37 protein-coding genes and 2 pseudogenes are annotated in these 42,428 nt (G+C 70.8%); 24 read left to right on the plus strand and 15 right to left on the minus strand.

The window, feature by feature from the left end:
* On the minus strand, nt 1-364 hold a 364-nt coding region (locus tag ACWGIG_RS10050), incomplete at its 3' end, for a hypothetical protein (RefSeq protein WP_453321060.1).
* Between the two features lie 175 nt (nt 365-539).
* Here ACWGIG_RS10050 and ACWGIG_RS10055 point away from each other — a divergent pair.
* From ACWGIG_RS10055 to ACWGIG_RS10065, 3 genes are all read left to right on the plus strand, one after another.
* Complete coding sequence (locus ACWGIG_RS10055; RefSeq protein ID WP_453321061.1) at nt 540-1,781, plus strand: sensor histidine kinase; 1,242 nt, start codon at nt 540-542, stop codon at nt 1,779-1,781.
* Entirely contained in the window at nt 1,778-2,431 is a 654-nt protein-coding gene (locus ACWGIG_RS10060) for a response regulator (protein WP_453321094.1), read from the plus strand. Before ACWGIG_RS10055 ends, ACWGIG_RS10060 begins: the two co-directional genes overlap by 4 nt.
* Nucleotides 2,432-2,626: 195 nt before the next feature.
* A complete protein-coding gene (locus tag ACWGIG_RS10065) occupies nt 2,627-2,842 on the plus strand; it encodes a DUF6243 family protein (RefSeq protein ID WP_453321062.1) in 216 nt (71 codons plus the stop codon).
* A gap of 158 nt (nt 2,843-3,000) precedes the next feature.
* Here ACWGIG_RS10065 and ACWGIG_RS10070 read toward each other — a convergent pair whose 3' ends face one another.
* Complete coding sequence (locus ACWGIG_RS10070) at nt 3,001-4,443, minus strand: MFS transporter (protein ID WP_453321063.1); 1,443 nt, start codon at nt 4,441-4,443, stop codon at nt 3,001-3,003.
* A gap of 113 nt (nt 4,444-4,556) precedes the next feature.
* On the opposite strand from ACWGIG_RS10070, the gene ACWGIG_RS10075 reads away from it, so the two are divergent.
* A complete protein-coding gene (locus ACWGIG_RS10075; RefSeq protein ID WP_453321064.1) occupies nt 4,557-5,627 on the plus strand; it encodes a helix-turn-helix transcriptional regulator in 1,071 nt (356 codons plus the stop codon).
* On the opposite strand, the gene ACWGIG_RS10080 is transcribed toward ACWGIG_RS10075, so the two are convergent.
* A complete protein-coding gene (locus ACWGIG_RS10080; protein WP_453321065.1) occupies nt 5,600-7,063 on the minus strand; it encodes an MFS transporter in 1,464 nt (487 codons plus the stop codon). The genes ACWGIG_RS10075 and ACWGIG_RS10080 overlap by 28 nt on opposite strands.
* Nucleotides 7,064-7,130: 67 nt before the next feature.
* On the opposite strand from ACWGIG_RS10080, the gene dusB reads away from it, so the two are divergent.
* Nucleotides 7,131-8,258, plus strand: coding sequence for a tRNA dihydrouridine synthase DusB (gene dusB, locus ACWGIG_RS10085; protein ID WP_453321066.1), 1,128 nt, complete (start codon nt 7,131-7,133; stop codon nt 8,256-8,258).
* 376 nt (nt 8,259-8,634) lie between these two features.
* Entirely contained in the window at nt 8,635-11,385 is a 2,751-nt protein-coding gene (gene ppdK, locus ACWGIG_RS10090) for a pyruvate, phosphate dikinase (RefSeq protein ID WP_453321067.1), read from the plus strand.
* Nucleotides 11,386-11,533: 148 nt separating this feature from the next.
* Here ppdK and ACWGIG_RS10095 read toward each other — a convergent pair whose 3' ends face one another.
* Nucleotides 11,534-12,073, minus strand: a complete 540-nt coding sequence (locus ACWGIG_RS10095) for a helix-turn-helix domain-containing protein (protein ID WP_453321068.1) — start codon at nt 12,071-12,073, stop codon at nt 11,534-11,536.
* A gap of 187 nt (nt 12,074-12,260) precedes the next feature.
* Between ACWGIG_RS10095 and ACWGIG_RS10100 the strand changes: the two genes are divergently transcribed.
* The 5 genes and pseudogenes from ACWGIG_RS10100 (at nt 12,261) to ACWGIG_RS10120 (ending at nt 18,231) form a co-directional block, all read left to right on the plus strand.
* Nucleotides 12,261-14,492, plus strand: coding sequence for a hypothetical protein (locus ACWGIG_RS10100; RefSeq protein WP_453321069.1), 2,232 nt, complete (start codon nt 12,261-12,263; stop codon nt 14,490-14,492).
* A gap of 520 nt (nt 14,493-15,012) precedes the next feature.
* Nucleotides 15,013-15,057 (plus strand): annotated as a pseudogene (locus ACWGIG_RS10105) (hypothetical protein); the annotation flags it as partial.
* Between the two features lie 199 nt (nt 15,058-15,256).
* Nucleotides 15,257-15,421: pseudogene (locus ACWGIG_RS10110) on the plus strand (hypothetical protein); the annotation flags it as partial.
* Nucleotides 15,422-15,771: 350 nt separating this feature from the next.
* On the plus strand, nt 15,772-16,848 hold the full coding sequence (locus tag ACWGIG_RS10115) for a discoidin domain-containing protein (RefSeq protein ID WP_453321070.1): 1,077 nt from the start codon (nt 15,772-15,774) through the stop codon (nt 16,846-16,848).
* Between the two features lie 429 nt (nt 16,849-17,277).
* The gene (locus ACWGIG_RS10120) at nt 17,278-18,231 is read left to right on the plus strand and encodes an ArsR/SmtB family transcription factor (RefSeq protein WP_453321095.1); all 954 of its coding nucleotides are present in this window, start codon (nt 17,278-17,280) and stop codon (nt 18,229-18,231) included.
* A gap of 149 nt (nt 18,232-18,380) precedes the next feature.
* Here ACWGIG_RS10120 and ACWGIG_RS10125 read toward each other — a convergent pair whose 3' ends face one another.
* The 4 genes from ACWGIG_RS10125 to ACWGIG_RS10140 all read right to left on the minus strand — a co-directional run bounded on the left by ACWGIG_RS10125 (nt 18,381) and on the right by ACWGIG_RS10140 (nt 22,701).
* Nucleotides 18,381-19,541 carry an alkaline phosphatase PhoX gene (locus tag ACWGIG_RS10125; RefSeq protein ID WP_453321071.1) on the minus strand — a complete coding sequence of 387 codons (1,161 nt, stop codon included), beginning with the start codon at nt 19,539-19,541 and terminating at the stop codon, nt 18,381-18,383.
* 95 nt (nt 19,542-19,636) lie between these two features.
* Nucleotides 19,637-20,473, minus strand: coding sequence for a carbohydrate ABC transporter permease (locus tag ACWGIG_RS10130; protein WP_453321072.1), 837 nt, complete (start codon nt 20,471-20,473; stop codon nt 19,637-19,639).
* A gap of 6 nt (nt 20,474-20,479) precedes the next feature.
* Nucleotides 20,480-21,394 (minus strand): carbohydrate ABC transporter permease, encoded by a 915-nt coding sequence (locus tag ACWGIG_RS10135; protein ID WP_453321073.1) that lies wholly within the window; start codon nt 21,392-21,394, stop codon nt 20,480-20,482.
* A gap of 32 nt (nt 21,395-21,426) precedes the next feature.
* Entirely contained in the window at nt 21,427-22,701 is a 1,275-nt protein-coding gene (locus ACWGIG_RS10140) for an ABC transporter substrate-binding protein (RefSeq protein ID WP_453321074.1), read from the minus strand.
* A gap of 257 nt (nt 22,702-22,958) precedes the next feature.
* Between ACWGIG_RS10140 and ACWGIG_RS10145 the strand changes: the two genes are divergently transcribed.
* The 7 genes from ACWGIG_RS10145 to ACWGIG_RS10175 all read left to right on the plus strand — a co-directional run bounded on the left by ACWGIG_RS10145 (nt 22,959) and on the right by ACWGIG_RS10175 (nt 29,299).
* Nucleotides 22,959-23,363, plus strand: coding sequence for a hypothetical protein (locus ACWGIG_RS10145; protein WP_453321075.1), 405 nt, complete (start codon nt 22,959-22,961; stop codon nt 23,361-23,363).
* Nucleotides 23,360-24,709, plus strand: a complete 1,350-nt coding sequence (locus ACWGIG_RS10150) for a WXG100-like domain-containing protein (protein ID WP_453321076.1) — start codon at nt 23,360-23,362, stop codon at nt 24,707-24,709. Before ACWGIG_RS10145 ends, ACWGIG_RS10150 begins: the two co-directional genes overlap by 4 nt.
* Before the next feature lie 107 nt (nt 24,710-24,816).
* Nucleotides 24,817-25,827, plus strand: a complete 1,011-nt coding sequence (locus ACWGIG_RS10155; RefSeq protein WP_453321077.1) for a hypothetical protein — start codon at nt 24,817-24,819, stop codon at nt 25,825-25,827.
* Between the two features lie 185 nt (nt 25,828-26,012).
* Nucleotides 26,013-26,426, plus strand: coding sequence for a VOC family protein (locus ACWGIG_RS10160; protein ID WP_453321078.1), 414 nt, complete (start codon nt 26,013-26,015; stop codon nt 26,424-26,426).
* A gap of 148 nt (nt 26,427-26,574) precedes the next feature.
* A complete protein-coding gene (locus ACWGIG_RS10165; protein WP_453321079.1) occupies nt 26,575-27,255 on the plus strand; it encodes a hypothetical protein in 681 nt (226 codons plus the stop codon).
* 8 nt (nt 27,256-27,263) lie between these two features.
* Nucleotides 27,264-28,535, plus strand: coding sequence for a sensor domain-containing protein (locus tag ACWGIG_RS10170; protein WP_453321080.1), 1,272 nt, complete (start codon nt 27,264-27,266; stop codon nt 28,533-28,535).
* 89 nt (nt 28,536-28,624) lie between these two features.
* Nucleotides 28,625-29,299 (plus strand): response regulator transcription factor, encoded by a 675-nt coding sequence (locus tag ACWGIG_RS10175; RefSeq protein ID WP_453321081.1) that lies wholly within the window; start codon nt 28,625-28,627, stop codon nt 29,297-29,299.
* 35 nt (nt 29,300-29,334) lie between these two features.
* On the opposite strand, the gene ACWGIG_RS10180 is transcribed toward ACWGIG_RS10175, so the two are convergent.
* Nucleotides 29,335-29,658, minus strand: a complete 324-nt coding sequence (locus ACWGIG_RS10180) for a putative quinol monooxygenase (RefSeq protein WP_453321082.1) — start codon at nt 29,656-29,658, stop codon at nt 29,335-29,337.
* A 662-nt stretch (nt 29,659-30,320) separates the two neighbouring features.
* On the opposite strand from ACWGIG_RS10180, the gene ACWGIG_RS10185 reads away from it, so the two are divergent.
* Nucleotides 30,321-31,103: a sulfite exporter TauE/SafE family protein gene (locus ACWGIG_RS10185; RefSeq protein ID WP_453321083.1), complete on the plus strand. Its 783-nt coding sequence runs from the start codon at nt 30,321-30,323 to the stop codon at nt 31,101-31,103.
* Nucleotides 31,104-31,235: 132 nt separating this feature from the next.
* On the opposite strand, the gene ACWGIG_RS10190 is transcribed toward ACWGIG_RS10185, so the two are convergent.
* Both ACWGIG_RS10190 and ACWGIG_RS10195 read right to left on the minus strand, forming a co-directional pair.
* A complete protein-coding gene (locus ACWGIG_RS10190) occupies nt 31,236-31,940 on the minus strand; it encodes a class F sortase (RefSeq protein WP_453321084.1) in 705 nt (234 codons plus the stop codon).
* Between the two features lie 151 nt (nt 31,941-32,091).
* The gene (locus tag ACWGIG_RS10195; RefSeq protein WP_453321085.1) at nt 32,092-32,880 is read right to left on the minus strand and encodes a hypothetical protein; all 789 of its coding nucleotides are present in this window, start codon (nt 32,878-32,880) and stop codon (nt 32,092-32,094) included.
* A gap of 289 nt (nt 32,881-33,169) precedes the next feature.
* On the opposite strand from ACWGIG_RS10195, the gene ACWGIG_RS10200 reads away from it, so the two are divergent.
* Genes ACWGIG_RS10200 through ACWGIG_RS10210 form a run of 3 tightly spaced genes read left to right on the plus strand, consistent with a single transcriptional unit; the run spans nt 33,170 to nt 37,442 of the window.
* Nucleotides 33,170-33,802: an NADPH-dependent FMN reductase gene (locus tag ACWGIG_RS10200; protein WP_453321086.1), complete on the plus strand. Its 633-nt coding sequence runs from the start codon at nt 33,170-33,172 to the stop codon at nt 33,800-33,802.
* 23 nt (nt 33,803-33,825) lie between these two features.
* Nucleotides 33,826-35,565, plus strand: a complete 1,740-nt coding sequence (locus ACWGIG_RS10205; RefSeq protein ID WP_453321087.1) for an ABC transporter ATP-binding protein — start codon at nt 33,826-33,828, stop codon at nt 35,563-35,565.
* Nucleotides 35,562-37,442: an ABC transporter ATP-binding protein gene (locus tag ACWGIG_RS10210; protein WP_453321088.1), complete on the plus strand. Its 1,881-nt coding sequence runs from the start codon at nt 35,562-35,564 to the stop codon at nt 37,440-37,442. The genes ACWGIG_RS10205 and ACWGIG_RS10210 overlap by 4 nt, the downstream gene beginning before the upstream one ends.
* Before the next feature lie 47 nt (nt 37,443-37,489).
* On the opposite strand, the gene ACWGIG_RS10215 is transcribed toward ACWGIG_RS10210, so the two are convergent.
* Both ACWGIG_RS10215 and ACWGIG_RS10220 read right to left on the minus strand, forming a co-directional pair.
* Nucleotides 37,490-38,782: an ATP-binding protein gene (locus ACWGIG_RS10215; protein WP_453321089.1), complete on the minus strand. Its 1,293-nt coding sequence runs from the start codon at nt 38,780-38,782 to the stop codon at nt 37,490-37,492.
* Complete coding sequence (locus tag ACWGIG_RS10220) at nt 38,779-39,657, minus strand: hypothetical protein (RefSeq protein ID WP_453321090.1); 879 nt, start codon at nt 39,655-39,657, stop codon at nt 38,779-38,781. The genes ACWGIG_RS10215 and ACWGIG_RS10220 overlap by 4 nt, the downstream gene beginning before the upstream one ends.
* A gap of 235 nt (nt 39,658-39,892) precedes the next feature.
* Between ACWGIG_RS10220 and ACWGIG_RS10225 the strand changes: the two genes are divergently transcribed.
* Nucleotides 39,893-40,222, plus strand: a complete 330-nt coding sequence (locus tag ACWGIG_RS10225) for an I78 family peptidase inhibitor (RefSeq protein WP_453321091.1) — start codon at nt 39,893-39,895, stop codon at nt 40,220-40,222.
* Between the two features lie 113 nt (nt 40,223-40,335).
* On the opposite strand, the gene ACWGIG_RS10230 is transcribed toward ACWGIG_RS10225, so the two are convergent.
* Both ACWGIG_RS10230 and ACWGIG_RS10235 read right to left on the minus strand, forming a co-directional pair.
* The gene (locus tag ACWGIG_RS10230) at nt 40,336-41,148 is read right to left on the minus strand and encodes a glucose 1-dehydrogenase (RefSeq protein ID WP_453321092.1); all 813 of its coding nucleotides are present in this window, start codon (nt 41,146-41,148) and stop codon (nt 40,336-40,338) included.
* A gap of 66 nt (nt 41,149-41,214) precedes the next feature.
* Complete coding sequence (locus ACWGIG_RS10235; protein ID WP_453321093.1) at nt 41,215-41,928, minus strand: SanA/YdcF family protein; 714 nt, start codon at nt 41,926-41,928, stop codon at nt 41,215-41,217.
* Between the two features lie 182 nt (nt 41,929-42,110).
* Here ACWGIG_RS10235 and ACWGIG_RS10240 point away from each other — a divergent pair, with 182 nt between their 5' ends.
* Nucleotides 42,111-42,281 (plus strand): hydrophobic protein, encoded by a 171-nt coding sequence (locus ACWGIG_RS10240; protein ID WP_399437965.1) that lies wholly within the window; start codon nt 42,111-42,113, stop codon nt 42,279-42,281.
* Nucleotides 42,282-42,428 lie beyond the last annotated feature (147 nt).

Below are 42,428 nucleotides of genomic sequence, written 5' to 3' on the forward strand. Positions count from 1 at the left end.
GTGCCAGGACCGCACAGAGGGCGGCGAGCGGGAGTTCGGCGCACACGGCCATGGCGGCAGCCGCCGCGAGCTCGGCGCCCGGGGCCGAGGTGAGCAGGTCGGCGCAGGCGTCGGCGGCGAGCAGGAGCGCGGCGCCGGCGGCCGGGAGACGGGGGCTGCCTTCGCCGCGTACGAGGCGAAGGCCGGCGGTGAGGAGGCAGGCCGCCTCCAGGGTGTCCAGCACGATCCACCCGGCGGCCTCGGCGGGAGGCAGCGTCGCGGCCAGGTATCCCATCCAGGGGAGCAGCGCGAGCCCTGCGAGCGTGAGCAGCCTGCCCTGCCACATCGCCGTGGGGAGAGGGGTGTTGAGGGCGAGGAGTGCCATGGCTGCGGGTCCTTCCGGGGTGGTCGGCCCGGTTGTCGGGCTCGTGATCCACACTCCGGATTTCGGCGGCCCGGGTCAGGAATGGTGGGTGCCGACTTGGGGTGGCACTGGTTGCACCCCCGGGCGGTAGCAGGGTTCATGGCGAATTGTCAGACCCACCGATTACCGTCGGATCATGAACCTCTTGCCCTGGCCGCCACCGACCCGGATGCGGCGCACCCTCGCCCGGCTCCGGCGTGACCTGGCCTTTCTCGCTGCCGGGGCGCCCCTGCACCTGCTCGCGGCGCTGCTGTTCCTGTGGGCGACGGTGCTGGCCGCCGGGATCCTGACCGGCGGGCCGGACTCCGACACGGACCCGCTGCTGCTGCCGGTGCCTGTGGTGCTGGTCCTCGTCGCAGGGCTCGGGCTGACCGAGGCGCAGCGGTGGCGGTTCCGGGAGCTGTGCGGGGTGGAGATACCCCGGCTGCGGTTCGCGGTGGCGCGGCGGCAGTTCGCGTACCACTGGCTGGTCGGGCCGTGCCTGGCGCTGCTCGAACTCGCCGTGCTGGCACTGGCGTTGCTGGCCGTCGCCGGGACGGCCGTGTTCGCGTGGGAGTGGCTGCTGCCGGGGAGCTGGCGGGCCGGCCATCCCGACTGGACCACCTGGGCGGCCTTCGTGATGGTGGCCGGTGCGGCGGCCCTCTTCGCCGTACCGCCGTCCGCCGCCGCGCTCGTACGGCTGGAACAGCGCATCACGCCCGCGCTGTTGCGGGACGCGCACGACGAGGCGCTCAAGCAGCGGGTGTCGGACCTCACCGAGAGCCGGGCCGGGGCGGTCGACGCGGCGGACGCCGAGCGGCGGCGCATCGAGCGGGACCTGCACGACGGCGCACAGCAGCACCTCGTCTCCATGGCCCTCAACCTCGGCATCGCCAAGGCCACGCTCAAGGACCTGCCGCCGGAGGTGCAGCAGGTCATCGACGAGGCGCACCGCGCCGCCAAGGAGTCCATCGAGGAGCTCAACAACCTGGTGCGGGGCCTGCACCCGTCCGTGCTCGACGAACTCGGCCTGGATCCCGCCCTGTCGGGGCTCGCCGCCCGCGCGCCCTTCCCCGTGCGGCTGCGGGTGGACGTGCCCGAGCGGGCGGCGCCCGCCGTCGAGGCCGTCGCGTACTTCGTCGTGTCCGAGGCGCTCACCAACGTCGCCAAGCACGCCCGTGCGACCCGGGCGGAGGTGGCCGTCACCCGGCTCGGGGGGATACTTCGGGTGATCGTCACCGACGACGGCGCCGGCGGGGCCGACCCCTCCGGCGGCACCGGACTGCGCGGACTCGCGCAGCGGGTGTCCTCCGTCGACGGTGCCTTCCGCCTCAGCAGCCCCACCGGGGGGCCGACCGTCATGACCGTGGAGTTGCCGTGCACCGCCGCCGTGCAGTGATCGCCGAGGACTCCGTCCTCCTGAGGATCGGGGTCGTCAGGATCCTGGAGATGGCCGGGTTCGACGTCGTCGCCGAGGCGGGCGACGCGGCGGGGCTCGTCGCCGCGGTCGAGGAACACCGCCCGGACCTCGCCGTCGTCGACGTCCGCATGCCGCCCGGCTTCACCGACGAGGGGATCCGCGCCGCCCTCCACGTACGACAGCGGTGGCCGGACACCGCCGTGCTGATGCTGTCGCAGTACGTCGAGGAGCGGTACGCGGCGGAGCTGCTGTCCACCCACACCAGCGGCATCGGCTACCTGCTCAAGCAGCGGGTCGCCGACGTCGAGGAGTTCATCGAGGCACTGCGCCGGGTCGCGGACGGGGGCACCGCACTGGACCCGCAGGTCGTCGCCCAATTGCTGGTACGCAGGGGCAGCGACCCGCTCGACCGGCTCACCGACCGCGAGCGCGAGGTCCTCGGCGCCATGGCGGAGGGCCGCTCCAACGCCGGGATCGCCGCCGTCCTCTCCCTCAGCGAGAGCGCGGTCGCCAAGCACATCAACTCCATCCTCGCCAAGCTGGACCTGCCCCGCGCGGGCGGCGACCACCGCCGGGTGCTGGCGGTCCTGCACTTCCTGGAGGGCAAGGGCCCGGAAGGCGGCGCGTGAGTGGTGAGGGCGCCGGCCCGGGCGACGTACGGCCGGGGGGTGAGGAAATCTGGTGCGGGCGGGAAGCGGGAGAGGGTACCGTTCTCAGCATGTTCTTCCAGACGCAGATTTACGAGTGAGAGTGCGACGGGCTCCTGTCGGCCCGTCCCCCACCGATGAATCCGTAGATCACTTCACTTCACGCCGGGAGAACCCATGAGCACGAGCAAGAACATCAACAACCCCGTGGGCCAGGGCGGCGGCCAGCGCAAGAGGCAGTCCCGCGACGAGCGGGCGAACAACGGCCCGCACCGCAACGCCGACCGTCAGAGCGCCGCCGACAAGAAGGCGGAACTGGTGGCCAAGATGCGCGAGAAGGCTGCCGCCGCCGACGGGAACGCCACCGCTGAGGGCTCCGACGCACAGGCCTGAAGCAGATGCGTCTGAAGCACGTGGCTTCGGAGGCGCTCAGCTTCTGAGGCACGTGGCTTCTGAAGCGCGCAGCTTCTGAAACACGTCACGCAGGACAGCAGGGCCCGGACCGCGCCACGCGGTCCGGGCCCTGCTGCCGTACTGCCGTGGGGCACGCCTCAGTTGACGGTGCGCGGCAGCCTCAGGTTCAGCAGTCCCGTCAGCGCCACCACCGCCAGTTGCACCAGCAGGGTCACCATGAGCGCGCTGCCCATGCCCAGCGCCGGGGTCAGCGCCAGGAACAGCGTGCCGAGCGTGGCCACGCCCAGGGCGAGCGCGGACTGCTGGGCGGTCACCATCACACCGCTGCCCACTCCGGCACGGTCGGCCGGGACGTCGGAGAGCACGATGCGGAGCAGCACCGGCAGCTGGAGGCCCTGGCCCAGTCCGGCGAGCAGCATGCCGGGGAGCAGCCCCGCGAAGCCGAGCTCCGGCCAGTCCCGCCGTACGGCCAGGATCAGGAGCACCAGGCCGGCCGCCTGGATCAGCGCACCGGCGACCGCGATCCGGCCGCCGTGGCGGCCGATCAGCTTCGGCCCGGCGAGGGACGCCGCGAAGTAGGCGACCGCCATCGGGACCAGGGCGAGCCCCGCGGCCACCGCTCCCATGCCCAGGCCCTGCTGCAGCGCCACCGCGATCACGAACATGAACCCGCCGAAGCTGATCGAGAACGGCACGATCGGCGGCAGCGCGCGCCGCAGCGACCGCACGGCGAACAGGCTCGGCGGGACGAGCGGGGTCCGCCCCGCCCGGTCCGCACGCCGCTCCACCAGGAAGAACGCGAGCGCCACGAACGGGAACGCGGCCAGCGACAGCCACGTCCACAGCGGCCAGAGCGCCGCCCGCCCCTCGGTGAGCGGGGCAAGGAGCGTGATCAGCGAGAGGGCCAGCAGCAGCGTTCCGGGTACGTCGACGGGCGCGGGCTTCTCGGAGCGCGTCTCCGGCACCGAACGTGCCGCGAGCAGCAGGGCGACGATCACGACGGGCACGTTGACGAGGAAGATCGACCGCCAGCCCGTCCCGGCGAGGTCGGCCGCGACGAGGATGCCGCCGAGTATCTGCCCGGCGACCATGGCGAGCCCGGCCGTCGCCCCGTACAGGCCCATCGCCTTCGCCCGGCGCTGTCCGGCGGTCGACGCCTGGATGGTGGCCAGCACCTGCGGCAGCATCAGCGCGGAGGCGGCGCCCTGCGCGACGCGGGCCGCGACGAGCGTCCAGGCGTCCGGGGCGAGACCGCAGACGAGGGAGGTGAGGCCGAAGGCGGCCATGCCCCACAGGAAGAGCCGGCGGCGGCCGAACATGTCGCCGAGCCGTCCGCCGAGCACCAGCAGGACCGCGTACGCCAGCCCGTACCCGGCGACGACCAGCTCCAGCACGGCGGGCCCCGCGGCCAGTTCGCGGTCGATGGTCGGCAGGGCCACGTTGACGATGAAGAAGTCGATGAGCGGGAGCGCCGCCCCGAGCAGCACGGTGAACAGCCCGAGCGGGCTGAGGGAGGATGAGGTAGGGGTGGGGGAGCCGGGGCGGGCGGGGGCCGGGGGGAGCGTGGTCGTCTGGGTCACGGCAGCCACTGTGCGGCAGCCCGAAGCCTGGTACCAGAGTCTCCTTATCCTGGTACAAGCACTACCCGGCAACGGGCTGGCCGGTGCGCGGGAGTGTCGGGGAGGCTGGGTCCATGACGACGACGGTGCAGGAGACGACGCACGGGACTGCTGGGGCGCAGGAGACGGCCTCCACCGCCGGGGTGCAGGAGACGACGTACGGGACTGCTGCTGTACGGGAGGCCGGGGAATCCAGGGCGGCCGGAGAGTCCAGGGCGGCCGGTGAGTCCAGGGCGGCCGGTGAGTCCAGGGCGGCCGGTGAGGCCGGGGAGCCCGGGGAGCCCGGTGGGGCCGGGGAGCCCGACGTCCGCCGGGCCGAGCTCGCCGCCTTCCTGCGCAGCCGCCGCGAGCGCATCACCCCCGAGCAGGTCGGGCTGGCCAGGGGCCGCCGGCGCCGCACCCCCGGTCTGCGGCGCGAGGAGGTCGCGCAGCTCGCCGCCGTCGGCGTCACCTGGTACACGTGGCTGGAGCAGGCCCGCGACATCCAGGTGTCGCCGCAGGTCCTCGACGCCGTCGCCCGCGCCCTGCGGATGGACCGCGTCGAGCGCACCCACCTGTTCGCGCTCGCCGGAGCGCCCGACCCCGCCCCCAACGGGCCGTGCCCGACGGTCACCCCCGCCTACCAGGCGCTGCTGCGCCAGCTGGGACCGATCCCGGCCTGCATCCAGAACAGCCGGTACGACATCCTCGCCTACAACCGTGCCTACGCCCGGCTGCTCTGCGACCTCGACGCGCTGCCCCGCGCGGACCGCAACTGCATGCTGCTCGCCTTCACCAACGACGAGTGGCGCTCCTCGCTCGTCGACCTGCCGGGGACCAGCCGGGCGATGGCCGCCAAGTTCCGCGCCTCGATGGCGGGGCACCTCGCCGAGCCCGCCTGGAAGGCCCTGCTGAAGCGGCTGGAGAGCGAGTCGGCGGAGTTCTGCGAGCTGTGGGAGCGGCACGAGGTCGTCGAGCACGCCAGCCACACCAAGTACATCCGCAATGCCGAGGTCGGGCTGCTGCACGTCGAGCACGTCAACCTCTGGCTCAGCCCCGGCAGCGGCGCCTCCACCGGCCCCCGGCTGGTCAGCTACCCGCCGGTCGACGAGGAGACCCGGGTGCGGCTGGAGCGGCTTCACGCCCTGGCCGCCGAGGCCTCCTGAGCCGGGGGCTCCAGCCGCTCCGCCGTCCTCGCCGCCGTCTTCCGCGCCCACTTCCCGCTGGTCAGCGCTCCCATCAGGAGGACGCAGAGCCCGCATCCTGCGATGATCCACCAGGCCGGGACGCTCGCCGCCACGAACCCTTCGGCGTACGAGGCCGGGCCGAGGCCCGCTGCGAGGACCGCGCCGATCACGGCGACGCCGAGGGTGTTGCCGATCTGGCGGCTGGTGGAGGCGACGGCGGCTGCGACTCCCGCCTGGGCACGGGGCATTCCGGACACCGCCGTGTTGGTGATCGGCGCGTTCACCATGCCGAAGCCGAGCCCGAAGAGCACGTAACCGGTGAACATCAGCGGATCGCTGGTCTCCGCCCGGAAGCCCGCGAACAGCACCGCGCTCGCCGTCATCGCCGTCCCCGCGACCAGCAGCGAGGGCCTCGGCCCGAACGCCCCGACCATCCGCCCCGACAGCGGCGCGCACACGAACGTCATCGCGGCCATCGGCAGCATGTGGAGCCCGGCGTGCAGGGCGGACAGCCCGCGTACGTTCTGGAGGTAGAGGGTGTTCAGGAAGAGGAATCCGGTGAGCGAGGCGAACGCACAGATCGCGATCGTGGTGGCGCCGCTGAACGGAACGCTCCGGAAGAACCGGAGGTCGATGAGGGGCTCCGTGCGGCGGGGTTCGTACAGGACAAGACCCACCAGCGCGAGCACCGCGACGCCCGTCAGCGACAGGGTGAGCGGCGAGGTCCAGCCCGACTCCGGGGCCTCGATGATCGCGTACGTGAGCGGGGCGAGCAGCGCGACGACGAGGACCTGGCCCACCGGGTCGGGCCTGCGCGGCTTCGGGGCGCGGGACTCGGGGACGTACCGGAAGGTCAGGAACAGGGCGGCCAGCCCCACCGGCAGGTTGACCCAGAAGATCGCGCGCCAGCCCACCGAGTCGACGAGCAGCCCGCCGAGCAGCGGGCCGGCGGCCATGGATATGCCCACGACGCCGCCCCAGACACCGATCGCCCGCGCACGTTCGCGCGGCTCGGTGAAGGTGTTGGTGATGATCGACATCGCGACGGGGGTGAGCATCGAACCGCCGATCGCCTGCACGGCCCGGAAGGCGACCAGCGAGGCGAGGTTCGGCGCGAGCGAGCAGAGCAGCGAGCCGAGCGTGAACATCACGAGCCCGGCCATGAAGACCTTGCGGCGCCCGATCCGGTCGGCGGTCGAGCCGGACAGCATGAGGAGGGAGGCGAGGACCAGGGTGTAGGCGTCGATCGTCCACTGCATCCCGGCCACCGAGGCGTCCAGTTCGCGCTGCACGGCGGGGAGGGCGACGTTGAGCACCGTGCTGTCCAGGCTGACGATCAGCAGACTCGTGCAGCAGATGCCGAGGACGAGCACGCGGCGGCGGTGAGCGGGCCGAGCGGTAGGTGTATCAGGCATGTATGGATAGTACGGTTAACTAACGATCGAGCCCGGAGAGGTCCGGGGAGTGCGCGACAATGAGGTAATGACCTCGCTCAACATCGGCCCCCATGTCGCGCAGCCGCCCGTGGTGCTCGCCCCCATGGCAGGCATCACGAACGCGCCGTTCCGCACCCTCTGCCGTGAGTTCTCCGGCGGGAAGGGCCTGTTCGTGAGCGAGATGATCACGACGCGGGCGCTGGTCGAGCGCAACGAGAAGACCATGCAGCTGATCCGCTTCGACGCGACCGAGCAGCCCCGCTCGATCCAGCTGTACGGGGTGGACCCGGCCACCGTCGGCAAGGCGGTCCGCATGATCGTGGACGAGGACCTGGCCGACCACATCGACCTCAACTTCGGCTGCCCGGTGCCCAAGGTGACGCGCAAGGGCGGCGGTTCGGCCCTCCCGTACAAGCGGCCCCTGCTGCGCGCGATCCTGCACGAGGCGGTCACGGGCGCGGGTGATCTGCCGGTCACGATGAAGATGCGCAAGGGCATCGACGACGACCACATCACCTTCCTGGACGCCGGCCGCATCGCCGTCGACGAGGGCGTGACGGCCATCGCGCTGCACGGGCGGACCGCGGCCCAGCACTACGGCGGCACCGCCGACTGGGAGGCGATCGCCCGGCTCAAGGAGCACGTCCCGGAGATTCCGGTGCTCGGCAACGGCGACATCTGGTCGGCGGACGACGCACTGCGCATGGTGCGCGAGACGGGCTGCGACGGCGTCGTCGTGGGGCGCGGCTGCCTGGGGCGGCCGTGGCTGTTCGGCGACCTGGTGGCGGCCTTCGAGGGCCGCGAGGAGCGGGCCACGCCGACACTGCGCGAGGTCGCCGTCGTGATGCGGCGGCACGCGGAGCTGCTCGGCGAGTGGATCGGCGACGAGGCACGGGGTGTCATCGACTTCCGGAAGCATGTGGCCTGGTACCTCAAGGGGTTCTCGACGGGTGGCGAAATGCGCAAAAGGCTCGCCACCACGTCTTCCCTGGCCGAGATGGACGCTCATCTGAGCGAGCTCGACCTGGACCAGCCGTGGCCGGAGGGTGCGGATGGACCTCGGGGGCGTACGTCCGGAAATGGTCGGGTTGTCCTGCCGGACGGCTGGCTGAAGGACCCGTACGACTGCTCGGGGGTCAGTGACGAAGCGGAGCTGGACACGTCCGGAGGGTGAGATTCGGGTGACCGCACGGGGTGTGCGGCAGCGTGATTCTCGCCACGCCTGATGATGTAGTCGCTCAGATGAGCATTTTGCAGTGAGTTGCATTTTTCAAAGGGTGGCACCCAGTGCCACCCTTTCTCTTTTCACTGGTCGGGGTCATGCGTCACGGAGAGTCGATCGTCGGCAGGGCTGCGCTCTCTGTGCGTGGCGATGCGTTCGACACTTGAACGAATGTGGTGAGGGCCGGGGGAGGCCGGATCACTTTCGATCTGCTGGCGGACGGGTGGTTAAAGCCGTATGACGGTTAAGTGGACGTACCCAGACACCTTCGATCTGGGTATGTTCCTCGCCGTCAGGGCAGCCAACGCGTCTTCGAGGAGCCGAGACCGTGTCGGAAAACAAAGAACCCCACGTAGCCGAGCGACACAGCGCGACGAAGTCAGCTGGGCAGAAGTTCGTCTACGACTTCACCGAGGGCAACAGGGAGCTCAAGGACCTTCTCGGTGGCAAGGGCGCCAACCTCGCCGAGATGACCAATCTCGGCCTGCCGGTGCCTCCGGGGTTCACCATCACCACCGAGGCCTGCAAGGTCTACCTCGACAGCGGTGACGCTCCCAAGGAGCTGCGCGACGAGGTCAGCGCCCACCTGGACGCCCTTGAGGCGAAGATGGGCAAGAAGCTCGGCCAGGCGAACGACCCGCTGCTGGTCTCGGTCCGCTCGGGCGCGAAGTTCTCGATGCCCGGCATGATGGACACGGTCCTCAACATCGGCCTCTCCGACAAGTCCGTCGTCGGGCTCGCGAAGCAGTCCGGCGGGGAGCGCTTCGCCTGGGACTCCTACCGGCGCCTGATCCAGATGTTCGGCAAGACCGTCCTCGGCGTGGACGGCGAGCTCTTCGAGGAGGCCCTCGAAGCGGCCAAGGCGGCCAAGAAGGTCAAGGTCGACACCGACCTGGAGGCCGCCGACCTCAAGAAGCTCGTCAAGGGCTTCAAGAAGATCGTCTCGGACGCGTGCGGCCGGGACTTCCCGCAGGACCCGCGCGAGCAGATGGACCTCGCGATCAACGCGGTCTTCGACTCGTGGAACACCGACCGCGCGAAGCTCTACCGCCGTCAGGAGCGCATCCCGGGCGACCTGGGCACCGCGGTCAACGTCTGCTCGATGGTCTTCGGCAACCTCGGCCCGGACTCCGGCACGGGCGTCGCGTTCACCCGCGACCCGGCCTCCGGCCACGCGGGCGTGTACGGCGACTACCTCCAGAACGCGCAGGGCGAGGACGTCGTCGCGGGCATCCGCAACACGGTCCCGCTCGCCGACCTGGAGTCGATCGACAAGACGTCGTACGACCAGCTCATGCAGATCATGGAGACCCTCGAAACGCACTACAAGGACCTGTGCGACATCGAGTTCACCATCGAGCGCGGCCAGCTGTGGATGCTCCAGACCCGCGTCGGCAAGCGCACCGCGGGTGCCGCCTTCCGCATCGCCACGCAGCTCGTCGACCAGGGCCTCATCGACGAGGCCGAGGCCCTCCAGCGGGTCAACGGCGCACAGCTCGCGCAGCTGATGTTCCCGCGCTTCGACGAGGATGCGAAGACCCAGCTCCTGGGCCGCGGCATCGCCGCATCGCCCGGCGCGGCGGTCGGCAAGGCCGTCTTCGACTCGTACACGGCCGTCAAGTGGTCGCGCTCCGGCGAGAAGGTCATCCTCATCCGCCGCGAGACCAACCCCGACGACCTCGACGGCATGATCGCCGCCGAAGGCATCCTGACCTCGCGCGGCGGCAAGACGTCCCACGCGGCCGTCGTCGCACGCGGCATGGGCAAGACCTGTGTCTGCGGCGCCGAGGAGATCGAGGTCGACACCAAGCGCCGCCGCCTGACCGTCGGCAGCACGGTCGTGGAGGAGGGCGACGTCGTCTCCATCGACGGCTCCTCCGGCAAGGTCTACCTGGGCGAGGTCCCCGTCGTCCCGTCCCCGGTCGTCGAGTACTTCGAGGGCCGGATGCATGCCGGCGCCGACGACGCCGACGAGCTCGTCGAGGCCGTGCACCGGATCATGGCGTACGCCGACCGCCGCCGCCGGCTGCGGGTGCGTGCCAACGCCGACAACGCCGAGGACGCGCTGCGCGCCCGCCGCTTCGGAGCCCAGGGCATCGGCCTGTGCCGCACGGAGCACATGTTCCTCGGCGAGCGCCGCGAGATGGTCGAGAAGCTGATCCTCGCCGACACGGACGCCGAGCGCGAGGACGCCCTGAAGGGCCTTCTGCCGCTCCAGAAGAAGGACTTCATAGAGCTCTTCGAGGCGATGGACGGCCTGCCGGTCACCGTCCGTCTGCTGGACCCGCCGCTCCACGAGTTCCTCCCCGACATCACCGAGCTGTCGGTCCGCGTCGCCCTCGCCGAGTCCCGCAACGACGCCAACGAGAACGACCTGCGACTTCTCCAGGCCGTCCACCGCCTGCACGAGCAGAACCCGATGCTCGGCCTGCGCGGCGTACGCCTCGGCCTGGTCATCCCCGGCCTGTTCACCATGCAGGTCCGCGCCATCGCCGAGGCCGCCGCCGCCCGCAAGAACGCCAAGGGCGACCCGCGCGCGGAGATCATGATTCCGCTCGTCGGCACGGTCCAGGAGCTGGAGATCGTCCGCGAGGAGGCCGAAACGGTCATCGCCGAGGTCGAGGCCGCCCACGGCATAGACCTCAAGCTGGCGCTCGGCACGATGATCGAGCTGCCGCGCGCCGCCATCACGGCCGGTCAGATCGCCGAGGCCGCGGAGTTCTTCTCCTTCGGTACGAACGACCTGACGCAGACCGTCTGGGGCTTCTCCCGCGACGACGTGGAGGCTTCGTTCTTCACCGCCTACCTGGAGAAGGGCATCTTCGGCGTCTCCCCGTTCGAGACGATCGACCGCGACGGCGTCGGCGCCCTGGTGCGCTCGGCCGTCGAGGCGGGCCGCAAGACCCGCCCCGACCTCAAGCTGGGCGTCTGCGGCGAGCACGGCGGCGACCCGGAGTCCGTCCACTTCTTCCACGAGGTCGGCCTGGACTACGTCTCCTGCTCCCCGTTCCGCATCCCGGTCGCCCGCCTGGAAGCGGGCCGCGCGGCAGCCCAGTCCTCGGGCAGCGACAGCCGCTGACCCCGGGGCCCCGAGCCACCGGACCCCTCGCCGGGACCGAACACCCACCCTCACCCCCGGCGAAGGATCCGGCACCACACGAAGCGGCGGCACCCTGTGCGGGGGAGCCGCCGCTTCGGCGTGCGCGGGGACGAAATAGCCGGTGGCTTCAGCCGTGCTGCCTGCCGCGTCGGCCGTGCGGGGCGGAACAGGAGCCGCACCGCGTGAGCGGAGAGCGGGCAGCGGGGCGGGAGAGGGCGCACCTGCCGCTCTGCTGGAGCTCGCCGTAGGCGCAGACCTTCCTCGTGCGTGGGTAGACCCACCGCCCACGAACGTACTCAAGGTGGCCAAGTTCCCTGAGGTGGCGCTGCGCTCGGCGGACCGTCGAAATGGAAACTCCGCATTCCTGTGCGATCTCCTGCTGCGACGGGACAAAATATCCGTCACGCATGCGCATGATATTGACAGAAACGATCCCAATTAGGCATCTCATGATCGGATTCTTTCTTTCTGAGGAGGATCCCTTTAGTGGGATTTGCCGAATGTAGGGCACGGTGAACTTGCTGGTCCAGTCCGGGGCTAAAGGTACAGATGTTCCCGTGGGTTGTGTGCATGCCCGTTCCATTTCGCGTTCCGCCGAAGATTTAAGAAACCGGCGAATAGTGGCCGCCTCCTCGCCGGATAGGGAGCCTGAAGGGTCGTATGGCATCTGTCATGTCGATCGAGCTTAAAGTTTCTAACAGGCGCACTGCTTGACCGCTTCGTGTATCAATCTGATCGATTCTGCAAGACAGTGACCGCTCCAAGTATTTCCACTCGCATGGTCATAGAGGACTGCCATGCTGTGGCACTTGGCGTATGCATAGACTGTCAGGCAATCAGAATGAGGTTACGTTGTGCATGACCAGGCTAAGCCCTTCCCTCTGCCCGCAGCACCGGAAGTGCAGAACGCATGGGTTGATGCTGTCCTGGCCACCGCAGGGGTGAGTACTCCCCGGGCTGCTCTGGAAAGTATTGCGCCCTTCATCGTGGAACCGGAAGAAATGCTCACGGAGGCGAACGCGGATGGCGTTCGACAATTGCGGGAGAAATTCCTGCGCACGGTGCGGACCGACTCCGGAGAGATGCTTGTCGGTGTGGTGAAGATGCACGGGGTGGGCGGGATCGTCTGGGAACACAACGAGCGCATCAGTTCCCAGTGGAGCTCGGCGGCAAACCCCACGCGTGTGAACCGCGGCGGCGAAGATCTGCCGCTGTTGCAGCCTGTCCGCCCGTATTCCTGCACGGATGGATCAGGTAATGAGAAACCCTGTGCGGCCCTGGAGAGCAGGGTAAAGGACCGTGAAACGCTAATTGCCAATGCGCGCTGGGCGTCGAAGGTTCTGGAGCAGAAAGTAGGGATGCGTCCGTACGACCTGACGGAAGACCTGGTTCTGAATGGCCAGCAGGAGCCGGGTATGTATGTACCGCAGTTGATTTCGCTCGAAACGACGTCAGCCGTAACGGTCGAGGGCGATGGCCCCGTCTTTCCCGAGAGCTATTGGGGATGGATGGCCGTTCGCGGAAACAACCGGGCCAAGAGCCGACACGACATCTTCGGAATTACCTCGGCCGAAGTGCTGGCCGGCGTCCCTGGGACCAGATTTGGTGAGGATTCGGCGGAAGTCGAATGCGACCCCCGTGTATGGCTCTCCAAGCTTTCCCTCTTCCTGAATCGTGACCATGCCGAGAAAGGTGAATCCGATACGGAGTCCGTAGCATTCCGTGCGTCCCGTATCGCATCGGTGGAAGCGCATGTCGTGCTGGGGGCTTCGGATCCGCGCCGCCTCTATCGAATCGCTCAGTCGAGCAATCGTCGCGACCATGTCCACCCTCCTTTGGACTTCACGCCGAATGACCGTGCGAGGGCTTTGGGTCGAAGTATTCTGGGGATGTACGTCGCCTACGGTCTGATGGAGGAGGAGATTGCAGAGGTCCTCACCGGCTCTGCTCCGATTGGCAGGCTGCCAGGAATGACGGAAAAGTCATCTCCTGTTGAGCTCCGTGACCGCCGGTCCATGCTTTTGCTTCGTGAGTTCTTTCCCGTGGATGCGAAGAAGCGCCAGGTGATCCGTCGTGCGCTGAGCGAGTCTCCGCCGTCCCAGCTTTCCTCTGTGGAAGTGAACCGGCGGGCCCGAGCTTGGTCGGCCATGACTTCCGAGAGTTTCCCGCGCGCATGGAATCCGCGAATCGCGGAGATCTTCCAGGCTGCGGAAGTCCGTAATGGAATTGCACTATCCGAATGCTCCGTCGCGGAACTCCTTGAGGCCGCCGACCGTGATGACGAGGCTTTTGAGGAGCTGATTTCATATCGTGCTGCTCACTGGCTGGCGTCGTATGCCATCATCGATGCGGACCGAGGGTCACTGGCCGGGCAGAAGACGATTGCCGACGACGGCAGTGAAGACGTGCGCGTGCGACGTACGGTGAAGAACAACCTCCAAGCCATGCGCAACAACAAAGTGATGGCGATCGGTGTTCTCCGGGAGCTGGCGTCGGCAATGAACGACGGGGACCTGGTGCCCCGGAAGGTGGACGCAAATGGGGAGTCCTTGTCGGACCCTCTGACGCGGGCATGGTTCAACCGGGCTTTCCCGAAAGAATCGGGAACTCGTCCCAAGAAGCGATCCGTCGTCCCGAAGGTTCCTGCCGCCGTCGAGGAAGCGCCGCCCGCAGTTCCACCGGGGCCGCCCGTGCAGGAGGCCGAACCGCCCTTCCGGTACGGCGCTCTCGCCCCCCTGGAAACCGAGAGGGAAGGGCAGGTCCCCGGCGAGGGAGGCTTCCTCCCTCAGGGAACACCGGTGGTGGGGACAGCGAGCTTCCCGGGCCAGCGAACCGACCACGCTGCCCAGCCCCCCACCGGTGATCAGCTGGTCATGCGCATCCAGTCCCTGATCGATGAGTGCGGTGAGATCACTGACCTCGTCAAGCGGCTGGACTCAGACGCAGACTCTGGTGCCGACGCTCCGGGGGGCACTTCCGTGTTCAGCCGGCAACGGGCAGATGACGCCGTGATCGCAATTACGCAGTCCATCAGGAGGCTGCGTGCATTGCGTGATGCCGTGGAGGACCTGGCGGGCTCCGCCTGACAGTCCGTGGGGCGCCGGTCTCCATCTCCTCGCGTGGTGTCGAGTGGTGTGCGTTCCTGTGCGGACCCTTGTGGTCACGGTTCGGGTGCCGGAATGGACCACTGTGGATCGCATGCGTCACTCGTCGCCCGTACGTCATGGACGTCCTCAGGAGGACCCCGCGGGAGCAATGCCCGGCCCGTCGTCGTTCCGGCGATGCAGGAGTGGGCCGGGGGCAGCGGGACGTACCGGATCGACGCGGACGTCCGGGTGGTGGTGGGGCGGGCCGATCGGCAACTGGCCGGGTTGGCGCGGACTTTGACCGCCGCGCACGCGAGGGGTGGGGAGCGGTACGCGCAGGAGCGCAGGAGGGGTACGAACTCGCCGTTGAGACCGGGGGGTGAGGATCGGCGCGCCCGGCTTCAAGGGGGTCTTCTACGGGACGCGCTCGCTGCTTCAGATTCTGTTGCAGGACGTCCGGCGGACCCGGGTGCCCGTCGGGACCGCGCAGGACCGGCCCCACTACCGGCTGCGCGGGTTCATGCGGGACGCGGGGAGGCGGTTCTTCACGTCCGGGTTCGTCAGGGACTACTTGCGGATCATGGGGTGGTTCAAGCTCAACGACCTTCAGCTGCATCTGAACGGCAACGAGATCCAGGCGCCCGGCGGGGACTGGTCCAAGGCGTACGACGCGTTCCGGCTGCGGAGCGAGAAAGAGCGAGTGGGACGGGCCGGCGGCCCGGGACGGGTCGTACGGGAGAGCGGACCGGGACTCGTTCGAGGAGGTGGCGGCGGCCCACGGGGTGCAGTTGACGCCCGAGATCGATGCTCCGGCGCACTCGCGGTCGTTCGTCAGGTTCCGCCCGGACATCGGGCTCGGCGGGGCCAACAGCGACCATTTGGATCTGGGGAATCCGGCGACGCTGACCTTCATGAAGGAGGTCTTCGACGAGTTTGCGCCATGGTTCCGCAGCCCTGAGGTGCATTACGGGGCCGAGGAGTACACCGGTCCCGAGGCGCACCACCGGGCGTACTTCAACGGGATGGCCGAGCACCTGCGGACGAAGCTGCAGAAGCACCCGCGGGCCTGGGGCAGCCTCAGCAGGCTCACCACGGAGCCCGGGGCCTACGACAAGCAGGTCACCGTGCACAGTTGGAACAACGGCTGGTACGGGCCGAAGGCCGCCAAGAAGGACGGCTGCACGGACCTCGTCAATACGAACGACGGGTTGTTGTACGGGGTGCCGTTCGCCACCTGCTACCACCCTCTGGGGCTGGACGGGCGTTACCTGTACGACAGTTGGGAGCCGTCTTTCCCGGCACGGAGAGCCTCGCGCCCCTCGATCCCGTGCTGCGCGGCGGCATGTCCGCCGTCTGGAACGACCTCGTGCACGCCACGTACGCCGAGAAGGACGTGCACGGGCTCGTCGAGCAGACCTTCGGGGTGCTGGCCCAGAAGATGTGGAGCGGGGCGGGTGCCGGGGTGCCGTACGCCGCCTTCACCGCTTCCATGCGGCGCGGCGCGCTCGGTCCCGGGCTCAAGGTGGTCGGGCCGACGCTCGCGGAGCCGGACCGGATCTCCTTCGGAGCTACCGCCTCCGCTTCCTCCTGCGCATCCGGTACGCAGCCCGGCGCAGCCGCCGACGGCAGCCCCGTCACCCGCTGGAGCAGTCGGCCCGAGCACGAGCCGTGGCTTGCCGTGGACCTCGGGAGGGTCCGGGGGGTCGGCAGGGTGCGGCTCGACCGGGGGCAGGAGTACGGGCGTGCGTACGACATCGAGGTGTCGCGGGACGGGAAGGCGTGGGTCAAGGTCGCCGAGCGGCGGGGGAGGGGCGCCGCCGGGCGCGACGAGCTGCCCTTCGGGGCGGTGGACGCCCGGTACGTGCGGGTGCACGGGCGGGAGCGGCGGCCCGCGCGGTACACGCTGTGGTCCGTGCAGGTCTTCGACGTGCCCGACCTGGCCAGGGGGAAGGCCACGACCGCTTCGTCCGTCGAGGCGGAGCACCTGGGGGCCGCTCTCGCGACGGACGGTGATCCGGGGACCCGGCGGGCCTCCGCGTACACCGACGGGGAGTGGATCTCGGTGGACCTGGGGCCGTGCGGGGCGTCCGGCGGATTCTCCTCGACCGGGAGGCGGCGGCCGGCCAGGACCACGACCTTCAGGTGTCGGGCGACGGGGCGGCGTGGACGACCGTCGAGCGGCGTGGTCGGACCACTGCGGGGGAGGATTCCGTCGAGTTTCCCGAGCCCGTGCAGGCCCGGTACGTACGGATGCAGGGACGCGGGCGGCAGTCGGCCCACGGGTACTCGCTGTGGCGGTTCGAAGTCAGAGGGTGAAGGTCAACCCTGCTGCGCGAAGTGGCAGTTGAAAAGTTGACCTTCGCACCGGTGGGTCGTCCGCGGTTCCCCGGTGCTTCTCCCGTGCTTCCGTGGTGTTTCCCCGGTGTTCCCCGGTACGCCCTCGACGCGGGGCCCGGGTGGGGGACGATGTGCGGTGGTGCGGGGCGTGGACGGCGGATCCCCACCCGCCACCCACGCCCTCACACCTCGGCCGGGAACCGAAAGCGCAACCCCGCACGCCGCCGTCAAGTGCAACGAAGCCCCCCACGGCCTTCGTCGCACCCCTCGGACGTGCGGGGCTGTCGGTGTCCGACGCCTGTCAGCTTCGCGCCTTCCGGGCCACCCCCGCGAGACGTTTCACGCATGGCCGAAAGGCCATGGTGACCGGGTGTAAGGGCGTGCATACTCAACCGGGGGAACGATTGCGGGTGCAATCGGTGGGCGATGGTGGGGAGTTGGACCAGTGGTGCTGCGTATCCACTTCACGGGGGAGGATCTCGCGCGGGTGCGGCTCGCCGCGCGGCCGGACGCCCTCTGGGAGACGACTCTCAGCTTCCACCGGCTGCGGGACCGGCGGGGCGGTCGGGTGTACGGCGACTGGCGCGCCCAGGCCCGCGCCCGGCTCGGCAGGGGAGGGTCCCGGCAGCTGCTCGCGTCGGTCGTGCCCGCGCGCGGCTACTTCCCCGACTTCCTCACCCCGGCGGAGGGCGTCCAGGGCTGGGAGGACGGGCTGGCGGCGCTGCGGGCCACCCCGGACAACCGGGTGGCGGGCGAACTGGCCCTGCTGAACCGCAGGTTCGAGGAGTCGCCGCGGCTCGGCGCCCTCGTCGACGCCCTGGGCGACTATCACCGTGCCGCCGTCGCCCCGTACTGGCCCCATGTGCAGGCCCGCGTCGAGGCCGACCGGGCGGCCAGGGGCCGCGCCTTCCTCGACGGCGGCGCCGACGCGCTCCTCGCCTCGCTGCCGCCGGTGATGCGCTGGCGCTCGCCGGTGCTGGAGGCGGTCTATCCCGTGGACCGCGAAGTGCACCTGGCGGGGCGGGGGCTGCGGCTCCAGCCGTCGTTCTTCTGCCAGGGGGCACCGGTGATGCTGTACGACCCGGGGCTGCCCCCGGTGCTCGTCTACCCGGTGGAGCACGCCACGCCCCGCACGCCGACGGGCGGCGGCCCCTACCTCGGCCGGCTCGTCGGGCACACCCGGTCCGCCGTGCTGCGCGCCATCGACCACGGCTGCACGACGAGCGAGCTGGCGCGGCGGGCGGGGGTGTCCCTCGCGTCCGCCAGCCAGCACGCGTGCGTGCTGAGGGAGGCGGGGCTCGTGGTGACGCTGCGGCACGGCAGCGCGGTGCTGCACTCGCTGACGCCGTTGGGCGCCGCCCTGTTGAGGGGTGGGGCGGCGCCGGTTGCGCAGTCGCGCTGAGGGGCGGGGCGAGGGCGGGGGCAGGGAGGGGGGCGTGCGGGTTCGTTGTGGCTGGGCGCGCCCACGCGGCGGAGCCGCACATGGACACGGCCCCGCGCCCCTGGAGGGGCGCCCCCCACAGGCGCGCCCCCCACGGGCGTTTCCCCGGGTCAGGTGCGGAAGGGGCCTGTTACCTCGTAGGTGATGCCGCCCGACGAGCTGCCGCTCGTGCCGCGCTGGCTGGAGAAGTAGAGGCGGCTGCCGTCGGGGGAGAAGGCCGGGCCCGTGATCTCCGAGCCCGACTGGCCGCCGATGCGCAGGAAGGGGGTGACGACGTCGGCGGGGGTGATCATGCAGATCTCCATGTTGCCGCCGTCCTCGGCCACGTACAGGTCGCCGGACGAGGTGCCGGTGACGTTGTCGACGCCGGTGAGCGGGGCCGAGCCGCCGGTGACCAGGGAGTCGTCGTAGACCAGGTCGAGGGTCTGCGCGGCGGCGTCGTAGCGCCAGACCCGGTTGTCGCCCTTGGTGGTGAAGAAGCAGACGTTGTCCGCGTAGAAGCAGCCCTCGCCGCCGGTGAAGCGCTTGGCGCCGGACACCTGGTCGCGGGTGGCCTTGGACGCGCCGGACGGGTCGGGGACCTTCGCCCAGGTGACGGGGCCGCTGGTGCCGGAGCCCATCTTCAGGACCTCCAGGTTGCCCGCGGCGAGATTGCCCCAGACGGACGGGGTGAAGCGGTAGAAGCAGCCGTCGGAGACGTCCTCGGTGAGGTAGATGACCTTGCGGTCGGGGTCGGCGGCTGCCGCCTCGTGCTTGAAGCGGCCCATGGCGTCGCGGCGGACGGCGGCCTTCACGCCCCACGGGTCGGTCTCGTAGACGTAGCCGCGGTCGACCTCCTCGCAGCTCAGCCAGGTGTTCCAGGGAGTCTTGCCGCCCGCGCAGTTCTGCCGGGTGGAGGACAGGATGCGGTAGGCGGCGGTGATCGCCCCGGTGGCGGAGAAGCGGACCGCGCCCGCGCCGCCCGAGGGGTTGATCTCGGAGTTGGAGACGTAGATCCAGCCGGTGCCGTCGGCGTAACAGGCGCCGCCGTCCGGGGCGTTGTGCCAGGTGTACGTGGTGCCGGTGACCTTCTGGCCCGAGCGGGCGATCACGCGGCTGCGGAATCCGGCGGGGAGCTGGATGCCGTTCGCGTCCGCCGCGCCGAGAGCGCCGTACGGGCCGGGTCCCGGCTGCGCCGGGTCGGCGAGGGCGGCACCCCGCCACAGGGTGCCGCCGAACGCGGCGGCGGAGGAGCCGATGACGGCGGTGCGCAGGAAGGTACGGCGTTCCATGGGGGCTCCAGGGTCCGAGGAGTGGGGTTCTCTGCCCGTGGAACGTAGAGCCCCTGACTTGACGTGTCATCAACTCGCCGTGAACTCAAGGGGAATCAGTCGTCGATCCCGGACCTTTCGACCCCCGCCACGATCCACCGCTGGAAGAAGAGGAACACGAGGACGAGCGGGAGGATCGAAACGGCCGCCGCCACGAACAGCTCGTGCAGATTGACCGTCTGCGCGGTGTTGAGGGTGGAGAGCGCCACCTGGACCGTCCACGACCGCTGGTCCTGGCCGATGACCAGCGGCCACAGGAACGCGTTCCACGCCCCGATGAAGACGATCGCGGCGACCGCGGCGAACACCGGCGTCGAATTCGGCACGACGATGCGCCAGTACGTACGCCAGTGTCCGAGCCCGTCGACATGCGCCGCGTCCTCCAACTCCCTCGGGAATCCCAGGAAGTACTGCCGGAAGACGAAGCACGCGAAGGCGGAGAAGAGCGTCGGAATGATCAGGCCGCGCAAGGTGGAGATCCAGCCCAGCGAGGACACGAGGACGAAGCTCGGGACGAAGGTGACCGCCGCCGGGACCATCAGCGTGCCCAGGATCGCGTAGAAGACCTTGTTGGAGTGCCTGTACGGGATGCGGGCCAGGCCGTACCCGGCGAGGGAGGCCGTGAACAGAGTGCCGAGGGTGGTGGCGACGGCGATCAGCGCCGAGTTGAGGAGGGAGTGGGCGAAGGGGACCGCGGTGTCGCCGAAGAGTTCGGTGACGTTGCCCCAGCGGAGGGTGGACGGGAAGAACGTCCACTCGGGGGAGGTGATCTCGGCGTCGGTGGCCAGCCCGTTGCGTACGAGCAGGTAGAAGGGGACGAGGAAGAGCAGTGCGAGCGCGACGAGCAGGGCGATGCGCAGCGCGCGGCCCACCCGTACCAGGGCGTCGTCCATGGAGCCTCAGTCCTCCTTCCGGCCGAGGCCGAAGAAGCGTGCCTGGAAGATCGTCACGACGGCGATGATCAGTGCCAGGATGATGGCGCCCGCGCTGCCGAGCCCGAGGTTCTGCCCCTGCCCGAGAGCCGTGTAGTAGAGGTACACGAGCGGGGGGCGGGCGTAGGGCGGGTAGCCGCGCGAGTCGGAGAGCAGGTTGTAGAACTCGTCGAAGGCCTGGAAGGCGTTGATGACGAGGAGCAGGACGACCGCGACCGAAGTGGCGCGCAGCAGGGGGAAGGTGATGTTGCGGAACACCTGCCAGCCGGGGCGTGCACCGTCGACCGCCGCCGCCTCGTAGAGGGCGGGCGAGATGCGCTGCAGCCCGGCCAGGAACAGGATCATGTAGAAGCCGGCCTGCAGCCACAGCCGTACGGTCACGATGACCAGCCAGTACCAGGGCGGCGAGGTCGTCGACAGCCAGGCCGTCTGGTCCGCGCCGAACCAGCCGAGGACGGTGTTGGCGAGGCCGAACCGCACCCCGTTGAAGAGCGACATCTTCCAGATCAGGGCCGCGACGACGTAGGAGCAGGCCGCCGGGAGGAAGAAGACCGACCGGAAGAAGGCCTGCGCGAAACGGATCCGGTTCACCATCAGCGCGAGTGCGAGGGAGAGCGCGTACGTCGCCGGAACGATGAACGCGGTGAAGAGCACGAACGTGCCGAGGCTGCTGGTGAACGCGTCGTCGCGCAGCATCGCCGCGTAGTTGTCGAACCCGACGAAGTCCGTGGGGGAGACGGTGTTGTGCGCGTCGAAGAAGCTGAGGTAGAGGCTCCACAGCAGCGGTACGTAGGTGAAGAGGCCGAGCCCGACGGCGAAGGGCCCGACGAAGACCCAGAACCAGAGGGTGCGGTTCTGGGTCCCCAGCACCGCTGATGTCACGCCTGGCTTCACGCCTGGCTTCGCGCCTGAGTTCACGACGACTTCTTCTTCACGCGCTGAAGCTCCTCGTTCGCCTTGCGTACGACCGCCTTCAGCTCGGTGTCCGGGTTCGCGCCGTCCTTGATGATGCGGCTGAGGGCGTCCTGGTAGGCGGTCTGGGAGGCGGGGGTCCACAGGAGCGGCTGGGAGTAGGCGTTCTCGCCCGCGTACCTCACCGCGTCCGCCGCCGCGCCCTCCTTCAGCTTGTCCGCCTTCTTGGCGAGGGAGGTGCGGGCCGGGATGTGGAAGCCGTACGAGAGGGCGAAGTCGGTCTGGAATTCCGCCTGTTCGATCCACAGCCACTTGATGAAGTCCTTGGCGGCTGCCCGCTGCTTGCTGCGCGCGCTGACGGCGGCGCCGTACGCACCGACCGGCACCGACGGCCTGCCGCTCGCGCCGTCCTTCGGGAACGGCAGCACCCCGAAGTCGTCGCCGAGCGCCTTCTTGACGGCGGGCAGCGCCCACAGCCCCGACCACTGCATGGCGGTGAGCCCCTGGACGAAGGCGGAGGGGTCGGACCAGTCCGTGGGGGCGCCCAGCAGCAACGACTTGTCGGCGTACAGTTGGCGCAGCTTGCCGAGCGCGCGGGCGGCGGCCGGATCGTCGAAGCCGACCTTGCCGTCCTCGGTGACGAGGGAGAGTCCGGCGGCGTGGAGCGGGGTGCCGCCGAGGGAGCCCGCGCCGCCGTCGTTGCCGAGGAACAGCCCCTTCACCTTTTTGTCCGTCAGTTTCTTGGCCGCGTCGAGGAGTTCGTCGAGCGTGGCGGGCGGCTGGACGTTGGCGGCCTTCAGCATGCTCTTGCGGTAGAAGAGCAGTTGCATGTCGACGACCTGCGGGACCGACCAGATCTTCCCCTCGTACGTCTTGGGGGCGAGGACGGCCGGGTTGAAGTCGTCCCTCACCCCGTCGAAGAGGTCGGTGAGGTCGACGACCTGGCCGCCCCGGATCTGGTCCAGGGTGGGCCCGTTGACCTCGAAGACGTCGGGGCCGCCCGAGGTGAGGAGGGCGGCGGCCGTCTGCTGGTCGTAGTTGCCCGGCCGCCACTGCACGGTGACCCTGGCCTTCTTGTACGCGGCGGCGTACCGGCGGACCGCCTGCTCGGTGCCGGGTTCGCCGTACTGGTGGTACCACTGCGCGAGCTCGGGTCCCGTACCGCCGCCGCTCGAACTTCCCTCTCCCCGGCCGGTGTTGGATCCGCAGGCGGCGAGTGCGCCCGCGAGCGAGAGACCCGCTCCCGTGCCGAGAAGGGTCCTGCGGCTGATCGCCATGTCGTGTTCCCCCTGAGCTTGCACGCCAGTTGCACGTCGGACCGGGCCATCGTGCTGCGGGATGCCCCGACGATCAACCATGCGACCCGGTCGCGTACGGCGTGTTGCTGCCGTGTGTCAGCATCCGGGACGGGCCGTGACGTGCGAGGACGGGCCGAGGCGCCCCGTGCGGCCGGTGCCGGAACCCGGGCCGGAGCGGACCCCGATGCTCCGGTACCGTCGGGGGCTGCCGCAGCACAGTCACAGGGGGAGCGCGCATGGGCGACTCGGGCAAGATACTGGACATTTCCACGGAAGACCTGAAGAAGGCGGCCCCCGCCTTCGCCCTTCAGGGGCAGGCGCTCGCCGAAGCGGCGGCGACGCTGAAACGGACCCTGGACGGCCTCGGTTCGCCGTGGGGCGACGACGAGCAGGGCAACAAGTTCGGTGAGGCCTACAAGCCCAAGCGTACGGAGATCGAGCGCGGGGTGGGCATCCTCGCCCTCGGGCTGAAGAGCATCAACGCCGCGATGGTCGACATGGCGGACGGGCACATCGACAACGAGAAGCTCGTCGAGGGCATGTTCACCAAGGTCAAGACGCCGGGCGCGGGGGACGGCGGGGACGGATCCGGCGACGGCGGCAAGGGCGGTGCCCAGGGCGAGGGCAAGGGCGCCCGGTGAGCGTCGAGGACATCGCCAAGGACCTTCTGATGAAGGCCGGCATGTGGTGGCCGGACGCCAACTCCGGCACCCTGCGCAAGGCCGCGACCGCCTGGCGGACCTTCGCGGACGCGGTGGACGACGTCATTCCGCCGGTCAACACGAGCGCGAACACGGTCATCCTGCACAACACCGGCGAATCGATCGACGCCTTCCGGACGTTCTGGGGCAGGTACCACAAGAGCGAGGGCGTGGGCTGGCTCGACGACAGCGCCAAGGCCGCCCGTGCCATGGCCAAGGCCCTCGACGAGTTCGCGGACGCCGTCGACGACGCCATCGAGAAGCTGTGGATCGAGATAGGCATCGGGGCCGCGGTGATCGCGGCCGGGGTGGGCCTCGCGGTGTTCACCTTCGGTGCCTCCACGGCGGCCTCGGCCGCCGCTGCCGCCACCATCATCGAGGTCGCCGCCGGTCTGGGCATCACCGTCTCGACCACGGTGGCCACCATCGCCGCGACGACGCTCACCGGCATCGCGTTCGGTGCGATCGAGGGCATCACGGTCGACCTCGCGGTGGCCCAGCCGCTGCGGATGGCGACCGGCCTCCAGGACGGCCTGAGCCTGGACTCCGTCGAGAAGTCCGCGCTCTACGGCGGTGCGTTCGGCGGCGCCTTCGGCGCGGCGGGCGGCGTGACCCGGGCCGCGGGAGACGTCGGCGGCTACCGGAACCTGTTCTCGGGCCAGGACGTCCCGTTCGGCGTGATGAACCCGAACCTCGCCGGGGTCGGCGGCGGACCGGGCGGGGTTCCGCTGTCCCTCGACGAGATGGGCCGGCGGCGCACCTGGAACCTGCTCCGCAGCGAGGACTCGAAGATCCCGGCACCGCCGCGGGTGCCCGGCGACCACGCGCTGATCTCCGGCGACCCGGTCTACTTCGGCAAGCGGACCACGACGATCGGCTACGACCCCAAGACGCTCGCCAATACGGAGCGGGTCGCCCGGGTGCCGGGGAAGCACGACGTCATCGTGCACGGCACGCCCGAAGGCGTCTTCCTGCCCGGCCGGGTGAACAGCAACGGCAAGACGCTGATGGACTTCGAGGTCAACCCCTCGCACATCTCCGACGCCATCCGCAGCAACCCGCAGTACGACGGCGGCCCCGTGCGCCTCATCTCCTGCCACTCGGGGACCGTCGCCCCGAACCTGGTCGAGCTTCCGCTGGCCCAGCGCGTCGCCAACGACCTGGGAGTTCCCGTGCAGGCCCCGACCAATAAGGTGGGCACGTCGCCGGAACTGGGGCTGAACCAGACGCCGCAGATCGGCAACAACGGATACTGGCGCACCTTCCTCCCGATGGCCGACCAGTGACGGCCCGACCGGTGACCCCCACCGCGCCGACAAGCCCCACCGCGCCGGCAAGTCCCACCGCACCGGCAAGTCCCACCGCACCGACAAGTGACGAACGGTTCGCAGCGATGACCCAACGCGTCGGATTCTTCCGCGAGTTCACCCCCGACGACCCCAGTGCGGCCCCCTCGATCCACGAAGCCGTGGGCACGCACGCGCTGTACGACGAGGCGGGCATCGTGGCCTACCTGGAGTCCGCCACCGAGATCTTCACCGCGATGGGCGCGGACCGCGACGTCGTGTCCGGCGACGAGTGGGTGCCCTCCGGTTCGCTGAGCACGGACGGGAAGTGGCTCTGGCCCGGTGAGCTCGCCCATTACGTACGGCGGTACCACCTGGCACTCCCCGCGGACTTCCTCGCGGACGTACGGGCAGCGCAGTACGCCCCGCCTGTCCTGCCCCCCGGGCGCGGCGCGGAGATCTACCGGGAGGTCTTCGGCGGCCCCGTGCAGGAGCGGCCGGAGCAGCGGGAGCGGCCGGAGGGCGGCTTCTTCGCCTGGTACCTCACCGCGCTCGCCCCGGAGGGCGCCGCCCGCCTGCTCTCCCGGCTCGCGGCGGCCGGTCTGCAGCACCGCCACCGTCTGACGGACACGGTGTACCTCATGCGTACGGAGAAGGGGGCCGCGGCCGAGGTGCCGGTCGCCGACGGCCGGGACCCGGCCGCCGCGCTGGCGGATCCGGGCGACGGCGAGGTCACCCTCTACCTGCGGTTCGAGGGGGACACCACGGTCGCGCTGCGGGTGCGCCGGCTCGATGCGGCGACGGTCGCGGCCGTCTTCGACCTCGGGGACCTCGCGGACCTCGTCGAACCGGAGCGGGAGCAGGTGGTCGCCGCACTGGTCCAGGTGCTGGACGCGTTCCGCGACGCCTGCCGGGGCTTCGTCCTCGACCGTACGGGCCGCAGCGCGCGCGGCGACTGGGACGGGCTCTACCGGGACGGAACCTGGCCGGCGGCGCCGTTCCCGGACAGCGTCGCGGTCGGCGCGGAGACCGGCGGCCGTCCGGCGGGGTCCGACCCGGCGGCCCCGGCCTCGTACGGCCACCTGACGGTCTTCAACCGGAGCGCACAGAGCTCCTGACACCGACCGCACGGTCCACACGGTGCGGGCGGTGCGCACCGTGCGGACGGCCCAGTGGCGGCGTTCGAATCCTGTGCCATTTTTCTTCCGCGCGGGCGATGATTTTCCGGGACGCCCCCGGTCTACATCTGTGAAAGGCGGCGGCAGACGGGCCGCGCCGGACGAGAGAGACAGGGACACCGACCATGGCGACGTACCAGCAGATGATCTTCCTGAACCTTCCGGTCAAGGACCTGGAGGCCTCGAAGAACTTCTTCGCCAAGCTGGGCTACTCCTTCAACGCCCGGTTCAGTGACGACAGGACGGCCTCGATGCCGATCAGCGAGTCCATCGTCGTGATGCTGCTGACGGAGCCGCGCTTCAAGGAGTTCACGAAGAAGGAGATCGCGGACTCCGCCACCACCACCGAAGCACTCATCGGCCTCAGCGCCGAGAGCCGCGCCAAGGTCGACGAGCTGTGCGACGCGGCCCTGGCGGCGGGCGCCTCCCCGTCCGGCGAGACGCAGGACCACGGCTTCATGTACGGCCGCTCCTTCCAGGACCTGGACGGGCACAACTGGGAGATCATCTGGATGGACCCGGCGGCCGTCGAGGGCTGAGCGGGGCGGGGGCCGGGTGGACCGGGGGCCGAGCGGCAGGGGGTGCTCCGCAGGCGCCGGATCCGGTGACCGTGGTTCGGTTTGCCCCACCCCCGAGTGCCGTGCAGGCACGATCGATCGGAGGGCCTCCGTTCGCGAGTCTTGAGGCATGGACATCGCAGCGCGGCGGCAGCCGCAGCAACAGCAGGCATTCGGTCAGTCGTCTCCCGCGGCCGGGCAGAGCGGTGCCGTCCCCGCCGGGCAGGGCCGCTCCCGCCGCTTCCCGTCCTGGCGGGTGATCCTGCGGGAGCCCTTCCGGGGGGAGACCTGGCGGCGGGTCGCGTATCTGCTGCTCGCGCTGCCGGTCGGACTGGTCTGCATTCCGGTGGCGCTCGTCGGGGGACCGGCCGCGAAGATCCAGCTCGGGCTGGCGCGGCGGCTGCTGGGCGTGGAGATCGAGGGGCGGGAGCGGTCCGGGGTGCTGGGGGCCGTGCACGCGGTGGTCAGCGCGCCGCTCAATCTGGTCGCCCTGGTCGTCGTCCTCTACTTCTGGTTCATCGTGGCGATCAACCTGGGATATCCGCTGCGGCCCGGCAACGACCCGACGCTCTCGTGGGGCGGGCCCACCATGGCCGGGGCGTGGGCGTTCCACGGAGGGGTCGCCGCGGTGACGTTCCTGCCCCTCGCGCCGTGGATCGCCAAGGGGTTCGGCGCGCTGCAGGTGCGGCTGGCAAAGGGGTTCCTGGGGCGGGACCGGAGCGGGCTGGCGTCGGCGGCCGGGCTCGCGGTGGCGGTCATGGCGGTCTGCGGGCTGCTGTCCGTGCCGATCATCCGCCAGATGGGGCTTTAGTAGATCCCATGCGTCGTCGCCTCAGAGGCCGTCATGCCGCGGCCCTTCTCCGAGCCCTCCTCCATGCGCTTCTCGCCTTCCCGCTCGCCCTGGTGGTGGCGCTGCTCGTGCTCGTCGGGCTGTTCGTCGGAGGGCTGCTGTCGGTCACCGCGTTCGGGCCGTGGCTGATCGCGGCGACCCTACGGGGCGCGGTCCGGACCGGGACGGTGCAGACCTCCCTCGCCCGGCGGCTGCTGGGGGTGGAGGTCGAACCTCCGCTGCGGCCCGCGGCGGCCGGGCTCCTGGGCTGGCGGCGGGCAGTGCTCACCGACCGGGCCGCGTGGCGGGCGGTGGCATGGGCCGTCGCCGCCCCCGTGCTCGCGGCGCCGGGGCTGGTGGCCGTGTTCGTCGGGTACGTGTACGGGCTGCTCTTCCTGCTGCATCCGCTGCTCCGGCACATCAACTACCGGACGGAGCGCGGACCCGACGGGGCCGAGTACCGCGTCTCCCTGGAATTCCTCGACGTCCAGATGGACACCTGGCCGAGGTGGCTCGCCGTCGTGGCGGTCGGCGCGCTGCTGCTCGCCGTCGCACCCCGGCTCGTACGGCTGGCCCTCCTCCCGTACGAGAAGACCCTGCGCGCGCTCCTCGGGCCGGGGGCGGCCGATCTGCGGATCCGCACGCTGGAGGAGACCCGTGCGCAGGCCGTCGAGGACGCGGCGGCGACCCTGCGGCGCATCGAACGCGACCTCCACGACGGCACGCAGGCCCGGCTCGTCGGGCTCGGCATGCACCTCACCATGATCCGCGAGCTGGTGGCGGGAGGGGCGGAGCGCGAGCAGGTCCTGACCGTCGTCGAGACCGCGCAGGGCAATGCCCAACAGGCCGTCGCCGACCTGCGGAGCCTGGTCAAGGGCATCCATCCGCCCGTACTGGACCAGGGGCTGGACGTCGCGCTGGCGACCCTGGCGGCGGACAGTCCGATGCGGGTCGCGGTACGGGTGGGGGTCGGCGAGCGGCCGTCCCCGGCGATCGAGGCCATCGCCTACTTCTGCACGGCCGAGCTGCTCGCCAACGCGGCCAAGCACAGCGGGGCGAGCGCGGTGGAGGTCGAAGTGGTGGGCGGGGGAGGGGTGTTGAGCCTGGTCGTACGGGACGACGGGGGCGGGGGAGCGGTCGTCGGGGCCGGGAGCGGGCTGACCGGGCTGCTCGGACGGATCAGGGCGGTGGACGGGACACTGGAGTGCGACAGCCCGGCCGGTGGGCCTACGGTGGTCCGCGTCGTACTGCCGTTCCGCTAGAGCGCCGTACTGCCGTACTGCACTGCCGGTCTGCTCTGCCGTACTGCCGTGTCGCCGCTCCGCCTGCCGCCAGAGGAAGTTCCCAGGACATGCCGTCGCCATCGACCCTGCGGGTCGTCATCGCCGAGGACTCCGTACTGCTGCGGGACGGGCTCGCGCAGCTCCTGGGAATGCGGGGGGTGGAGGTGGTCGCGGCCGTCGGGGACGGCGAGGCGCTGCTCGCCGCGGTGGCCGAGCACCGGCCGGACGCCGCCGTGGTCGACGTGCGGATGCCGCCGACGCAGACGGACGAGGGGCTGCGGGCGGCCGTCGAGATCCGCCGGGCACACCCCGGGACCGGGGTGCTGATCTTCTCGCAGTACGTGGAGACCAAGTACGCGGCGCAGCTGCTGGGCGGCGGGGGCGGCGCGGGCGTCGGCTACCTGCTGAAGGAACGCGTCGTCGACATCGGGGAGTTCGTCGACGCGCTGGGGCGGGTCGCGGCCGGCGGGACGGCGCTCGACCCGGAGGTGGTGTCCCAGCTGTTCGGGGCGAGCCGGCGCGGGTCGGTGCTGGACGGGCTGACGCCGCGCGAGCGGGAAGTGCTCGGGCTGATGGCGCAGGGGCTGACGAACCAGGGGATCGCGGGCCGGTTCGTGGTGTCGGAGCGTGCCGTCGAGAAGCACGTGGCGAACATCTTCGCCAAGCTGGGTCTTTCGATGGAGGAGGGCGGGCACCGGCGGGTGCTGGCCGTGCTCAGGTATCTGGAGGAGGGGCAGGAGTAGGGCCGCTCGTGCGGCCCCACCCCGGCGGGACGGAGTCAGCCGATCTTCAGCTCGCCCATCTCGCTCCAGCCCGTCGCACCCTCGATCGTCGTGCTGACGATCTCCGGGGTGTGGCGCAGCAGCGGGCGCATGGTCTCCAGGGCGGCGCGGAAGTGGTCCGAGGTGACGTGCGCCTCGGCCGCGTCGTCCTGGAAGGCCTCCACCAGCACGTACTCGTTGGCGTCGGCGACACTGCGCGACCAGTCGAACCACAGGTTGCCCGGCTCTGCGCGCGTGGCGGTGGTGAACGCCTCCACGTGCTGCATCCAGGAATCGGCGTACTCGGGCTTAACGGGGAACTTCACGACAATAAAGATCATTGCCCCATTCTAGGGTCGCCTCCGGGGTCGCTCCGAGGGCGCCCTCAATCCTCCTTCAGGGCTCCCTCAAGCCCGCATCAGGGATCGTCTCCACCCGCTCCGACCAGGGCTTTCGAGGGCGCGCTGCGCCTAGCTCGGCAGACGTGACGATCGAGGCCACCGCACCCCCGCACCGTCCGCACCGGCATCGTCGCCGGAGTCGGGGCCGTCTGCCTGATGTGGGGCGTGCAGGCCGTGCCGTCCCTCCGGCTCGACGCATCCGCGCGGAGAACTTCCGCCGGTGAGCGATCCGCCGGTGGGGAGCATGGTGTGTTCGGCTGCGGGTCTGTTGTGGCCGAGCGCGCCCGCGTGGCGGAGCCGCAAAATGACATGGCCCCGCGCCCCTTGCGGTCCCTTCCGTACCAGTTCAGGGAAGCCTCCTCGTGGCACGCCGTCGCAGACCCGTTCCTGTCCGTACCGCCCCCGTCATCGACCGGGCCCGCAGGCAGGTCGCACTGGCCTGTTCGGCGTGAGCGCGCTCGTCGCGAACTTTCTGGCCGCCGCTCTGGAGCCTGCCGCTCCGCCCGCCCCGGACCGGCCGACCGGCACGGTTACCTCAGATCTGGCTCAACTTTCCCCGAAGTAAGTGGCTCAGGGGGCTTTCGCTCCGTACTGTCGCGTGCATGCCCGACATATCGATCACCACGGTCCTGATCCTCTGCCTCGCCGCAGCCGTGGCCGGGTGGGTCGACGCCGTGGTGGGAGGTGGCGGACTGCTGCTCCTGCCCGCCCTGGTGGTGGGGCTCCCGGGCACCATGGCGAGCACCTTCGCGCTCGGCACCAACAAGGCGGTCGCGATCGTCGGCACCGCCGGCGCCGCGGTGACGTACGTGCGCAAGGCCCCGATCGACGTGAAGATCGCCGTACGGATCGGCCTCGCGGCCCTGGCCGGGTCCACGGCGGGCGCCTTCTTCGCCGCCGGGATCAGCAACGAGGTCATGCGGCCCATGATCATGGTGGTGCTCGTCGGCGTCGGCACCTTCGTCATCTTCCGCCCCGACTTCGGCACGGCCCCGGGCATGGGCCCCGCCACGCGGCGGCGGATCATCGCCGCCACAGCCCTCGCGGGCGTCGGCATCGGCTTCTACGACGGCCTGTTCGGGCCCGGCACCGGCACCTTCCTCGTGCTCGCGCTCTCCGCGATCCTGCACTTCGACATGGTGACCGCCTCCGCCACCTCGAAGATCGTCAACGTGTGCACGAACGCGGGCGCGCTCGCGATGTTCGCCTACCAGGGGTACGTGCTCTGGCAGCTCGCCGCGCTGATGGCGGTGTTCAACCTGGCGGGCGGCATGATCGGGGCCCGTACCGCGCTCAAGAAGGGCAGCGGGTTCGTGCGGGTGGTGCTGCTGGTGGTGGTGTTCGCGATGGTGGCGAAGCTGGCGTACGACCAGTGGGTGAAGTAGCCCGGGTGAAGCATCCCGGGTGGAGCATCCCGGGTGGAGCGGCTCTTGCGGCGGGTGTCCGGCTGCCTCAACCGGCCGTCTCAACCGGCCGTCTCGTCCGGCCGTCTCGTCCGGCCGCCGCACCCGGCCGCCTCACTTCACGTGGGCCAGGTGCGCGTACGCGACCACGTTCCCCCGGTAGCCCTTGCCCTCGACGAAGCCGCCGCCGCAGGTGATCACCCGGAGCTCGGGTCGCGCCGCCCGGCCGTAGACCTTCTGCTCGGGGAAGTCCTCCTTGTCGTACACCTCGATCGCGTCGATCGAGAAGACGGCGGTACGGCCGTCCTTGCGCAGCACCTCGATCGTGTGGCCCTTGCGCAGGGCGCCCAGGCGGTAGAAGACCGCAGGGCCGTCCGCGGTATCGACGTGACCTGCGACGACGGCGGTTCCGGGAGCGCCGGGCCGGGTGCCGTCCCGGTACCAGCCGGCGATGTTGGGATTGCCCTGTGGCGGTACTTCCAGACCGCCCGCGGCGTCCAGGCCGAGCTGCATCATCGGCGTGTCCACCCGGATCTGCGGGATGCGCAGCCGCACGGGCTCGGACGGGGGGAGGGGCGCGGGAGCGGCCTGCCCGCCGGTCCGCTCGCCCGTCCGGTCCGCGCGACCGGGGGCGAACGCCTCGGCGGACGTGGGCTGCGGCGGCTCCCCGACGTCCGCCGAGCCGCCCTGGACCAGCCACAGCCCGACGAGGGCGCCGAGCACGACCAGCGCGCAATGGGTGCGGAACCGGGCGGAGTCGGCGGCCACGGCGAAGGACGGCACGGAGGGCACGGAGGGCACGGAGGGCGTCCGGGACATGCGCGGCGTCCGTGGCGTCCGTGGCGCTCGTGAGGTCCGGGGAATCCTGGGCACAGCGCTACTCCGAACTCCGGCTCGTGGGAACGGCCCGCGTCCCCGCCCGGGACTCATGGTGAAGGGCGGGGACACGGGACGGTGGCCGCATGAACTGCTAGCGCTCGCCGCTCGCCCGGCGGCGCAGCAGCCAGGTGCCGCCCACGGCGGACGCGGCCAGCACGGCCACTCCCGCCGCGATCTGGGGGGTGCCGGGGGCGGAGGTGCCGCCGCCGACTCCCGTACGTACGTGCCCGGTGGGACTGGTCGGGCCGACGGGGCTCGGGCTGGCGTGGGATCCCGCGGTCACCCACAGGTCGCCCGCCGCCGACTTCTGACCGTCCGCGCAGGACACGCTGACCGCGTACTCGCCCTTGGCGGTGTGCGCCGGAACCGTGAACTGTCCGACCAGCACCTCCTTGTGGGTGCTCGTCTCCATGGTGAAGTCGGCGACGCCGAGGGAGGTTGCGTGGCCGGTGCCCTGCCCGCCGGGCCCGCACGCGGTGGTGTTCACGGTGACGACGGTGCCGGGCGGCACGGTCGCCGGGTTGAATTCGAGCTTCCCGGCGTGCGACGGGTCTTCCCCGGCGAGCGAGGAGTCCCCCGCGAGCGAGGCGTCCCCGGCAAGAGACGACTCCCCGGCGAGCGAAGACTCTTCGGCGGCGAACGACGGGTTCTCCCCGGCGAGCGAAGAGTCCTCGGCGGCGAACGGCAGGTCCTCGGCGGCGGGCGACGACTCCTCGGCCGTGAGCGACGCGGCCTCCCCGGCGGCGGGCGGGTCCTCCGGGACGACCGGCGGGTCCTGTGCGGCGGACGCGGTCCCGCCCAGGCTCAGCGTGAGCGCGGCGGCGGCGAACGCGACACCGGTCAGCCTGCTCCGACGGGGCCGGGCGGTACTGCTGCGCATGGGGGCCTCCGGGCGTCGTCTCTTCCGTACTCGTAAGGGCTCTGCTTCCGAGATAAGCGGCGCGGCGCGCCACCCGCCTCCCGAGAGGCGGCCCGACGGGCCGGCGAGGGCCGCCCCTTCACCCGTACGCCAGCACGTTCGGGCAGGTCAACGGGGGTGGCGGGGTCTCATTTCAGCCGCCGGACCGAACGGGTGACGCACCGCCCGTCCGCCCGGTCCGAAAAGATCTTCGAAGAGCTTCCCGGCCACGCTTGACCTCAAGTGGACTTGACATATGAACCTTCTCGGCATGGACATCAACAGCACCGCATTCGACGCCTCCGCCCCCGCCAACTCCCCTACGGACAAGCCGATTCGAGTGGCCGTCATCATCGGCAGCAACCGCGAGGGCCGCTACGCCCCCGTCATCTCCGACTGGTTCCTGTCCCGTGCCGAGGACTTCGGCGCCCTGGACGTCGACGTCGTCGACGTGGCCGCCGTGGACCTGCCGACCGCGCTCTCCTTCCAGCCGTCCGACGCCGTGCAGGCCGAGCGCGCCAGGGTGGCGGAGCGGCTGGAGGCCGCCGACGCGTTCGTCGTCATCACCCCCGAGTACAACCACTCCTACCCCGCCGGTCTCAAGAGCCTCATCGACTGGCACAACGCCGAATGGCACGCCAAGCCGGTCGGCTTCGTCTCGTACGGCGGCCTCTCCGGCGGCCTGCGCGCCGTCGAGCACCTGCGGCAGGTCTTCGCCGAGCTGCACGCCGTCACCATCCGCGACACCGTCTCCTTCCACGGGCCGTGGGGCCAGTTCGACGAGGACGGGCAGCACACCAGCCCCGCGGAGCCCGACGCCGCCGCCAAGTCCCTGCTCGACAGCCTCACTTGGTGGGCGCACGCGCTGCGTGACGCCAAGTCGGCCCGCCCCTTCCCCGCATAGCAGCATGAGGACCGGTACCCACCATGAAAGAGATCCTCGGACTGCTCCGCAGCCGGATGCGTCCTTACCGCCGCACCCTCGCCCTCGTCGTGGCCCTCCAGCTCGCCCAGATCGCCGCGACCCTCTACCTGCCCACCCTCAACGCCGACATCATCAACCGGGGCGTACTCACCGGTGACACCGGCTACGTCCTGTCCTCGGGCGGCGTCATGCTCGCCGTCACCCTCCTCCAGGTCCTCGCCTCCGGCGCCGCCGTCTGGTTCGGGGCCAGGATCGCGATGGGGATCGGGCGGGACCTGCGGGGAGCCGTCTTCTCCCGGGTGCAGGACTTCTCCGTGCGGGAAGTGGGCCAGTTCGGGGCGTCGTCCCTGATCACCCGCACCACCAACGACGTCCAGCAGGTGCAGACGCTGACCGTGACGGCGCTGACCATGCTGGTCGCCGCGCCGCTGATGTGCGTCGGCGGCATCGTGATGGCGCTCAGCCAGGACGTGCCGCTCGCGCTGCTCATGCTGGTCTTCGTCCCGCTGCTCGGCGGGTCCTTCGGCCTCATCGTGCGGCGGATGCCGCCCCTCTTCCGCTCCATGCAGGAGCGCATCGACCGCGTCAACCGGATGATGCGCGAACAGATCACCGGCATCCGCGTCGTCCGCGCCTTCGTCCGCGACAAGCACGAGCAGGAGCGGTACGCGGCGGCCAACGCCGAGCTGATGAAGGTCTCGCTGCACACCGGCCGGCTGATGGCGCTGATGATGCCGACCATCCTGCTGGTGTGGGAGCTCGCCACCATCGCGATCATCTGGGTGGGCGGTCACCGCATCGACTCGGGGGCGCTGCAGGTCGGCTCGCTGATCGCGTTCCTCGGCTATCTGATGCAGATCCTGATGGCCGTGATGATGACCGCGTTCCTGATGATGCAGCTGCCGCGCGCCGAGGTCAGCGCCGAGCGCATCCGCGAGGTCCTGGACACCGAACCGAGCGTCGCGGCGCCCACCGCCCCCGTCGTCGAACTCTTCGGACGCGGTCAACTCGCCGTCAGGGAGGCCGACTTCAGCTACCCGGGCGCCGAGGAGCCGGTGCTGCGCGGCGTGTCGCTGACCGCCCGCCCCGGCCGTACGACCGCCGTCATCGGCTCCACCGGCAGCGGCAAGACCACCCTCCTGAACCTGATCCCGCGCCTCTTCGACGCCACCGGGGGACAGGTCCTGATCGGAGGCACCGACGTGCGCGACATCGAGGAGTCGCTGCTGTCCCGCACGGTCGGGCTCGTACCGCAGAAGCCTTACCTCTTCTCCGGGACGGTCGCCTCCAACCTGCGGTACGGAAACCCGGACGCCACCGACGCCGACCTGTGGCACGCACTGGAGGTCGCCCAGGCCCGCGACTTCGTCGACGCACTCGACGAAGGACTCGCCGCACCCGTGGCCCAGGGCGGTACGAACCTCTCCGGCGGGCAGCGCCAACGCCTCGCCATCGCGAGGGCGCTGGTGACCCGCCCCGGCATCTACCTCTTCGACGACTCCTTCTCCGCCCTCGACTACGCCACCGACGCGGCCCTGCGCGCGGCCCTCGCCGAGGAGACCGCCGACGCCACCGTCGTCATCGTCGCCCAGCGCGTCTCCACCATCCGCGGCGCGGACACCATCGTCGTCCTCGACGAGGGCCGGGTCGTCGGCACCGGCACCCACGAATCACTCATGCGGGACAACCAGACCTACCGGGAGATCGTCCTCTCCCAGCTGACCGAGGAGGAAGCCGCATGAGCACCGCGACAGTGTCCAAGGAGGGGGAAGACCCGCAGGCCAAGACCGTGCCGGAGCGCAAGGGCCCGCCCCCGCAGCGCGGCCCCGGCGCCGCCGGCACCCCGCCCCTGGAGCGCTCCCTCGACTTCCGCCGCTCCGGCCTGCGCCTGCTGCGGATGCTCGCCCCCGAGCAGCACCTCATGGCCGCCGTCCTCACCGCCGGAGTGCTCGCCGTCGCGCTCGCCGTCCTCAGCCCGATGATCCTCGGCGCGGCCACCGACCTGGTGGTGACGGGTGCGAAGTCCCCGACGGGCATCGACTTCGAGGCCGTCGCCCGCGTCCTGCTCCTCGCCCTCGTCCTGACCGCGGGCGGCGCCGCGTTCACCTGGGTGCAGGTGCGGATCGCCATGGTCGTCGTGCAGCGCCTCGGCTTCCGGCTCCGCGAGCGCGCCGAGACCAAGCTCGCCCGCCTCCCCCTCTCCTACTTCGACCGCCAGCCGCGCGGCGAGGTCCTCTCCCGCACCACCAACGACATCGACAACATCGTCCAGACCCTCCAGCAGGCCTCCAGCCAGATGGTGCGCTCCCTGCTCACCCTGGTCGGCGTCCTCGTGATGATGTTCTGGATCTCGCCGCTGATGGCCCTGGTCACCCTCGCCACCGTGCCGCTCTCGGTCTACGGGGCGTACCTCATCGGCAGGCGCGCCCAGCCGCAGTTCGTGAAGCAGTGGGCGGTCACCGGGCGCCTCAACGGGCACATCGAGGAGATGTACACCGGGCACGCCCTGGTGAAGGTCTTCGGCCGGGGCCGCGAGGCGGTCGCCACCTTCGAGAAGCACAACGACGAGCTGTACGCGGCGAGTTTCCGGGCCCAGTTCATCTCCGGCTTCATCCAGCCCGCGATGGCCTTCGTCGGCAACCTCAACTACGTCCTCATCGCCGTCGTCGGCGGTCTGCGCGTCGCCTCGGGCACCCTCTCCATCGGCGACATCCAGGCGTTCGTCCAGTACTCGTACGAGTTCCAGGGCCCCCTCACCCAGATCGCCGCCATGGCCAACCTCCTCCAGTCGGGCGTCGCGTCCGCCGAGCGCGTCTTCGACCTCCTCGACGCCGAGGAGGAGTCGCCCGAGCCCGCCCACAGCGGCCGGAGCACCCGCGTCACCGGCCGTGTCACCTTCGAGAACGTCGCCTTCCGCTACACCCCCGACAAGCCCCTCATCGAGGACCTCACCCTCGCCGTCGACCCCGGCCAGACCGTCGCCATCGTCGGCCCGACCGGCGCGGGCAAGACCACCCTGGTCAATCTCCTCATGCGGTTCTACGAGGTCACCGGCGGTCGCATCACCCTCGACGGCACCGACATCGCGTCCCTGCCCCGCGAGGAACTGCGCGCCTCGACCGGCATGGTCCTCCAGGACACCTGGCTCTTCGGCGGCACCATCGCCGACAACATCGCGTACGGGGTGGAGGGCGAGGTCTCCAGGGAACGCGTCGTCGAAGCCGCCATGGCCACCTACGCGGACCGCTTCATCCGCACCCTCCCCGACGGCTACGACACGGTCGTCGACGAGGAGGCGGGCAACCTCAGCGCGGGTGAGAAGCAGCTCATCACCATTGCCCGCGCCTTCCTCACCGAACCCTCGATCCTGGTGCTCGACGAGGCCACCAGCTCCGTCGACACCCGCACCGAGGTCCTCATCCAGCGGGCCATGAACTCCCTTCGCCACGGCCGGACCTCGTTCGTCATCGCACACCGGCTGTCCACGATCCGCGACGCGGACGTGATCCTGGTGATGGAGGCGGGCCGCATCGTCGAGCAGGGCTCGCACGACGAACTCCTCGCCGCGGGAGGGGCGTACGCCCGGCTGTACGCGTCGCAGTTCGCGGCGGCGGCCTGAGGGTTCTTCCGTACGGTACGAGAAGGGGTGGGCAGGCGGCAGCCGGTCTACCCCTCCGCCGTGCGCTCCGCCTCCGGCAGTGTCACGACCACCACCGCGCCCCCGTCGTCCGGGTCGTTGGACAGCTCCACCTCCGCGCCGATCGCCCGCGCCTGGCCGCAGGCGATCGTCAGACCGAGCCCGGCGCCCTGCCCGCGCTCGGCGGTCCCCGTGCGGAACCGCTGCACCCCGTCCACCAGCAGCGCCCGCGGGAAACCGGGACCGTGGTCGCGGACCACGACGCGCGGGCCCTCGACCCGTACCTCCACCGGATCGGCGCCGTGCCGACGGGCGTTGACGACCAGGTTGGTGACGATGCGCTCCAGCCGGCCCACATCGGTCCGCACCCACGTGTCCCCGTCCGGAGCGGGCCCGGTGAACGTGCAGTCCAGCCGCCCCATGAGGCCCGCCACCAGCTTCCCCAGCGGATGGGCGGCGAGATCGGGCTCCTCCGTACGGGAGTCCAGCCGGGCCACCTCCAGGAGGTCCTCGGTGAGGGTGCGCAGCACGGCCACCCGGTCCCTCACGAGCTCGGTCGGCCGGGACGGCGGCAGCAGTTCGGCGGCGGTCTGCAGCCCGGTCAGCGGGGTGCGCAGCTCGTGCGCCACATCGGCGGTGAACCGCTGCTCGGCCTCGATGCGGCGCTGGAGGGAGGCGGCCATCGAGTTCACGGCGGCGGCCAGCTGGGCCACCTCGTCCCTGGTGGCCCCGGGGTCGCGGTCGCCGCCCGCGATACGGGCGTCCAGGTCGCCGTCGCTGATCCGGCGGGCCGTCGAAGCGGCGCTGCGCAGCGAACGGCTCAGCCGGGAAGCCAGCCCCGCCCCGCCGAGCGCGGTCAGCGCGACGACGACCGCGCCCCACACCACCAGGCTCCGGTCCAGTTCGCGGATCTCGGCGCGCTGGGCGCCCAGCGGCAGCCTGACCGACAGCACCTGGTCGCCGATCGGGCGGGCCGCCCACACGGCAGGGGCGGGCCCGGACAGATCGAGGTAGGTGTTGCGGCTCCCGGCGCGGGCGTCGGCGGCCAGGGCGGCCGGCAGCTCGGGGGAGTCCAGGGCGGAGCCGGTGTCGGCGGCATCGACGTGCCCGGTCAGCTCGTACAGCTGCCGTACGCGGTACAGCTCGGCGATCGCGGACCCGCGGGCGGTCTCGGCGACCTGCGCGCTGCGCGCGTGGTGGATCACCATCCCGATGGCCAGCGCCACGAGGGCGGCGCCGACGGCGGGCAGCGCGGCGATCTTCCAGCGCAGGCTGAGCCCGGCGACGAACCCGCGCACCCGGCGGACGGCACGGCGGATCACGGGGCTCCTGCCGGTGCGGAAGGCGGCGCGGACGCCGGTGCGGACGGGGGAGCGGACGGGGAAACGGACTGCGGGACGCCCCTCCCGGGGGCGCCGGAGTCCTCGTCCTGGTCCGGATCCTGGCCTGCCGGATCCTGGACCCCGCCCGTGCCCTGCTCCTGCACCGTGTCCTCCGTGGTCTCCGTGTTCTCCGCCTTCTCCGTACGGAAGCTGCGCACCTCGCTGACGGTGATCATCCGGTTGCCGTCCCAGCGGTAGCGGATCGCCTGCTCGCCGCCGTCGGTCGCGGAGCCGCGTACGACGAGATCGACGCCGATCGCCTCGACGACCGGGCGCACCCCACTGGTGTAGAGAATCGGCACGACCTTCCCCCCGCGCACCGTGTACACCGCCAGCACCACCCGCCCGCTCTCCAGATCCACCGCGGAGATCAGCTCGGGCTTCCGGTCGCCGGTCAGGTCGTGCAGCACGGCGGGCCGGATCCCGGGGGTGCCGGGCTTGTCGACGGTCCCGCGCCGGGTCAGCCGCCCCATGCGGGGATCGGCGCGCAGGACGTCCAGCTGGTCCATGGCGGCGAGCCCGCCCGCGGGGACGGCGAGCGGGCCGGGCAGCGGGTCGGGGGCCGGCTGGAGCTCGGGGTCGGTGACCGCGTCCGACAGCGAGGGCGAGGCGGGGGTCCAGGCGGGCCACAGGGTTTCGGGCTGCGGCTGGGAACTGGCGGACGGGGCGGGCTCCCCCTTGCCGAGACCGGCGGGTGCACCGCACCCGGTCAGCAGAACGCCGCAGGCGAGCGCGGTGAGGGCCACCGCGGTGACCCGGGCCGGGGGCCGGGCGGGGGCCGGGGCGGCGGGGAGCGGTCCGCTCGTTCTGCGCATGCTGCTCGTTCTGCTGGTACGGACACAGGGGGCTCCCCGAGCCTATGTACCGAGCATCACGGCAACCCGGACATTTTGTAACAACCATGCGTAGGGTCCGGCGCGACGCGTGGTTTTCGCTGCGGGGCCGTGAGCCCGTGGAGGCGGATCCGCCAGGGCGGGGCGGACACGCGATACACCCGAACGGGTGGTGCGGGTTTGGAAGTTGGGCGTGGCCAGTAGCAATGTGCGGTCCATGCACAGCTCCCACCTCAAGACCCTGTTCACGGCGGCGGCCCTGGCGGCGACGTTCTTCGCTCCCACCGGTGAGTCCCACGCGGCCGAGTCCCAGCCGGCGGTGGCCGTCGCACCCGACTACGACCAGTGGGTCGGCAGAACCCTCGTACGGAACGGCTCGCCCGACCCCTCCGACGTGCCCGCCGACCGGCTCGTCCACGAGCGGGACATTCCGAAGCCGTACCGGATCATCCCGCCGGGCGCCATGATCACCCAGGACTACGCCCCGGACCGCCTGAACCTCCATGTGGACGACCGGAACACGATCACCCGTATCAACTTCGGCTGACCGGCCGACCGGCTGACCGGCCGACCGCCTGACCGGGCCGACTGCCTGACCGCCTGACCGGCCGACCGCCTGACCGCCCGACTCCCGGTCGGCCGCGTCCGGCTGACTCCCGGTCAGCCGCCTCCGGCCGTCCTCGGCCGCTGTCGGTCGTCCTTGCGGCCGGGCGCCAGTCCGGCGGTCCAGCCGCCGTCCACCGCGAGCTCGGCCCCCGTCACGTACGCGGCGGCGTCGGACAGCAGGAAGGCCACGGCGGCGGCGATCTCCTGGGGCACCCCCACCCGCCCCAGGGGAGCGCCGGGGAACCTGCCCTCGCCGACCTCGATGCCCACGTGCGCGGTCATGTCGGTGTACGTCATCCCCGGGTGCACGGAGTTGACCCGGATCCGGGACCCGCCCAGCTCCGCGGCCCCGGTCTTCGACAGCCCGCGCACGCCCCACTTGGACGCCCCGTAACCGGCGGTCCGCACCATGCCGGTGAGCCCGGCGGCCGACGAGATGTTGACGATCGAACCGCCGCCGCCCTCGCGCAACACCGGCACCAGGGTCTTCATCCCGATGAACACCCCCACGAGGTTCACCTCGACGATCCTCCGGAACCGCTGCACATCGGCGTCCTCCAACAGCTCGCCGCTCGATATCCCGGCGTTGTTGACCAGTCCGTCCACCCGCCCGAACTCCCGGAGCGCGAAGGCGACGGCGGCCTGCCAGCTGCTCTCGCTCGTCACGTCGTGCGCCACGAAGCGGGCCGCGCCCTCACCCAACTCCTCGGCCAGCGCCGCCCCTTCCGCCGCCAGGGCGTCGGTGACGACGACCCGCCCGCCCCCGTCCACGACGGCACGCGCCGTGGCGGCGCCCAGCCCCCGGGCGCCCCCGGTGACGAGTACGACCTTCCCGTCCAGCGCCAACGCCCCGCCCGCACCGGCCACTTGAGCCCACCCGCCTTTTAGTCATATGCCGAACAGGCATACCTCATCCGGTCGGCGGCCAGTGTGTCAGCGGGCAGGCCCTCCTGCCAACGCCTCGGTCACTCCCTTCTCCCGCTCACCGAGAAAGTGCGGATCGGGCCGGAAGGCGGCGTCCAGCGCGGCCTTCCCCGCGGCGAACACCTCGCGGGCGCCGCCGTAGTACCAGGTCGCGTCGTGCACGTCGTCGACCCCGACGCCGAAGCCCTCGACCCCCGCCGCGTCGCACAGCGCGACGGCCCGCCGTATGTGGAAGGCCTGGCTGATCAGCACGGCCCGGTCGACGCCGAAGATCTTCTTGGCGCGTACGCACGAGTCCCAGGTGTCGAACCCGGCGTAGTCGCTCACGACGTGCTGGTCCGGCACCCCGTGCCGCACCAGATAGCTCCGCATGGCGTCCGGTTCGTCGTACTCCTCGCGTCCGTTGTCCCCGGTGACGAGCACGACCCTGACCCTGCCCGCCCGGTACAGCTCGGCCGCCGCGTCCAGCCTGCGCGCCAGATACGGCGTGGGCTCGCCCTTCCACAGCCCGGCCCCGAAGACGATCGCCACGTCCCGGTCCGGCGCCTCCCCGGTGTCCCCGACCCGCCCGCCGGTGGCCGCGTACGTCCACGTCGACGGCAGCAGTGCGAGCACGCACCCGGCCATGACGGCCTGCACCAGCCGCCGCTTCGCCCGCCGACTCCTCGGCAGCCGAATCTCCGGCCGCCGGGGCCACTTGACGCTCGGTAGCCCGAACCGCATGACATTCCCCCTGGTGGTGCCCGTCGGATCCTCGTCCCTCGTCCGTCGGACGCTCGGGCGCCACGGAAAGTTCCCGGGGCCGTGCGGCGGACGGCCGCCGGGCCGGAGGGCGGAATTCTCTGGAATGCGGTGTGCATGGCAGGGAATTGCCGGGGCACACGACTGCCTGGAGGTTGATAACTATGGTTCCCCTGCTACTCGTACTCCTGCTGATCCTGATCCTTTTCGGTGCGGGATTCGCAGTCAAGATTCTGTGGTGGATCGCCATCGCGGTGCTGGTTCTCTGGCTTCTCGGATTCGTTGCCCGTTCCGGAGGCAGTGGTGGCCGCCGGGGCCGCTGGTACCGCTGGTAGGCGGGGTGTGACGCTGGAGCCGTAGGGCGGCGGTGCATGCGGGTGGCCCGGAAGATTTCCTTCCGGGCCACCCGTTCGCCGGGGTGCGGCGAATTCCGGCCGAAGTGGAACCGCCCGGGAAACCCGGTGAGAAACCCCGTGTAGGAA

This window comes from Streptomyces sp. NPDC054863, from assembly GCF_053610825.1.

Bases quoted from the DNA above. Each gene is read 5' to 3' on its own strand.
- ACWGIG_RS10055 (WP_453321061.1), top strand. From the start codon at position 540: ATGAACCTCTTGCCCTGGCCGCCACCGACCCGGATGCGGCGCACCCTC.
- ACWGIG_RS10065 (WP_453321062.1), top strand. From the start codon at position 2,627: ATGAGCACGAGCAAGAACATCAACAACCCCGTGGGCCAGGGCGGCGGC.
- ACWGIG_RS10075 (WP_453321064.1), top strand. From the start codon at position 4,557: ATGACGACGACGGTGCAGGAGACGACGCACGGGACTGCTGGGGCGCAG.
- ACWGIG_RS10080 (WP_453321065.1), bottom strand. From the start codon at position 7,063: ATGCCTGATACACCTACCGCTCGGCCCGCTCACCGCCGCCGCGTGCTC.
- dusB (WP_453321066.1), top strand. From the start codon at position 7,131: ATGACCTCGCTCAACATCGGCCCCCATGTCGCGCAGCCGCCCGTGGTG.
- ACWGIG_RS10095 (WP_453321068.1), bottom strand. From the start codon at position 12,073: ATGCCATACGACCCTTCAGGCTCCCTATCCGGCGAGGAGGCGGCCACT.
- ACWGIG_RS10125 (WP_453321071.1), bottom strand. From the start codon at position 19,541: ATGGAACGCCGTACCTTCCTGCGCACCGCCGTCATCGGCTCCTCCGCC.
- ACWGIG_RS10130 (WP_453321072.1), bottom strand. From the start codon at position 20,473: ATGGACGACGCCCTGGTACGGGTGGGCCGCGCGCTGCGCATCGCCCTG.
- ACWGIG_RS10140 (WP_453321074.1), bottom strand. From the start codon at position 22,701: ATGGCGATCAGCCGCAGGACCCTTCTCGGCACGGGAGCGGGTCTCTCG.
- ACWGIG_RS10145 (WP_453321075.1), top strand. From the start codon at position 22,959: ATGGGCGACTCGGGCAAGATACTGGACATTTCCACGGAAGACCTGAAG.
- ACWGIG_RS10155 (WP_453321077.1), top strand. From the start codon at position 24,817: ATGACCCAACGCGTCGGATTCTTCCGCGAGTTCACCCCCGACGACCCC.
- ACWGIG_RS10160 (WP_453321078.1), top strand. From the start codon at position 26,013: ATGGCGACGTACCAGCAGATGATCTTCCTGAACCTTCCGGTCAAGGAC.
- ACWGIG_RS10165 (WP_453321079.1), top strand. From the start codon at position 26,575: ATGGACATCGCAGCGCGGCGGCAGCCGCAGCAACAGCAGGCATTCGGT.
- ACWGIG_RS10170 (WP_453321080.1), top strand. From the start codon at position 27,264: ATGCGTCGTCGCCTCAGAGGCCGTCATGCCGCGGCCCTTCTCCGAGCC.
- ACWGIG_RS10175 (WP_453321081.1), top strand. From the start codon at position 28,625: ATGCCGTCGCCATCGACCCTGCGGGTCGTCATCGCCGAGGACTCCGTA.
- ACWGIG_RS10180 (WP_453321082.1), bottom strand. From the start codon at position 29,658: ATGATCTTTATTGTCGTGAAGTTCCCCGTTAAGCCCGAGTACGCCGAT.
- ACWGIG_RS10185 (WP_453321083.1), top strand. From the start codon at position 30,321: ATGCCCGACATATCGATCACCACGGTCCTGATCCTCTGCCTCGCCGCA.
- ACWGIG_RS10190 (WP_453321084.1), bottom strand. From the start codon at position 31,940: ATGTCCCGGACGCCCTCCGTGCCCTCCGTGCCCTCCGTGCCGTCCTTC.
- ACWGIG_RS10195 (WP_453321085.1), bottom strand. From the start codon at position 32,880: ATGCGCAGCAGTACCGCCCGGCCCCGTCGGAGCAGGCTGACCGGTGTC.
- ACWGIG_RS10200 (WP_453321086.1), top strand. From the start codon at position 33,170: ATGGACATCAACAGCACCGCATTCGACGCCTCCGCCCCCGCCAACTCC.
- ACWGIG_RS10205 (WP_453321087.1), top strand. From the start codon at position 33,826: ATGAAAGAGATCCTCGGACTGCTCCGCAGCCGGATGCGTCCTTACCGC.
- ACWGIG_RS10210 (WP_453321088.1), top strand. From the start codon at position 35,562: ATGAGCACCGCGACAGTGTCCAAGGAGGGGGAAGACCCGCAGGCCAAG.
- ACWGIG_RS10220 (WP_453321090.1), bottom strand. From the start codon at position 39,657: ATGCGCAGAACGAGCGGACCGCTCCCCGCCGCCCCGGCCCCCGCCCGG.
- ACWGIG_RS10225 (WP_453321091.1), top strand. From the start codon at position 39,893: ATGCACAGCTCCCACCTCAAGACCCTGTTCACGGCGGCGGCCCTGGCG.
- ACWGIG_RS10235 (WP_453321093.1), bottom strand. From the start codon at position 41,928: ATGCGGTTCGGGCTACCGAGCGTCAAGTGGCCCCGGCGGCCGGAGATT.
- ACWGIG_RS10240 (WP_399437965.1), top strand. From the start codon at position 42,111: ATGGTTCCCCTGCTACTCGTACTCCTGCTGATCCTGATCCTTTTCGGT.